We start from the raw sequence: 56,900 nt of genomic DNA on the forward strand, positions 1-56,900 counted from the left end.
GAATATATCCACTACTACAACCATGATCGGATCAAGCAAAAACTAAAGGGATTGAGCCCGGTGCAATACCGAACTCAATCCCTTCTGGTAACCTAATCAAACTGTCCAACTTTTGTGGGTCAGTTCATTTTACTTAGGGGCTTTTGTTTTTCTTGCTGAGCGCTTTAATCTAAATTCAGATCCGTTACAGCACCTTTGCTTGCAGTGCTTGCAAGGTGAGCATACTTAGCAAGTAAGCCACGGGTATAGCGTGGCTTAGGTTGTACCCAAGCAGCGCGACGCTTCGCAATCTCTTCATCACTCACATTGAGTTGAATGAGTAGCTTATGAGCATCGATGGTCACCGAGTCACCTTCATGAATAAGGGCAATTACACCGCCCACAAAAGCCTCAGGAGCAACGTGACCAACTACCATGCCCCAGGTGCCGCCAGAGAAGCGTCCGTCAGTGATGAGACCTACTGTCTCGCCTAAACCTTGACCAACTAGGGCAGAGGTAGGGGCAAGCATTTCACGCATACCAGGACCGCCTTTAGGGCCTTCATAACGAATGACCATGACGTCACCGTCTTTGATCTTTTGCGCCATGATAGCTGCCATTGCATCATCTTCAGAATCAAATACGCGTGCAGGGCCGGTAATGGATGGGTTCTTGAGGCCAGTAATCTTGGCAACGCAACCCTCAGGAGAGATATTGCCCTTCAGAATAGCCAAGTGACCTTGCTTGTACAGTGGGTTGTCTAAAGTGCGAATGACTTTTTGATCAGCGCGCGGTACTGATGGAACATCTTTCAATGTTTCAGCAATAGTCTTACCAGTAATCGTCATGCAATCGCCATGCAAGAGTCCGCCATCTAGCAAGATCTTCATGACTTGCGGAATGCCGCCAGCTTGGTGAAGGTCAGTTGCCAAATATTGTCCGGAAGGCTTCATATCGACGATGACAGGAACACGCTTACGAATGCGCTCAAAGTCATCAATAGTCCAGTCGATCTCAGCGGCACTAGTGATCGCTAAGTAATGGAGAACGGCATTGGTAGATCCACCAACAGCCATGATCACGCTTACTGCATTCTCAATAGATTTTTTAGTGATGATGTCACGTGGACGCAAATTCTTTTTGATTGCCTCAACTAGTACTAATGCTGATTCATGTGCGCTAGCAACTTTCTCGGCATCTTCATTAGCCATAGTGGAGGAGTAGGGCAGGCTCATACCCAAAGCTTCAAAGGAGGAGCTCATGGTGTTAGCGGTATACATACCACCGCAAGAACCGCTGCCCGGACAAGCATGTTGCTCTACGCCCTTGAGGTCTGATTCGCTCATGCGGCCTGAGGTAAATTCACCAACGGCTTCAAATGCAGAAACAATGTTCAGATCTTTGCCTTTGAAGTGACCTGGCTTAATCGTGCCGCCGTAAACATAAATACTTGGTACGTTAGTGCGCGCCATTGCCATCATGCCGCCTGGCATGTTTTTATCGCAGCCACCGATAACAAGAACGCCGTCTTGCCACAAACCATTGACACAAGTTTCAATGCTGTCAGCAATCACTTCGCGAGAGATGAGCGAGTACTTCATGCCTTCAGTGCCCATGCCGATACCATCAGAGACGGTAGGGGTGCCAAACATTTGCGCTTTAGCACCGGCCTCTTCAAGCGCGCTTACCGCTGCGTCTGCCAGTTTTTGCAAACCACTATTGCACGGGGTGATTGTGGAGTGGCCGTTTGCTACGCCAACCATCGGCTTAACAAAATCCTTCTCTTCGTAGCCCATCGCGTAATACATTGAGCGATTGGGTGCGCGAGCAACCCCTTCGGTGACATTGCGCGAGCGTTCATTGAGGCGTTTCATGCTGATATTGACTCCAGAAAAGAATTTGTCGAAAAGCTCTATTGTGCCGTGAGATAGGGTGGAATGCAGGGGTTTATATAGCCTTCCTATGCTCCTGTCATGCACTGCAACAAGCAGATTTGTCTATTGTATTTGCTGATTCAGCCTCATTATTAGCTTGAGAGCTAATATCCTTGGTAAAAAAGCTGCGGTACATTGCCTTATCTATTACTTTTCCTTTTAAATTCAATGACTAAAGTTGGCCACATCTATCTAATTGACGACGACGAGTCGATGCGCACCTCTTTAAGCAGAATGCTCAAGGATGTGGGTTATATCGTGGAGGATTTCTCTTCTGCGCTGACATTTTTAGAGCATTCAGTACCTGTAGCGCCGGCCGTCATCTTGCTTGACATGCAAATGCCAGATATGACCGGCTTAGATTTACAGGAAAAATTAGTCCAACTGGGTCGTAAAACCCCGATTGTGTTTGTTAGCGGCCAGAGTCACCCCCATCAAATCGTCAAAAGCCTCAAGCGCGGCGCCCTTGATTTCCTCTTTAAACCCTTCAATTTGGAGGATTTATTGAAGGCCGTTGCCGATGCCCTCGAGTTCGATAGGCGCCAGCTCAAACGCGTTTCCAAGGAAGTAGAGAGCAAGAAGGACTATGCGACTCTCACGCCTAGAGAAAAGGAAGTCTGCTTTTGGCTGGTTAAAGGATTGCTGAATAAGGATATTGCCGTCAAACTGGGGACGACAGATGCCACGATTAAGGTTCATAAGGCTAGAGTCATGGATAAGATGCATGTGGAATCAGTCCAAACATTAGTAGCAAAGTATCTTGAGTCTGATTTAGAAAACATCCAGAATAGCTAGCCCTAAGGCTAATTTCCTTGGTCTTTTGTAGGCACTATGATGGGGCATCATTTTGATAGATAAAGAACTTAAAACATTTTTGTGACTACAAACGCCAAGCTCCCAGAGATTCGTAAAGAGGCATTTGCTAAAGCTAGGGAAAAGCTCGCCCTGAGCGCGAAAGATCTCGGTGGGATGGCCTGTCTTTCGCACCATCAAATCTCTCAAATTGAAAATGGCGAGTCCAGTTTTTTCTACGGAGCGCAGAACAAATTTACTGCTGCTAAAAAAGTAGCCAAATTACTCAACTTAAGTGATGAGGAAGCATTCGACTATGGCTCTCAAGCCCCAGTAAAAATTGTTGAAGCGCCAAAAGTAGAGGAGCCTATTAAAGCCCCAGAAAAAAAAGCGCAGTCAAAAAAAGAAGCTCTAGAAATCAAAGAGTTGGTGGAGGAGACCCAAGTTGCCGCATTGGTAGCCGAAGAACAAAAAAAAGAGTCAGTCAAAAAATCAGAATCTACAAAAGCAGAGCCTGTAAAAGTTAATCCGAAAGAAGTTCTTTTTTCCGCGACTGCAGCAAACTCAAAGCCTGCCTCATCAAAGAAGTTGTTTCTTGGGCTCAGCATATTGGCGGCACTGGTGTTCTCAGTAATTAACTTGCGCCCACTCTTTTTTGCTGACAAGCCAGAAGAAATCGTTGTTGTAAAAGAAGAAATTATTGAACCAGCTCCTGCGGCAACTCCAGCAGAGCCTGCGCCAGTTGCTCCAGTTGCTCCGGCAGCCGTTGCGCCAGCAGTTGCAGTTCCTGCGGTTAGTGCTGAGGCCTCAACAGCTTGCCCTGCTGAGGAGGGCATTATTAGTTATAAGCCAGATGCGCCCCGTAAGGCTGCAGACATGGTTTATGTGCAAGTTAAAGCTAAGCAAGTCATTTGTGTGAGTGATGCATCTGGAAAGATACAGAACAAGATGGTTGAGCCTGGTGTAGGCGCATCCTTTTATGGCAAGCCACCCTTTAAAGTGCTGACTGGCGGCCTTGCTCAGGCAGATGTATTTTTTCAGGGCACAAAAGTTCGCCTGGCAAATTCGAATTACAAAACCTTGGTGTTGGAGGCTGCTGAAGTGGTGGCCCCACCCGTAGACCGGACGGATTCTCAGCAGCGCTAACCCTTTGGGGGATCAGCGCATTGAATGCTGATGCTTAAACTGCTGAGTCGTTCGTTTCGCCAGTGCGAATGCGGATAGCCTGTTCGATTGGGCTAACAAAAATCTTACCGTCGCCAATCTTGCCAGTGCGCGCAGCTTTAGTAATTGCCTCGATTGCTGAATCTACACGGTCATCAGCAACAACGACTTCAACTTTTACTTTGGGCAAAAAGTCGACTACATACTCGGCGCCACGATAGAGTTCGGTATGACCTTTTTGGCGACCAAAGCCTTTAACTTCAGTAACAGTTAGTCCGGTAACGCCTACTTCAGCTAAGGCTTCACGAACTTCGTCAAGTTTGAACGGCTTAATAATGGATGTGATTAGCTTCATATATTCCCCTTAATACAGTAATCATACCTAGAACTGAAAACGAATGCCCAGTTACGCCCTAAATTGAGATGTAATGGGGTAGCGCCAGTCCCGCCCAAAGGCTCGGGTAGTCACGCGAACGCCTGGAGGTGCTTGGCGGCGTTTGTACTCATTGAGCTTAATCAGGCGAGTAACTTTTTCCACACTTTCGGGATCAAAGCCGGCGGCAATAATTTGGGCGATGGATTGGTTTTGTTCCATATAGCGCTCTACGATGCCATCCAACACTTCATAAGATGGCAAGCTATCCTGATCGGTTTGATCGGGACGTAATTCTGCGGAAGGGGCGCGCGTCAGAATCCGCTCCGGAATGATTGGGGCAATACTATTGCGATAGGCGCATAAGCGATAGACCAGGGTCTTGGCAATATCTTTGATGACAGCAAAGCCTCCAGCCATATCTCCGTAGAGAGTGCAGTAGCCGACAGCCATTTCACTCTTATTGCCAGTTGTTAAAACTAGGCGACCGGTTTTATTGGAGAGCGCCATTAGGAGAGTGCCTCGCACCCGCGCCTGAATGTTCTCTTCGGTAGCGTCGAGCTTTAAGCCTTTGAATTGCTCAGCTAAGGCATGCTCTAAAGCATCCACCGGTTCGCTAATGGGGATCTCATCGTATTGAACACCTAGATTTTGAGCCATCTCTCTAGCATCAATCCAAGAGATATCAGCGGTGTAGCGTGAAGCCATCATGACGGTGCGTACTTTGTCTGCGCCTAAGGCATCTACTGCAATTGCCAACACCAATGCCGAATCCACGCCACCCGAGAGGCCAATAATCACCCCTGGAAAACGATTCTTCTGAACATAGTCACGCACACCTAAAACAAGTGCTTGGTAAGCCTGGGCTTCTACGCTAGATGGAGTCACTAGAGCTCCTGGCGCTAAATCAGCTGCTGCATTGACATCGACATAGCCAAGAGCGGTTTCAAACTGCGGCATAGTCATAACTACTCTGCCTGCACTATTTAAGGCAAATGATCCACCATCAAATACCAATTCATCTTGACCGCCTACAGCGTTGACATAGACCAAAGGCATCTTACTTACGGCAATCTGTTTGCGTAGTACCTCAATACGTAAAGATTCTTTTTGGAGGTGATAAGGCGATGCATTGAGAACTAGCAGTACTTGGGCGCCGGCAGCATGAGCTTGCTTAGCGGGATCTGCATGCCAAGCATCTTCACAGAGAATGAGTCCGTAACGAATGCCGGCACTTTCAAAGACACAAGCTTGATTGCCCGGAGTGAAATAACGTACCTCATCAAACACTTCATGATTGGGTAATTCTTGTTTAGCATAGCCGGCAATGACTTTGCCATCACGAATGACGGAGGCATAGTTTTGCAAACCAGTGGCAGTCTTTTTGGGGTGACCAATAATCGCAGTCAACCCTGGAAATTTTTGGAGCTCTAGCATTAAACAACTGAGCTCACGATCAGCGGCCTCAATAAAAGCAGGGCGCAATAACAAATCTTCTGGAGGGTAGCCAGTGAGCGAGAGCTCTGGCGTGAGAACTACTGAGGCGCCGTGTGCATATGCATCAGCAGCGGCTTGAGAGATGAGCTGCGCGTTGCCAGGCAAATCACCCAAAAGAGGGTTGATTTGCGCTAAGGCGATTTTTTGCGAGCTCACTCCCAATTTCAAATACAGTGAAATGATTAATTATTTTCTTTGTTGTAGCGCTCGATGCCTTCAAGAATTTCTTGATGCGCTTCAGCCACGCCGCCCCAACCTCTTACTTTTACCCATTTACCTTTTTCAAGGTCTTTGTAGTGCTCAAAGAAGTGTTGAATTTGGTTTAAGCGTAATGGGTTCATATCCTCTGGTTTTTGCCAGTGAGTATAGATAGGTAGAATCTTATCTTCAGGCACGGCTAATAACTTGGCATCTTGTCCTGCCTCATCTTCCATTTGCAAGATACCGATTGCACGGCAGCTCACTACAACCCCTGGAATTAAAGGAAATGGAGTAATCACGAGAACATCAACTGGATCGCCATCCCCTGCAATAGTCTTATTGATGTAGCCGTAGTTGCAAGGATAGTGCATCGCTGTACCCATAAAGCGATCAACAAAAATTGCACCACTCTCTTTATCTACTTCATATTTTATTGGATCCGCATTCATGGGGATTTCAATAATGACGTTAAAACTTTCAGGGATTTTCTTGCCTGGTTTGACCTTGTCGAGACTCATACAAACTCCAATTAATGATTAGTAAATACCCTGATCCTATATAGGATTCAGGATAGTGATTCTGTTACATACTTAATACGATTTATACGCTCTAGTTTATCGCTTTCGGAAAGCAGCTTGATATATGCGCAATACACAAAAGAATTTAAATCAAATTTAAGGGGTTCAAGCATGAGTAATGTCACTTTAGGCTTGTATTTTGCCTTGGCTTGCGGAGTTTTAGCCGTGTTTTATGGTTTTGTAATGCGTAGCTGGATTCTGCGGCAAAGCACCGGCAACGTCAGAATGCAAGAAATCGCTGAGGCGATTCAGCTGGGGGCATCAGCATATCTCTCCCGTCAATATAAAACGATTGCCGTCGTTGGAGTCGTACTAACAATTCTAATAGCCCTATTTTTGGATTTTGCTACCGCTATAGGTTTTGTTATTGGTTCAGTCCTTTCTGGTGCTTGTGGCTTTATTGGTATGAATGTTTCTGTGCGGGCTAATGTACGGACCGCTGAAGCAGCTACTAAGGGTATGAACGAAGCCCTCAACGTGGCATTTAAGGGTGGGGCAATCACGGGTATGTTGGTGGTGGGTCTTGGCCTCCTAGGGGTTGGTCTCTTCTTTATGTTTTTGGTCTCTACAGGGGCTGGGCAGGACCTTTCATCGGTCTTGCATCCTCTCATCGGCCTTGCATTTGGTTCTTCGCTCATTTCAATCTTCGCTCGTCTGGGCGGAGGCATATTTACCAAGGGCGCTGATGTAGGTGCTGACTTGGTGGGTAAGGTGGAAGCGGGTATTCCAGAGGACGATCCGCGCAATCCCGCAGTTATCGCCGATAACGTAGGTGATAACGTAGGTGACTGCGCCGGTATGGCGGCAGACTTATTTGAAACCTATGCGGTGACATTAATTGCCACGATGGTTTTAGGGGCGCTGATGATCACTAGTGCACCAGTGTCCGCCATTGTTTACCCTCTAGTGTTAGGCGGGGTGTCAATTATCGCCTCCATTATTGGTTGCTCTTTTGTTAAGGCAACACCTGGTATGAAAAATGTTATGCCGGCTTTGTATAAAGGCTTAATTGTGGCCGGCGGGATTTCTTTAGTAGCATTTTATTTTGTGACTAATTCCATCATGCCAGATGATGCCTTGGGCATACCTGGAAGTCAGTGGCGTTTATTTGCATCCACAGTAGTTGGCTTGATTCTTACTGCTGGTTTAGTGTGGATTACGGAGTACTACACTGGAACACAATTTAAGCCAGTGCAGCACATTGCTGAAGCATCGACTAAAGGCCATGGCACCAATATTATTGCCGGCTTAGGTGTTTCTATGAGATCGACTGCATACCCAGTGTTGTTTGTTTGTGCTGCAATTTATGCGGCTTACTGGTTAGCTGGGATTTATGGCATCGCTATTGCGGCTACTGCGATGTTATCGATGGCAGGCATAGTGGTGGCTCTAGATGCTTATGGGCCTATCACGGATAACGCAGGCGGTATCGCTGAGATGGCAGGTTTGCCACAATCTGTTCGTGATATCACTGATCCACTTGATGCTGTAGGTAATACGACTAAGGCTGTTACCAAAGGTTACGCTATTGGTTCGGCGGGCCTTGCTGCTTTAGTGCTTTTTGCTGATTACACCCATGCACTAGAGTCTATTGGCCAACAAGTGTCTTTTGATTTATCAAATCATATGGTGATCATTGGCCTTTTTATTGGCGGCATGATTCCATATTTGTTTGGAGCTATGGCCATGGAGGCGGTTGGTCGTTGTGCTGGCGCAGTAGTTGAAGAAGTGCGTCGCCAGTTCCGCGATATTCCTGGGATTATGGAAGGTACAGCAAAGCCGGAGTACGGCAAGGCTGTAGATATGCTGACTTCTGCTGCGATTAAGGAGATGATCATTCCTTCGCTGCTACCTGTAGTTGCTCCAATCTTGGTGGGCCTCATCTTGGGGCCTGCTGCATTGGGTGGTTTACTTATGGGCACAATCGTGACAGGCCTATTCGTAGCGATCTCTATGTGCACTGGAGGCGGTGCGTGGGATAACGCCAAGAAATATATTGAAGAAGGTAACTTTGGTGGCAAGGGATCTGAAGCCCATAAGGCAGCGGTTACAGGCGACACAGTTGGCGACCCCTACAAAGATACTGCTGGTCCCGCAGTGAACCCACTTATCAAAATTATTAATATCGTGGCATTGTTGATAGTGCCACTGTTACCAGTAGTGAGTCGTTAGGCGGAAAAAATATTTCAATGCAACAAAAAAATGCCTAGCATTGCTAGGCATTTTTTTCATCCCCAAGTCTTGACAGGGGTAGTTCATTGAACTACTATAGGGGTAATGGATTTTGAATGGGATAAGGCAAAAAGTGATTTATGCCGTAACTCTCGAAATTTCGATTTTGCATATGTGGTATCAATTTTTATAGATCCATTGCTATTGATAGAGAAAGATCAGCGTTGGGATTATGGTGAAGAGCGCTATCAAGCTTTAGGAGCCGTGCAAGGAAAGATATTTGTAGTTATTTATACCAAGAGGTCTTCTGCGATCAGAATTATTTCGGCTAGAAGAGCAAATCGTAGAGAGGTGAGGTGTTATGAAGAAAATAACTCGGGTTAGGGTGGATCTGAATGATCCTAGTAGTTTCCCAAAAGGGTTTGTAGACAAAAAATTGGTTGATGCGACATCAGAGCGTTTGATTAAATTGCATCAACAGCAAGATGATGCAGATGCGATGTTAGATGCCGCTAAATATGCAAAAGGCGTACGCGAGAGAATTGGTTTATCCCAGCAAGAATTTTCTAAGCGTATCGAAGTTTCCCTGGAGACCATTCGAAACTGGGAGCAGGGTAAACGCAGTCCCACTGGTGCGGCTAAAGCTTTATTGAAGATTTTGGACAGAGCGCCTGAGATTGCATTGCTTGCTCTCAGTGTTTGATTGATTCCTTAGAAATAAAAATGCCTAGCATTGCTAGGCATTTTTATTTGACGCTTTAACCTGCTTTTATTAAGCCAAAGTCTCCAAATAGCGCTGCGCATCTAATGCAGCCATACAGCCTGTACCTGCGCTAGTGATCGCTTGACGATAAATATGGTCTTGCACATCGCCCGCTGCAAATACGCCAGGGATATTAGTGGCAGTGGCATTACCTTCCAAACCAGAGTGAGTCTTTAGGTAGCCGTTATTCATATCTAGCTGACCAACAAACAACTCGGTATTAGGTTTGTGACCAATTGCAATGAAGGCGCCAGTTACAGCAAGATCTTCTGTGCTGCCATCGGCTTTCTTGATGCGTACACCAGTAACACCTTTTTCATCGCCAAGCACTTCGTCGAGAGTCGAGTTCAATTTGAGTTCGACTTTGCCTTCAGCTACTTTCGCCATGAGGCGGTCATTAAGAATTGGTTCTGCGCGGAATTTATCGCGCCGGTGAATCACAGTTACCTTCTTGGCAATACCTGTGAGATAGAGTGCTTCTTCAACAGCAGTGTTACCACCACCGACTACGCAAACATCTTGATTGCGATAGAAGAAGCCGTCACAGGTTGCGCAACCAGAAACGCCTCGGCCCATAAATGCCTCTTCACTAGGAAGGCCAATATATTGAGCGGATGCGCCCGTAGAAATAATGAGGGCATCACAGGTGTAAGTGCCTGAGTCACCCACTAGGCGAATCGGTTTTTCAGTCAGCGCAGCGGTATGAATGTGATCAAAGATGATGTTGGTATTAAAGCGTTCTGCATGCTTTAAAAAACGATCCATAAGCTCTGGTCCTTGGACGCCATCCGGGTCTGCTGGCCAGTTTTCTACATCAGTAGTGGTCATCAATTGACCGCCCTGTGCCAGGCCAGTAATGAGGGTCGGGTTCAAATTAGCGCGGGCTGCATATACTGCAGCTGTGTAGCCGGCAGGGCCTGAACCTAGAATAAGGACTTTGGAGTGTTTTGGGGTATTTGTAGTCATCTCCAAATTATAGGATTGCTTGATTACAATCGGTAGAACATGGCAAGAACCGCATACCCGAAGTCCAAAACCCCTTTAAGCCCCCAGCCCCCCGAGAATCAAGGGCAGGGTAGGATGCCCCGCCTCCTTTTAGAGGCCCGCTGGTTCATCTCATGCGGCTTATGTTTGGCCTTATTTGCCATTTTGTTGACCTATTCCAAGGCTGATCCAGCCTGGTCGCATGCCAGTTTTGAGGTTCCTAAGAACCTGGGCGGCCGTTTTGGGGCCTATTTAGCGGATTTATTGCTCTATATCTTCGGTATCTCTGCTTTTTGGTGGGTCGTGCTATTTGGTCGTCGTGTTCTGAGTGGTTGGCGCGAGCTTTGGAGTATTCCTTTGCCGCCAGATCCAGATGCCAAGCCAGACTCCTTATTAATGCGTTGGCTGGGCTTTGGGCTCACTTTGCTTAGCAGCATGGGTCTTGAGTCCATTCGGATGCATTCGCTTGCCTGGGAGCTTCCAAGGCCTCCTGGAGGCATTTTGGGCGAACTTATTGGCGATCCCTTGCAGATGACCTTAGGTTTTACTGGCTCTACCCTGGTTTTGCTATTTACCTTGTGTGCTGGACTCTCTTTATTCCTCCATTTTTCTTGGTTGGATGTTGCTGAAAAAGTAGGACGCTCGCTTGAGCTTGCCTACAACCGCTTGCGTGAACGTCGCGATAGTGAAGAAGATCGCAAGTTGGGTGAAGCTGCTGCTGAAGAGCGTGAAGAGTTTGTTGAAGAGTTTCGTGGGCGCGTTGAAATTGCTACGCCGGTGCAGATTGTTCGTGCCCCAGTAGAAGTTGTGAAAAGCGCTCGAGTGGAGCGTGAGAAACAGCAGCCACTATTTGTGGATATTCCAGATTCAGAGTTGCCACCGCTGGCATTGCTTGATCCTGTGCCTGAAGCGAAAGAAACGATTTCAGCGGATGTATTGGAATTTACTTCACGCTTAATTGAGCGCAAGTTGGCTGAGTTCAATGTGGAAGTGAAAGTCATTGCCGCTTATCCAGGCCCAGTAGTAACCCGTTATGAAATCGATCCTGCTGTCGGTGTGAAGGGTAGTCAGATTGTGAACCTCTCACGTGACTTGGCGCGCTCGCTAGGCGTAGTGAGTATGCGTGTAGTGGAAACCATTCCAGGTAAAACTTGCATGGCTTTGGAGTTGCCAAACCCAACGCGTCAATCGGTTTACCTCTCCGAGATTTTGAGTTCACAGGTTTACAACGACAGTCATTCCAACTTAACCCTCTCTTTGGGTAAAGATATTGCTGGTAGCCCGATCGTTGCTGACTTGGCGAAGATGCCGCATTGCTTGGTTGCTGGTACAACTGGTGCTGGTAAGTCTGTTGGTATCAATGCGATGATTCTGTCCATCCTCTTCAAGGCGAAGCCTGATGAAGTGCGTCTGATCATGATTGATCCTAAGATGCTCGAGATGGCCATGTACGACAAGATTCCGCATCTCTTGTGCCCAGTCGTGACTGATATGAAGCAGGCGTATAACGCGCTCAATTGGGCTGTAAACGAGATGGAGCGCCGCTACAAACTGATGAGTAAGTTTGGTGTGCGTAACCTAGCTGGCTTTAACAAAAAGATTTTAGAGGCCGAAGAAAAGGGTGAGAAGCTCACCAATCCATTTAGCTTGACTCCAGATGATCCAGAGCCAATTTATAAGGCGCCAGTGATCGTCATCGTGATCGATGAGTTGGCTGACTTGATGATGGTCTCTGGCAAGAAGATTGAAGAGTTGATCGCACGTATTGCACAAAAAGCACGTGCTGCTGGTATCCATTTGGTATTAGCAACTCAACGTCCAAGCGTGGATGTGATTACTGGTCTGATTAAAGCCAACGTGCCAACCCGTATTTCATTCCAAGTAAGTTCAAAAATTGATAGCCGCACCATCCTAGATCAACAGGGTGCTGAAGCGCTGCTCGGTATGGGTGACATGCTTTACATGGCCCCGGGTACTGGTTTGCCGGTACGTGTTCATGGCGCCTTTGTTTCTGATGATGAAGTTCATCGTGTAGTGGAGTGGCTCAAAGAGAAGGGCGAGGCCAATTACATTGACGGTGTTCTGGAAGGTGCCGACGAATCCAATATTGATGCGCTGACTGGTGAAGGTGGTGGCGAAGCTGATCCTTTGTATGACCAAGCAGTTGCCATCGTTCTAGATAACAAGCGTCCATCCATTTCTTTGGTCCAGCGTCATTTACGCATTGGTTATAACCGTGCAGCCCGCTTACTCGAGGATATGGAAAAAGCCGGTTTAGTTTCGAAGATGGGTAATGGCGGCAATCGTGAAATCCTTCACCGTCCTTCAGAATAAGGCGATCCCCTTGCGCAGATTTTTTTCAGCAGCAGCTTTTGGGCTCACAGTTCTTTTATCTTCAGGTTTGACATTAGCCGAAGGTGAAAGTGGTGCCGAGCAGTTGCGTCAATTTGTACGTAATTCTAAAACCGCTGAGGGTGACTTTGTGCAACAGCAGTTACGTGCACCCAAAGCAAGTGAGCCGCAAGACAAAGGTTTAAAAGTGGTTCGTCAAACCCAGGGGCGTTTTGTGTTTCAGCGTCCAGGCCGATTTATCTGGGATACGCAAAAACCGTACGAGCAAAAACTGATTGCCGATGGCAAGCAACTTATTTTGTGGGATAAGGATTTAAATCAAGCAACTTTCAGACCTGCGGGTCAGGCTTTAGCAGCTACCCCTGCTGCAATCCTATTTGGTGAGACCTCTCTAGATCAGCATTTTGATTTAGTTGAAGGCGAGGATCGCCTGGGTATGAAATGGGTTGCTCTCGTGCCCAAGAAAAATCCTAATGCCAAAAATGGCAACGACTTGCCGTACACCAAGATCTCCGTGGGAATGGTCAATGGCCTCCCTAAAGCGCTAGAACTCATTGATGGCTTAGGTAGCGTGGTGTTGGTCACCTTGGATAAGATCCAGCTTAATGTGAACCTACCTGCCAATCGCTTTACTTTTGTCCCGCCCGCTGGAGCAGAAGTCTTACGCTTAAACTAGAGCTAAATTAGTAATAAAAAATTCGCACCCACCATACCCTAACCAGTAGAGCATTACATGATTGATCCGCAATTACTCCGCAAAGATATCGCAGCTGTTGCTGCCCGTTTAGCTACTCGCAAATTTCAATTGGATGTTGAGAAATTTAACACCTTAGAGTCCGAGCGTAAATCTTTGCAAACGCGTACTGAAGAGCTGCAGGCTAAACGCAATCAATTAGCTAAAGCTATTGGTATGAAAAAGGGTAAGGGCGAAGATGCTGCTGCTGAAATGGCAGAAGCAACCCAGATTAACGTCGATATGGAATCCGGTGCTGCGCGCTTAGCAATTTTGCAGGCAGAGATTGCGGATTTCTTAATGGGCATTCCTAACCTGCCTGATGAAGCGGTTCCAGTAGGTAAAGACGAAACTGAGAACAAAGAAGTAAAACGTTGGGGTCAAGAGCCCATTTTTGATTTTGAGATTAAAGATCACGTTGACCTTGGCGGACCGCTGGGTCTCGACTTTGAAGTGGCAGCCAAGATTAGTGGCTCACGCTTTGTAGTTCTCAAGGGGCCTATCGCTCGATTGCATCGCGCCTTAGCGCAGTTCATGCTGGATACCCATACAACTCAACATAATTACCAAGAGGTCTATGCGCCTTACATGGTTAATGCCGCTTCAATGCGTGGCACTGGCCAATTGCCGAAGTTTGAAGAGGATCTATTTAAGGTTCCTCGTCAGATGGGTGGCGAAGATGGATCAGGCGAAGCAAAAATCGAAAACTTTTATTTGATTCCGACAGCAGAAGTGCCAGTAACCAATTTAGTGCGTGATGAGATTGTTAATGCAGATAATCTGCCTATGAAATACGTTGCACACACTCCATGCTTCCGCTCTGAGGCAGGAAGTTATGGGCGCGATGTACGTGGCATGATTCGTCAACATCAGTTCGATAAGGTCGAGTTGGTGCAAATCACGAAGCCAGAAGATTCAATGCAGGCTTTAGAAGATTTAACTGGCCATGCAGAAAAGATTTTGGAGTTGCTGGAGTTGCCTTACAGAAAGGTATTACTCTGCACTGGCGACATGGGCTTTGGTAGCACCAAGACTTATGACTTAGAGGTATGGGTGCCATCACAAAAAGCCTATCGTGAGATCAGCTCTTGCTCGAGCATGGGTGACTTCCAAGCAAGACGCATGCAGGCAAGATTTAAAGCGGGACAAGGAAAGCCGGAATTGGTACACACCTTGAACGGATCTGGTCTTGCAGTGGGAAGGGCATTGGTTGCCTTGCTGGAAAACAAACAGCAAGTAGATGGCAGTATTGCTATTCCTAAAGCGCTGCAGCCTTACCTGGGCGGCTTAGAAGTGCTCAAACCAATTTAATCTTAGAGCAAGTGAAAATTGGTCTCAGTCAAATGAATAGGCGCTCAGTATTTTTCTTCTTGATTGGCACAGCATTGATGTCTCAAGGTGTTTTCGCTGCTGAAAAATTCTATCGCTGCGAGGTATTAAGTGATGCCTACATTAAAACTAATGGGGAGTTAGTGGTAGTTAAAGACAGTCCTAGAGTTGGTCTGGAATTTGTGGTTATCAAGAAAACTGGGGAAGTTGTTGGAGATGTAATGGATACTCTAAAAAATCCTAAGGTGCTGGCTTCCGGAAGTGCAAGCAATTCTTATAAAGTCATTTGGACCCAAAAAGCTGAAGGTAAGAACGGCTTTTTTGTGGAATATCTCAGCATCGAAGAGTTTGTAAAAGGTAGTAAGAAGCCCTTTGGGTTCTTTTCTGGTGGACTTCTGATGACAGGCGTCTGCGAGCAGTAGATTGCAGGGCTTCAAGTAGGGATAGCATTTAAGTTCTATCCTGTAGTTAACGGAGAGGTGGCAGAGTGGTCGAATGTACCTGACTCGAAATCAGGCGTACTGTCAAAGGTACCGAGGGTTCGAATCCCTCCCTCTCCGCCAATTAGCTAAACATGACTAAATCTTTAAATTCCCCAAAACTATTTGAAGTACTTGTAGGATGAGCAGTAGCGCGAGTGGGGATAAATCTAGGGCTCCAAAGTTGGGTATTGCCTTCCGAATTGGAGCGAGTAGGGGGTCAACTAATAGCGACACTAAGAACTGTATTTGAGTCCCTGCGCCAATCCAAGAAAGAATGATGCTCGCAAAGACCAGGCCAACTAGACCCGACAAGGTAAGGTCAAGTAGATCAATCAATGCAAGTGCTAACCAAGAGATATCAATTGAGGTTGCGCCAGAGATCAATAGCAGAATCGAAATCTTGCACAAAATTAAAAGATAAGCTGCAACGCAACTCGCTAGATCAAAGCGGCCAATGCTAGGTATGAAGCGTCTTAGCGGAAGAACAATCCAATTGCTTAAAGGGAGAATATAAGCGCCAATGGACTTACTTTGTCCTGCACCTAAATTGAAGGCAAGCCACTGTAAATAGCAGCGTAAAAGGCAAGCCCCCGCAATAATGCTAACGAGTACCTGAAGAATGAGATTGGCTATTTGTATCAACATCAGGATATTGTAGGCGGTTTAAACCGCGGGTGGTGAGTGGTACTTAGTCGCTAAATGTCACCACGTGATCAGCTACTAAGTGGATGCCAATCTTTTCGCCAATCGCGTGATCATGGTGGCTGGGTACAAAAGCAAAAATCTCAGTACCCGATGCTAGCTTGAGCGTATATAGAAAGTCAGCGCCTCTAAAGGTTTTGCGCACAACCTCTGCTTGCATAGTGCTGTTGTCATCATGCTGAATATCATCCGCTCGCAAGAGGACGTCGATTTCTTTACCAACTTGCTTACTGCGATCTTCCTCTAAGTCGAGTTCGCCCAACTCAATTTTGACTTTGTTATTAGATTGCACGGTGCCTTTAACAAATACTCCTCGACCAATAAAGTCAGCAATATAGCGATTGACTGGTTTGTGATACAGCTCGTACGGGCTATCCCACTGTAGGACTTTTCCGTCTGTCATCACGCCGACTTTATCTGCAATTGCAAAAGCCTCAAATTGATCATGAGTTACCAGTAGGGCAGTAATGTTGTTTGCCTTGAGGATCTCCCGCATCTCACCCGCAAGACGTTCTCTGAGTTCAATGTCTAAACTAGAGAAGGGCTCATCAAGCAAAATTAAATCTGGTTCTGGTGCCATTGCTCTGGCCAGTGCAACACGCTGTTGCTGGCCACCACTGAGCTCATGAGGATAAGCATCGGCTTTATCTGCGAGGGAGACTCGCTTGAGCCAATCCAGCGCCACGGAAGATCTTTGCTTGCTTGGTAAGTGTTGCAAACCAAAGGCAATATTCTCTAAAACGTTGAGATGGGGGAAGAGGGCAAAGTCCTGAAAGACCATACCTACTTTTCTTTGGTTTGGTGGGAGGTGGATGGTGGCGGAGCTCACGACCTGATCGCGGAGGAGGATTTCCCCTGCTTTAACAGGCTCAAACCCACAAATCGCCCTCAAGACGGTAGATTTGCCGCAACCAGAAGAGCCTAGTAGGCATCCAATTTCTCCTTGGGCAAGATTAAGTTTGAGGTCTTTAACTGCAGTGACGCGACCCTGACCATCTCGACTTGGGTAGTCGATTTCGAGTCCTTTGATCGAAAGCAGTGTGTGAGCGGAGTTCATCCCTATAATTTTCTCATTAATACTAGTATTCAATGCTGGTGGTTTAATGCATAGCTAGAGTCTAAACGGATTGCCGATTTCATGAATCGTATTGTCGTGCCACTTGCCCTGCTGTTATTTTTGCCCCTATTTGGCTTGGCGGCACCTTTCCTATTCTCCGGAAGCGATCAATTAGCCACCGGTACGCTCAGCCATCTCTGGAACTTTGTGCTCGGCGGATACATTGCCTCAACCCTGGTGCTTATTCTTGGTGTTGGAGTAGGGGTATTTATTCTCGGGGTGGGTAATGCTTGGATCATCGCCAGCTACGATTTCCCCGGCAAGAAAATATTTGAGTGGGCCCTTATTCTGCCTTTAGCTGTTCCGACTTATGTCATGGCCTACCTGTTTGTAGATCTCTTGCAATTTTCAGGGCCCATACAGAGCACCCTTCGTGCCTTACTGGGAATGGATTCACTCTGGTTCTTTCCGGATCCGAGATCTCTGAGTGGGGCTATCTGGTCTTTCTCTTTTTGCCTCTTTCCTTATGTCTATCTGATTACGCGCACTGCATTCTTAGAGCGCAGTGGTCGATTGATTGAGGTTTCAGAAACCCTGGGATACAGCCCGCTTCAAGGATTTATGAAGTTGGTATTGCCGATGGCTAGGCCAGCAATTTTTGCAGGCATGGCTTTAGCCCTCATGGAAGTCTTAGCGGATTTTGGGGCTGTGTCTTATTTTGGTGTGCAGACTTTTGCGACGGGCATCTTTAAGGCCTGGCTTTCTTTTGGCGATCGCGTGGCTGCAGTGCAACTTGCTCTTGGTCTTTTGAGTTTTGTTTTACTCATCTTTTTTATTGAGCAAAGCAGTCGCTCAAAATTGCGTTATGCCTCTTCAGCACGGGGGAGGCCATTAGCTAAGACTCTACTGGGAAAGAATGCCTTTTTTGCTTTTGCATTTTGTGGCGCCACGCTGCTTTGTGGATTTTTGCTGCCAGCATTTGCGCTCCTGCAATTGCTTTTCAAACAAGGTCTCACGATCGACATTCGTTATCTTGATTGGTTGAGTAATTCTTTATCTGTTTCGATTCTGACGGCATTAATATCAGTTGCGCTCGCCATATTCTTTGCTTACTCAGTGCGAATGAATGCGCGCTTAGCTTGGGTTAATCGATTATTAGGCTTTGGATATGCCCTGCCTGGTGCGGTATTGGCCATCGGTATTCTCTCTTTCCTAGAGATCTTTCAGCTTGCCTGGTGGATGTCTGCCAGCATGTTGGTGCTGATCTACGCTTACTTGGTACGTTTTCTTTCCTCTAGTTTGCAAAGTGTTGAGGCCGGACTTGCGCGCATCACGCCCTCTATGGATGCATCAGCAGCGTTGCTTGGCCTATCTAAGGCACAGATTCTGAAGCGAGTGCACGTCCCCTTGCTTAAGCGAAGTCTGCTGACTGCAGGCCTCTTTGTCTTTGTGGATGTGATGAAGGAGTTACCAGCAACACTTCTATTGCGCCCATTTAACTTCGATACTTTGGCTGTTGCTACTTATCAGCTGGCTGCGGATGAGCGCCTAGCCGAGCTTGCCCTACCATCCCTAACCATTGTTTTAGTTGGACTTTTCCCAGTTCTGCTGCTTTCTAGGGTGATCTCTAAATCTTAATTGATAATCATTCGTATTTGTGATAAATTAGTTTCACTCTAATTCTGATCGTCAATACAGCAATGGCAACTCAAGTAATACACAAGCTTCTAGTCGCAACTTCATTGATGCTGTGCGGCTTTATGGCATTGCCCTTACATGCTCAAGAAGCCAAAGAGTTGAATCTCTATTCTGCTCGTCACTACCAAACAGATGAGGCACTCTATAGCGATTTCACTAAGAAGACGGGCATCAAGATTAATCGTATTGAAGCCGATGACAACGCGCTGGCCGAGAGGCTGAAAAGTGAAGGTGCCAATAGTCCGGCAGATGTGATTTTAATGGTTGATGCAGCACGATTGTGGCGCGCGCAAATTGATGGTTTTTTTAAGCCCATTCACTCAAAGTATTTAGAGAGTCGCATTCCAGCGAACCTACGCTCTAAGTCTGATCCAGAGGGATCAACTTGGTTTGGTTTTTCAACTAGAGCTCGTCTCGTGGTCTACAACAAGGCAAAAGTAAATCCACAAGACGTCGACACTTATGAGAAATTAGCTGAGCCCATGAACAAGGGTAAGGTATGTACACGCTCAGGCGCTCATCCATACATGCTGTCCTTGATTGGTGCCATGATTGAGCGTCGCGGTGAAGCCGCTACTGAAGAGTGGGCGAAAGGTATGGTGGCAAATATGGCTCGCCCTCCAAGAGGCGGTGATACCGATCAGATCAAGGCGGTTGCTTCAGGCGAATGCGGAGTGGCATTAACAAACTCTTACTACCTACTGAGACTCTTACGCTCTACTAAGCCGGAAGATCAGGCTATCGTTTCCAAGATTGGGTTTGTTTGGCCTAATCAGCAAACAACTGGCACGCACATCAACATTGCAGGTGGTGGTGTGGCCAAGAATGCACCGCATTCACAAGCTGCTATTCACTTTCTTGAGTACCTCGCTAGCGATTCGGCACAAGAATATTTTGCCAATGGTAATAACGAGTGGCCTGTAGTGAAGTCAGTCAAGATTGAAAATGAAGGACTCAAAATGTTGGGCCCATTCAAGGCTGAAAACATTTCAATTGCGGCGATTGGTAAGAATCAAATTGCTGCACAACGCTTGCTCGATCGAGTAGGGTACAAGTAAGATCCGTTTGCTAGACTTCAAAGATCGCTAGAATGATCCTATTCTTCAAAAAGACCTGGATTGCTATATGAAAATCATCTCGAGTGTTTTGGTGTTTGCCATTTCAATGACCTTGTTGGCTTGTTCAACCCCGACAAGTGAGTTTGGGGTCTATCGACAGTCTGATGGAACGGTGGGGGTGCATGCCCCAAAATCTGCTAAAGATACTGAAGCTCAGGCGGCTGCAGCGGAGGAATGTAAAAAACTAGGAAAGCGAAGCGCCACTATTGTTGAAACTCGTAAAACAGTGAACGACCGCTTTCCTATGACCTACATTTTTGTGTGCAATACCTATTAAGTTACAAACGCTTAGCTAAGAAGCCATTTCTTAATAGATTTATTTACACACATTGCATCTAAAGCCAGTCCAAAGAACTCTGAGCCATTGGTAACCATACTCTCAATAGCCTCAACCTTGCCGGACTTCACGCCACGCAAATAAGTTGCAGCGCGATAGCGAAGGAAGTGTTCATTCTCACCTTCTTCATTATCTGTAGAGCAGATTTCTAAGCTGCCATAGCGAGTTTCTGGGTTGATATTCAGAATAGAGAGACCTAATGCGCCAATGAGTTTTTCTGGTACGGGAATTGGAACGTAAGAATAGAGGGATACCAACTGCTCTTGCTCATCGACTTCAATAATGTGGTCTACATCGAACACATCTTTTTCCGTCAACTCAGTTTCACCAGAATCGCCACCACCAAAGGTAGACTCAAATTGCAACATTGCTGTATTGCTATCTTTAGAGATCTCAATCATGTCAGGGTAGCCAAGCAAGCCTTTCCACCAGTACATCAATGAGAAGGTGCAAGGTTTAACTTCAACTAAACCCTTATTGGTAGATTTGGCAAAGTACAAGCCGTAGAACTCATCATCTTCCTCGAGTCCGTACTGATCGACTTTCAGTTTCTTTGGTGCAGCTGCCTTAGGTGATTTCTTAGCAGCTTTCTTTGGAGCAGGTTTTTTGGCTGCCGGCTTTTTTGCCGCTACCTTTTTAACTGCCTTCTTCGCTACTGGTTTTTTCGCAGTCGCCTTTTTAGCGACAGGCTTTTTAGTTGCTAGTTTTTTCACTACCTTCTTTACGGCCTTTTTGGCTACCACTTTCTTGGCGGCAACTTTTTTAACGGCTTTCTTTGCAGGGGCTTTTTTTACCACCTTGGTAGCTACTTTCTTTTTTGCTGGAGACTTCTTTGTAGCCATGGTCTATTACCCTTCCTATTGGTAGTTAATGTGCTTAGCGCACAAGTTGATATTACTTCAGTTCTATCTACTTTTGCTGATACCTATATGGGGATTTACCTTGCAATATCAAGGGTCAAGATCCAATTGTTTTTTGGCTATATTGGAGAAAGGCGGGGAGCTTGAATTTGAGCGCTAACTTGCTACACTGGAGCGGTGCAGTTATGAATAACCTTAACCTAAAGAGAATCTATGTTCCCTGAATATCGTGAGTTAATTACTAAGCTGAAAACATCAGATCGTCACTTTTCACATTTGTTTGATAAGCACAACAATCTAGACCAAAAGATTCAGCGAATGGAGGCCCATGCTGAGCCCGGCACTCCTGAGGAGATTGAGGTTTTGAAAAAAGAAAAACTCTTATTGAAAGACCAGCTGTACGCAGTCTTGAAAAAAGCCAGCGCTACTTAATAGTGGCAGACCATCGGAGCCCATATATGGGTCTGATGGTCGTTAATTGAAGGTTAGGCTTTCTTCAAAAAGCAGGCTTTGAGCAACATATTGCCGGCTTCGGTTTTGCAGTCCACCTCATGATCGCCAGAAACCAGGCGAATTCCCTTAATCTTTGTTCCAACCTTGAGTGTTGTGGATGACCCTTTAACCTTCAGGTCCTTAATGAGGGTGACCGTATCGCCATCAGCCAGCAAGTTACCGTTGGCATCCTTCACAATTAGAGCACCTTCATCTTCTTCTGCGCTGGCTGCCATTGGCCACTCATGGCCACATTGAGCGCAAACAAAATTTTCACCGTCAGGGTAGGTCATATCCTCTTGGCAGGCTGGGCATTTTGGTAGATTGGCTGAAGTATTCATGAGGCTTAACTGATAGAAGTAATTTAAGCCTCGATTTTAGTGCACGGCAGCAGGCATAAAGTTAGAATCGACTGACGATGAATAAAAAAATTAAGATTGTTCTAATTTCTGTTGTAAGCCTATTGTTGCTAGCAGTAGCGGGGGTTTGGTATGCCTCCACGGCGATAGACCCTGCTCAACTGGTCAAATTGCTAGCGACTTCTGTGAAAAGTGCCACAGGAAGGGATCTCAAAATTTCAGGGCCGGTAACACTAAGTTTCTTTCCATCGATTACTGTTTCCGCTGAGCAGGTGAGTCTGAGCAATGCTTCCTGGGCAACGGAACCTGACATATTGACTCTTCAACGCATTGAGTTTGATATTAAAACTTTGCCTCTTCTTAAAAAACAGATTCAGGTTGATAGCATTAGCTTGAGCGGCTTAGGTCTCCACTTAAGAACAAATTTTAGCGGCAAGAAAAATTGGGATATAGCCACCCCTTCAGATTCCTCATCCTCAGCGATTGCCACGTCTGCACAAGATGATGCTAGTAGCGATAGCTTAATTAGCCTTGAGAATGTGGCTATACAAAACGCCAATATTCACTACGAAGATGCTAGAGGGGTGAAATCAATCTACCAAGTGCAGCGCCTCTCTTTGCTGAATGGCGGCGATAAAACTTCCATCATGTTGAATATGAAATACAACTCGGTAGATGTCAGCTTGACCGGGAAAATAGGCTCGCTGTCTAAAGCGTATAAAGATTGGGGCGATTCAGCAAGTAAGATCCCGGTCGATCTAGTTTTAGGTTTAAATGGAAAGTTGCTTCAAATTAATGGCGATGTTTCTAAAAACGCTCGATCGATGACTGTAATGAACTTGGCTTTAAGTGCAAAGACATTCGAGTGGCCCAACTTCGTTGCTACTGCATCTGGCTCTTCAGGCTTGGGGCAAGACGTCTCACGTCGCCCAAGTTCAAACTCAAGATACTTATTTACTGATGAAAACTTACCTTTTGATTCCTTGCCGCTAGCAGAGGGAGCGATCTCCGTCAATATCGGAGAGCTGTCCTTGCCTGGGCGTAAACCTTTACAGAACATAGCTGCAAACATTCAATTAAAGGGTGAAGTAATTGAGTTATCTCGGGCTTCATTTCAATTGGGTAGTGGGCAAGCGAATCTTCAAGGGAGAGTTTCCCAATTTGCCGGCGCAGCCCCCAGCCTTGCTCTAAAGGGCGTAACTCAGAATTTCACACTCGAACAGTTGATGGCTAGTCTCGATCCCAGCTCGAAGGTGAGTGGTGGAAAAATGAAGTTGGCCTTCGATCTCCAGTCGGTTGGAAAAACTCTTCATCAGTTAGCTGGAAATTCCAGTGGAAAAATTCAGCTGAGTATCGACCAGGCAACCATGGGGTCTAATTTCTTGAACGACGCTGGTGATTTTGTTGTGACAGTTCTTGATTCCATGAACCCCCTGCGTAAGCAATCGAACAATACGGTATTAGAGTGCTCTGTCGCCTATCTGCCTATTAATAATGGGCAGATCAATATTGCTAATACGGTTGGTGTGGAAACCGATCGCTTAAATGTGGTGATGGCTGGCTCAATTAATCTGAAGACTGAGGCTGTCAATCTCACCATTGATCCCCAAGAAAAATCAGGACTCACTACCGGCTTAGATTTAGCTGGCTTAGTCAAAGTGGGTGGAACCCTGAGTAACCCACAAGCAGCCCTAAATCAGGCCGGGGTTGTGAGTAGTGCGGTATCTATTGGACTGGGGATACTAACAGGGGGTGCGACTATTTTGGCTGAAAATGCCAGATCTTTGGCTTCAAAAAGAAGCCCCTGCAAGGATGCTCTCCGCCCATGGGCAGAGATTTACCCGGGAGCAAATTAATTCTTAGAACAGAATACCGCTGATAAAGAGGCTGAATAGAGAAATAAAGATGCTGGCAAAGAAAGCGGTCCAGAAGCTCGAGATCGTAAAGCCACTCACAACTGCCGAGACTAGCATTAGCACCAAGGCATTCACTACCAACAGAAATAATCCCATCGTAAGAACGGTTAGTGGCAGCGTAAAGAGAATCAATAAAGGCTTCACTACAGCATTGGCAAAACCAAGCAGTAGGGCGGCAATTAATAGGGAGCCACCATCCGCAAAGCGTAAACCGCTAAAAAGATAGCTGGCGACCCAGAGGGATAAGGAAGTTAAACCCCATTGAACTAAAAACGGTACTAAGTTACCCATGACAAATGTCCTTTTTTAAAAAGCTGCAATATTTACGCTAAATGTTATCAGGGCTTTAATAGTGGGGAGGAATTTCATCTTTTGGACTACTATTGCCTGCGCCATCACTACTGCTGGCTTGCTCCTTAATGGATTTAAGCTCGCGATATAGAAATTCAATCTGCTGCTGTTGCTTGTAGATAGTTTGATTCAGTTGATCAATCAGATCTTCAGTAAAACTGAGCTTGATTTCAAGGTTGGTGATGCGATCTTCCGTCATTTCAGTTCCTCTGTCTTTATCTTAGGCATCAACCAATTCAAATCGACCGTCTTCCATTTCTGCTTTTGGTCTGATCCAAAAGTCATGTGACTGAAGTGATTCATATACGTAGGCAGGCTCTAGGTTGGCCTCAACATTGGCGAGCAGCACAACCTTATAAAAGCCACCCGTCTTAATGTGCCTTAGCTTGCTTCCCGGCTTAAATAGGCCGTCATCGGCATCTGCCATTTTTGGTTTGCTCATGTCAAAAAAGTGCTTTCTCAGTATGATCTACATATGACAAATTCTGTCCCGTACTCCATTCTAGATATATCTCCAATCCCACAGGGATTTACCGCTGGGGATGCCTTGCGTAACTCATTGGATGTTGCTCAGCATGCGGAGGCTTTAGGCTATACCCGCTATTGGGTGGCAGAACATCACAATATGACGGGTAACGCCAGCTCTGCTACCGCAGTCTTAGTGGGCTATATAGCTGGAGGCACCAAAACCATTCGGGTTGGGTCTGGCGGTGTGATGTTGCCAAACCATGCCCCACTAGTCATCGCAGAGCAATTTGGTACTTTGGCATCTATTTACCCTGGCAGGATTGAGTTGGGCTTAGGGCGTGCGCCAGGAACGGATCAAATGACTGCTAGAGCCTTGCGGCGAGATTTATTGGGAAGTGATGACCGCTTTCCGCAGGATGTGCGAGAGCTGCAGCATTACTTTGGCCCCATCCAGGAGGGGCAAACAGTAAAGGCTATTCCAGGGGCTGATACAGAAGTGCCGATTTGGATCTTGGGGTCGAGTTTGTATGGCGCTCAATTAGCAGCTCACTTTGGCTTGCCTTATGCGTTTGCCTCACACTTTGCACCAGAACAGTTGCTCGATGCAATGTCTACTTATCGTGAATTATTCAAGCCATCCGATAAGTTAAGTAAGCCTTATTCTGCATTTCTGATGAATGTAGTAGCCGCCGATACTGATGAAGAGGCCGCTCATCTTTTCACGACTTTGCAACAGAATGTCATTCGTATGCGTCGGAATACTCGCGGGCAATTACCACCACCAATTGCAAATTTGGATGACTTCTGTGAGCCACACGAAAAGACTACCGCCGCTCATGCTCTCCGATGCTCAGCTGTTGGGTCTATGGAAACAGTGAGAAAAGAGATGCAGTATTGGCTCGATCAAACTGGCGCCAACGAAATTATTATCACAGGCCAAATTTATGATCATCAAGCACGCTTGAGGTCATTTGAGATCGCTGCTGAAGCGGCTAAGGGATTGCGCTTTAGCTCTAAAGCCTAAAGGCGTTGTAGTCGTTGGTAATTAGAATCTCTTCTTGAGCGGCTCGACTGGCGATGTGGAGCAGGGCATTATCTTTGCTGATGAGTATCGCTGGCCTGAATTGATAGGCTAGATCTAAGAAGATTTGATCATCGGGGTCTTGGCATTTCCAAGGCGCGGTCGCTAGGTTTGAGTCGTCATGGTGCTGTGCTAGGGATTGCCATTGATCCAAAATTGCGGCTTGGGTTGTTTCATCGAGCTTAAAGAGCGGGCGGGAGATGACATCAGCAAACTCGACTAAAGTCTTTTGACTAGCAAGTGCCTGAATGGTTCCATCCACAATTGCTTGTTTCAGATTGATAGCTCGCTCGTCATTAAAGACAAAAATATCTAGCAAGATATTGGTGTCTAAAACTACCGGCTTCATTGCTGTTGATTGCGCCAGATTTCTGGGGTGATGGTGACTTGACCCATATCCGAAGAAACATAGACCTCCCCATCTTGAACATTGACATGTAAAACCATGCTGCGCTCGACTAGCTTGTTGAGTTCTTTGGCCTGTTCTGCTGAAATGGAAATTACCTGAAGATTGCGAGCGCGAGTCAGCTTGTTTGCAATACCATCCCACCAGATTTTGCTAGTGTGCCCACCATAGCAATAGACGATGACTTGATCGGATCGTCCGCAGGCCTTCAAGATACGTCGTTCATCGGGCTGGCCGACTTCTATCCAAAGCTTGATGGCATCAGTAAGGTCTTTGATCCAAAGGTCAGGCTCATCGGTATCGCTCAAGCCTTTAGTAAAAGCTAAATCTTCCTGGGCTTGGAGGGCAAAGGCGATGATACGTATCATCATCCGCTCTTCAGTTTCAGAGGGGTGCTTAGCAATAGTGAGGGAGTGACTGCCGTAATAGTGGCGGTCAGAGTCTGCGACGTGTAGGTCGGCTTTGTGGATAGTTGCGCGTAGAGCCATGGCGCATTATCGCCTTTAAAAGGGGGTAAGCCAGATCTCCCAGTATTATTTAGAAAATTAGCCTGATTTACTGTGTATCGTAGAGTCCCATGATCCGTATTACCGAACTTCGTCTGCCTATTAGCCATGCCCCTGAGGCATTGGAAGAGGCAATCTTGAAGCGCTTGAATATTCAGGCTAAAGACCTGATTCGAGTTGACGTTTTTAAGCGCAGCTACGATGCTAGAAAAAATGTCGCTCTTGCATTTATCTATACCGTTGATTTATCGGTAAAAGACGAAGAAAAATTGCTTAAGCAGTTTGCGAATGACATTCACATAAGACCATCTCCAGATACGAGCTACCGCTTCGTCGCCAATGCTTCGCAGGTGAAAAACCCAAGCTTTGAGCGTCCCGTCATTATTGGATTTGGCCCCTGTGGAATTTTTGCTGCCTTGGTGCTGGCGCAAATGGGTTTTAAACCCATCGTATTGGAGCGTGGCAAGCCAGTGCGAGAGCGTACTCAAGATACTTGGGGTTTATGGCGTAAAAATATCCTTAACCCAGAATCCAATGTGCAGTTTGGTGAGGGGGGTGCAGGCACGTTTTCTGATGGCAAGCTCTGGAGTCAAATTAAAGATCCGAAGTTCTACGGTCGCAAAGTCATTACTGAATTCATAAAAGCGGGTGCCCCCGAAGAAATTCGTTACGTGGCCAAGCCACATATCGGAACCTTTCGACTCGTAGGCGTTGTTGAAAGAATGCGCCAAGAAATTATTGAGCTTGGTGGAGAGATTCGTTTCTCGCAAAAAGTAGTTGGCTTTGATATCCGAAATGATCGGATTACGGGCGTCAAAATTGAAGGCCATCCTGATTTGCCTGCTACTCATGTGGTGCTTGCTTTAGGTCATAGCGCTCGGGATACCTTTGAGACCCTTCACGCGGCCGGTGTTTATATGGAGGCAAAACCGTTTTCAGTAGGCTTCCGAATCGAACACCCTCAGTCTTTGATTGATAAGGCACGCTTAGGTCCACACGCTGGCAACGAGCTCATCGGTGCGGCGGACTACAAGTTAGTGCACCATGCCAAGAATGGCCGCGCAGTCTATAGCTTTTGTATGTGCCCAGGCGGAACGGTTGTTGCCGCTACCTCTGAGCCCAATCGTGTCGTGACGAACGGGATGAGTCAATATTCTCGTAACGAGCGTAATGCTAATGCCGGCATCGTTGTTGGCATTACTCCTGAAGACTATCCTGGTGGTCCGCTAGCAGGTATTGAGTTCCAAAGGGCTTTAGAGTCTAAAGCCTATGAGTTAGGCGGATCCACCTACGAAGCTCCAGGTCAATTAGTAGGGGACTTCTTAGCTGGCAAGGCTTCTACAGACTTTGGCTCTGTCATGCCATCCTATAAGCCCGGCGTTCATCTAACAGACCTCGCTGATGCTTTGCCTGCATATGCAATTGAGGCGATTCGAGAGGCGATCCCTGCTTTTGAGAAGCAGATCAAAGGCTTTTCAATGAAGGATGCAGTATTGACTGGTATTGAGACCCGCACGTCTTCTCCTTTGCGGATTACTCGAGGCGCTAACTTTCAGAGTCTGAATGTCAAAGGTCTTTATCCCGCAGGTGAGGGCGCTGGTTATGCCGGTGGAATCTTGTCGGCTGGGGTTGATGGGATTAAAGTAGCAGAAGCAGTCGCGCTCGACTATCTATCCCAATAATCCATAAGCTAATTTCTGATGAGCTCTGTAGTGCCTGTATCTACCCAAACTGAAAAAGAAGTCCTTTTTCATCCAGAGCTATTACAGAAGTTCGACATCAATGGGCCACGCTATACCTCCTACCCTAGCGCCGATCGCTTTCATAATGAGTTTTGTGAGTCCGATTATTTGGGGGCTTTACAGCGGGTAGCTAAAGTCAATGAACCGCTATCTCTGTATTTCCATTTACCTTTCTGCCCCAATATTTGTTACTACTGTGGTTGTAACAAAATCATCACTAAAGACCATGGTCGAAGCGCCAAGTACATCAAGTATTTAGCTAAAGAGATGGGGATGGTTTGTGCTGCTATGGGTGCTCAGAAAAAAATACCGGTGACCCAGCTGCATTGGGGTGGTGGCACACCTACATTTTTATCTCACGAAGAGATGATTGAGTTGATGCACCATACGCGTGAGCATTTTGATCTACTTCCTGACGGAGAGTATTCGATTGAGATTGATCCACGACGGGTGACTGAGGCTGATATTGTCTTGCTAGCGGAGTTGGACTTTAACCGTATCAGTCTTGGAGTACAAGACTTCAATCTTGAGGTGCAGCAAGCAGTGCATCGCGTGCAGACCATAGAAGAAACTCAAGCAGTAATGGATTGGTCTAGGAAGTATGGATTTAAATCCAGAAGCGTTGATTTAATCTATGGCTTACCAAAGCAAACGCCTAAGACTTTTAAAGAAACCGTCGATGCTGTTCTGAAAATGAACCCTGACCGCCTCTCGGTTTACAACTATGCCCATCTGCCGCACATCTTCAAACCACAGCGCAGAATTGCGGAAGCAGATTTGCCTGGCCCTGCCGATAAGCTAGATATTCTGTCGAATACGATAGCAAGACTTAGTGAAGCAGGTTATGTATTTATTGGCATGGATCACTTCGCAAAACCGGATGACGAATTAGCGATTGCGCAAAAAGAAGGCAAGCTTCATCGAAATTTCCAAGGTTATTCAACGCAAGCTGAGTGCGATCTCTTGGCTTTTGGAATTTCATCAATTGGTAAAGTTGACGATAGCTACTCGCAAAATGTACGAACTCTAGATGAGTACTACGCAGCTATTGATGATGGCCATTTGCCCACCCTCCGAGGTCTTCAGTTAGACAAGGATGACTTACTACGCCGTGAACTTATTGGCGAGTTGATGTGCCAATTTGCTCTGGATACTGAGCTTTTTGCCAAATCCCATCAAATTGAATTTCTAAGCTACTTCAAAACAGAGATTGAGGAGCTAAAGCATCTAGAGGAGGCCGGTCTTCTAGAGTGGCAAGGTGCCAAGATGATCGTACCCATCAAGGGTAGGCTCTTGGCTAGACGAGTGGCCATGACTTTTGATCGCCATCTGAGGGAGTCTCAGGCTAAGGGCGCTTACTCCAAGGTTCTTTGATCAAATAAGCATCAAAAATTGATCGATTTGATATAGATCAAAAATTCATCAAAACAGTGTTGCTTTAAAACCAATAAAAAATTTCAGCTGCCCCTGCATTTGATTTGTATCAAATAGCTACCCCATCTTCAATTTGAAAATAGATTCATCAAATTGATAACAGAAAAGGGGTACATCATGCGCATTAAAACTCTATTAGCCGCTATGGCAGCAGTAGCTTCATTGGCGCCAATCGCCGCTCAAGCACAATCTTCAAGCGAGAACCCATGGATGGTTCGTGTTCGTGCGGTAGATTTATTGTTCCAGAACGGTCAAACAGATGTGTTGTCGACAGCCAATGTAAAGGCTAAAAATCAAGTTATTCCAGAATTTGATATTTCTTATTTCTTCACCAAAAATATTGCTGCTGAATTGGTTTTAACTTATCCGCAAAACATTCAAATTGATGCCAATGGCGAGAAAATTGGAACAATTAAGGCTCTGCCACCATCACTATTGCTTCAGTACCACTTTACAGATCTTGGCGCTTTCAAGCCTTACATTGGTGCTGGTGTGAACTACACCATTTTCAGCAGTCGAAATAATATTGCCAATGGCACTTTAACAGTAGATAACTCTAGTTTTGGTGCGGTTGGTCAAATTGGTATGGACTATATGTTTGATAAAAACTGGGGTTTAAACGTTGACTTGAAGTACGCAACCATGAGTACCAATGTAAAAACTGTGGATGGCGGTACCAATATCGGCAAGTTGACATTAAACCCATGGATGCCAGCTGTTGGTGTGACATACAAGTTCTAAGTTCACTTCTTAGTTCAGGTACTTAGGCGCCTAAAGCAAAGGCTCTGCATGCAGGGCCTTTGCTATTAATTAATTGATTAAGTGATCAATTAATTTCTCAAACTTAGATTCATTAAATTTTTGGTTATCAAAACGCTGGATTGCGATATGTTCTGGTGGATCAACTCTGCGTTGGATGTATTGATCCCAGTGTTTGAGTTTGTACTCATCTCTAGGGTCTGCGCGCTTCTCCATGCGGCGCTTGGCTTCATTCTCATCTAGATCGATCCAGGCGATTTTGATGCTTGATACGCTAGGAACTCCTAGCTCTTCAGCATTAAACATTCGACCGCTTTGGATTTCACTGGAAAACGGACCCACTAGGATCACATTGACTCCCAGTTGTAGATTTTCTTTGGCGATGGCGATCAACCCTGCATATTCCCAATCTCTCAGGTTTTGGAGATAGAAGGGGCTATCGCGATCATTAGGATTATTAGTGGTGAGCTCCATGACGTGGGCGCTATAGGCCCCATAAACCGTATCTTTATCCAAAAAGAAAAAGTCTTCCCCAGTCTTTTCAACAATGAGGGGGAGCGCCTTTTTAGCCAAAGTAGTTTTGCCTGTGCCTGCATGGCCGGCAAAGAGGATGAGTCGAGGAGCGCTGGGACTAAGCTTACAGGTCATTTATCGCTTTATTAGGAGGTATTGCTTTAGTAAATTCTACTTCTCAATCCCATGTTTATTGGAAATATTCCCAGTTTGGGTGAAGTGACGATAATGTCGCCATGGCTTTAATCGTACTCACTGATGCAAAACTGGCTTTTGGCCACGTTGACCTCCTCGCAAATACTGCTTTCTCATTGGAATCTGGGGAGCGTGTTGGCTTAATTGGCCGCAATGGCACAGGCAAATCTTCTTTATTGAAGATTTTGGCCGGTATAGAAAAAATGGATGATGGCTTGCTGCAATATCAGCAAGGCCTCCGCATTGCCTATGTTCCGCAAGAGCCCATATTTGAGGCTGAGGAGACAGTATTTGATGCTGTATCCAAGGGCGTGGCTCATGCCAAGGCTCTACGAGAAGAATATGAAGCTCTTAGTATCGGGGAGTGGGATGATGCAGCTCACCATCGCTTAGACGAAGTCCAATCTCAGTTAGAGGCCTTAAGTGGCTGGAATTGGGAGCAGCGCGTTCATGAAACTTTAGATCGTCTGCATTTAGAAGCTGAAGTAAAGATTAATACTTTATCGGGCGGAACTAAGAAGCGTGTTGCATTAGCTCGCGCTCTAGTAGAAATGCCTGACGTATTGTTATTGGATGAGCCTACCAACCATTTGGATCTAGATTCGATTTCTTGGTTGGAAGATTTGCTTAAAGAGTACAAGGGCTCTGTAATTCTGATTACCCATGATCGCGCTTTCTTGGATAACGTCTGTACGCAGATTGTTGAACTTGATCGCGGTATCTTGCGCACCTATCCAGGTAACTTCTCTGCCTATGAGGTATTAAAAGATCAGGAAATGAATTCCGAGTCTTTAGCTAATGCTCGAGCGGATAAATTGCTTGCTCAAGAAGAGGTCTGGATTCGTAAAGGTGTTGAGGCAAGACGTACGCGCAGCGTTGCCCGAATAGCCCGTCTCGAAGCACTTCGCACAACACGTTCGCAAAGACGTGATGCTGTTGGGCAGGTCAAGCTTGCAGTTTCAGCTGGAGATCGAAGCGGCAAGATTGTCGCCGACCTTCAGAATGTCTCTAAGTCTTACGATCGCCCAATTGTGAAGGATTTCACAGCAACGATTTTGCGTGGCGATAAAGTTGGTCTACTTGGCCCTAACGGCGCAGGTAAGACTACATTACTTAAATTAATCCTGGGAACGATTGCGCCAGACTCCGGTACGGCAACAATGGGTACTCGTATTGAGGTGGCTTATTTTGATCAGATGCGCGAAGGCCTCGATCTCAACGCTTCGCTCGAAGATTACATCAGCCCAGGTAGCGAGTGGATTGAAATCAATGGCAATAAGAAACACGTTAAGAGTTATTTAAGTGATTTCCTATTTGCACCCGAGCGTACCAATTCACCGGTAAGCACTTTATCTGGTGGAGAGCGCAATCGCTTATTGTTGGCGCGCTTATTTGCACGTCCTGCAAACGTCTTAGTTTTAGATGAGCCAACTAACGACTTAGACATTGATACTCTAGATTTGCTCGAGCAGTTGCTGCAGGATTACAAGGGCACTGTATTCTTGGTTAGTCATGATCGTTACTTCTTGGATAACGTGGTTACCAGCATCATTGCTAATGAGGGTGATGGATTCTGGCGTGAGTATGAGGGTGGTTACGAAGACTGGAAGATCCAGAAGGCGCGCTCAGACAAGATTCGCGCAGCTAATGGTGGCGCTAAGGCTGAGCCAAAACTAGAGGCAAAGATTGAGCCCAAAATTGAATCTAAGCCTGTGGCTGCAAAGAGTGGAGTGCAAAAACTTAATGGCAAAGAGCGTCAGGAGTTAGAAGTCTTGCCTTTGCAAATCGAGACTCTTGAAACAGAACAAGCAGATATTGGGATTGCGATGAGCAATCCTGATCTCTATAAAAATGAGCCTGAATTAGCTGCCAGCATGCAAGCTCGCCTATCTGAAATCACCGCTGATCTCGATATCAAACTACAGCGCTGGGAACTACTCTTAAGTCGCTCAGAATCTTAATGTGACTTGAGGCGCTTGGATTTGAGCCGTGAAAATGCCTCAAGTCCAAAAGATGCGACAAGGGCAATGAGTAGGGCGATAGCGCTTGATGGTGCAGTTTTAATTGTATTTATTAGCAGCGCAGTAAATAAGCTTAGATTGATTGCAATTGCACACCACAGAATTTTTGGGTTCGCTCCAGTATGTTTGTGTACTCGAATGTGTCCGTATGTAATCACTGCGTAAACTAATAGAAAAGCTAGGCTAGCCATTTGACCCACTTCACTCAAGGGAAAAATTAATGCTAAAACAGTTACCCCAATTGATGAGATAGTCAGTGCGTGAAGATTATTTTTAAGCACGGTATTACCCAGGGCGCTAGAGATTTCTTTCTTTCTTGCTACATCAGCTGCGATATTGGATGCTGCAAAAATAGTAGCATTGACGGCTGCGGCACAGGCCAGCAAAGCCGAAATACTGATCACAATAAACCCAGGCTTTCCCGCTATCAATCTTGCTGCATCAGCTAGTACGTGGCCATTATCAATTTGCATCACGTTTAAGGGCATGAGCATTACAACAGCCATGCTTACTGCTAAGTAGGCAATCGTCACCAGTATCAGGGCTGAAAACATCGCAAGCGGCAACTCTTTTTGTGGACTCTTCATGGCTGATGAGGAGTTTGTCACTACACCAAACCCTTGGAAATTAATATAAAGAATCCCCGCTGCCACTGCAATGCCTTCAATCGATCTACTCCCCATCTGAAGGTTTTTAAAATCAGCTTGTTGAAAGCCCATTGCTGAAAATACTAATAAGCTAATTACAACCAGGCCAATTGCTAAAGCTTCGGCTCTACCGACAAGGCTTGGGCCCAATAAGTTGAGGAAGGTGCAAATCACAATAATGGCGGCGGTGATGCATTTCAGAGCGATCGGTGAGAGGTCTCCGCCAAATAAAGTATTGGTGTACTCAACAAAGCCTGCGGCATAGAGTGCGGCTGCGATTAAGTAAGCGATATATTGAAATAGATTAATGCTGCCTGAGATGATGCCTGGACCAAAACTCATGACGGTGAAGGTAGCGGCGCCACCACTACTTGGATAAGCGGCGCCAAGTTTTGCATAAGAATAGACCGAGAAAGAAGCTGCGATAGCGCCAATCAAAAAGGCCAGTGGCACGTGAGTACCAGCATGAAAACTCGCCAAGCCTAAAAGAGAGAAAAGGCCTGCGCCCATCATCCCGCCAATGCCTAGGGCGGTGGCGGAAAAGAGGCTAATATTTTTAGCTTGCTTATTGGTGTTTTTAAGTAAATCTGAGTTCAACAGGCTTAACCTAAATTCTCGCGGCGCAGTTGATTGCGTAAACGGGCGATTTCATCTAGAAGATCAATCGCTAAGGCAACCCCAGGGACATTGAGTTCTAAATCATGGGTTAGGTGAGCAGCAGTTTTTGCGCGCTTTAGTGAATCTCCACTAAAGCGCCAGTCTTCTGGAGATGAGCCGGTGGGACTCAGAACACCTTCTGTTACCCATGACATAATGAGATCCTCTGGTGCGCGTGTGGCTTGTGAAATCTCCACAATGCTCATATGCACCTCTTCTTCAACAAGACTACCTTCAATCCAGGTGATTTTTGTTTGTGTCATGTTCATCATCCCTTCAGGTGGGTTCTGGGGTTGAAATCAAAAGCTTTCTCTAGTGATTGATAAGCTTCTTTTTGCGCATCAGTATCGGCGCTAGGTAAAACAATGTTGGGCACTACATATAGGTCACCAGCTTCTTTGCTGGGGATTCCTTTTTCCTTGAGTCGCATCTTACGGCCCGTTGCTGTTCCAGCTGGAATCTTTAATTCCAAAGTCGAGCCTGCAGGGGTGGGGATATTAACGGTTGTCCCGAGAGCAGCTTCCCATGGGGCGAGTGGTAGGTCAAGATAAACGTCTTTGCCATCCACGCGATAAATTGGATTTGGGTGGAAATCAATCTCAAGATATAGGTCGCCTGCGGCACCAGAGCCCATGCCTGGCCCACCTTGGCCAGCTAAGCGTAAATTTTGCCCAGCCTTAATGCCTTTAGGGATGCTGACATCGAGTTTGCGCTCTTGAGTGCTGACATGTCCATTGGCATCTTGCGTTGGCATATGCAGGGCAATAGTTCGTTTTGCACCGTTGTAGGCATCTGCAAGATCAATCAATATTTTGGCGTGATGATCTTGACCCTTGAAGTCCATACCTTGGCGCGGGTTACCACCGCGACCGCCTTGGCGATGGCGACCTCTGCCAAAGAGTGATTCAAAGAATTCGCTTTGATCACCTTCATAGCCACCACCAAATCCGCCGTGACCGCCACCAAAGTTGCCATCAGAGTATTCAAACCCTTCATTCCAATTTGGTGGTGGAGTGAAGTCTTGGCCATTTTTCCAATTGGCACCCATGCGATCGTAAGCAGCACGCTTTTCAGTATCTTTGAGAACGGAGTAAGCTTCGCCGACCGCTTTAAATTGCTCTTCAGCACCAGCTTCTTTATTCACATCTGGGTGATATTTGCGAGCTAGCTTGCGGTATGCCGCTTTAATCTCTGCTTCGGTAGCGCCACGCGCCACACCGAGTGTTTCGTAGTAGTCCCTGAATTTCATAGTCCTAATGAATTCCTGATTAAATCAATAAGCTCAATTCTACAGTCCTTAGCGGCGATTTCTAGCTTCTTTCTGGCAAAGAAAAAGCGGGCATTTTGCCCGCTTTTGGCGATCTTCAAGCGAAGCTGGGTTTAACTCATCACCCCGATTTGCCAAGGCACAAACTCATAATCCCCCAAGCCCAATAATTCACTTTTAGAGGCCTCTCCCGAAGCGGTTCTGAGGAACAGTTCAAATATACGTTGCCCCATCTCTTGAACTGAAACAGTCCCATCTAAGATCTCACCACAATTGATATCCATGTCTTCAGTAAGTCGCTCGTACATCGGTGTATTGGTTGCAAGCTTGATACAAGGTGCTGGCTTTGATCCAAACATGGAGCCACGCCCCGTGGTAAATGCAATCAGGTTTGCACCACCAGCAATTTGACCGGTTGCGGAGACAGGATCAAAACCGGGCGTATCCATAAAGACAAAGCCCTTAGCTGTTACTGGCTCTGCATAGCGATAGACTTCCATCAAAGGTCCCGTGCCACCTTTCATAGAGGAGCCAAGTGACTTTTCAAAAATATTGGCTAGGCCGCCAATTTGATTCCCAGGACTCACTTGCCCATTGATTTGGACATCGCGGCCGACAGAGTACTCATCTTTCCACCAACGAATGCGTTGGATTAATTTCTCACCAATGCTCTTGCTCGCTGCTCGACGGGTGAGTGTATGTTCAACGCCATAGATCTCGGGCGTTTCAGAAAGGATCCCCGTGCCACCATGGCGAGACAAAATATCAATCGCGGCGCCTAAGGCTGGGTTCGCTGTGATTGAAGAGAACCCATCTGATCCACCGCATTGCAAGCCAACGCAAAGATGGCTTGCGGACACTGTCTGACGCTTTGCCTTGTTGGCTTCTGGAAGGAGTGCTTTGACCGCTTCAATTCCTGCTTCAATAGTTTTGCGTGTGCCACCAGTCTCTTGCATGATGAAGGTGTGCAAGGTAGAGTTTTCCTGCAGAGCCTCTTGCTCCATCAATCCTTTGAGTTGATTGCGCTCACAACCTAAGCCAATAATCAGGGCAGCAGCGAGGTTGGGGTGCTGTGCATAGCCTGCCATCGTTCTGCGAAGTAGTTGCATGGGTTCGCCGCTCATCTCCATGCCGCAACCAATGCCATGACTAAAAGCGACAACACCATCAATATTGGGAAAGTCTTTTAAGCGTTCAGGCGTAAACCATTCCGCTATTTTGTTGACGACCGTTGCAGAGCAATTGACTGTGGATAGGATACCAATGAAATTACGAGTGCCCACTTTTCCATTGGCACGGACGAAGCCTTGGAATGTTGCGCGCTCAGACTCTGGCAGAAGGGTGGTGGGCTTGTATTCGCTGGCATAGGTATAGTCGCGATCGAATTCTCGAAACTCGGTATTGTGACTATGAACCATCGTGCCAGCCTCAATATCAGTGTTGGCAAATCCTACAGTCACGTTGTATTTCAGGATGGGTTCGCCTTTGGCAATTTTTTTGGCTGCAATTTTGTAGCCTGCGGGAACCTGACTGCGACTAGTGAAATTTTCGCTTGGCACAGATTCACCAATTGCCACATCTACTCGGGCAACTACGATATTGTCATTAGGATGAAGCCGAATAATGGGCCCAATTAGGCGCTTTTCTGAAATCTCGATCATGGGGGTGTATTCAAATTGATGGGTTCGTCAGTCAGAAGATCATCGTAAGACGCAAACAGCAAATTTTTAATGACTCAGGTCAAAGATAATGACTTCAGCATCATTGCCGCCGCTGATGAGTAGGTCGCTCTCGTTTTCTATTAGCAGGGCATCGCCACCAGACAGAGGGATGCCATTGATCTGTAGCGACCCCTTCACGAGATGGGCATAGGCTTTACGCCCTGGATCGAGATCTAACTTCTGGGATTGAGATCCATTAAATAGACCTGCGTACACCTTGGCATCCGCATGAATTTTTACCGCATTACCTGATCCATCTGGCGAGGCAATCAAGCACAGCTTGCCTTGCTTGTCTGCAAGTGGAATAGATTTTTGCTCGTAACTCGGAGGTATTTCCATCACGTTTGGCTCAATCCAAATCTGGAGGAAATGGGTGGTTTGATCTTTAGCGTGATTGAACTCGCTATGGGTAACGCCAGTGCCAGCACTCATGCGCTGAACATCCCCAGGCGGAATGCCTTTGACATTTCCCATGCTGTCTTCGTGAGCTAATTCACCAGATAGAACATAGCTGATGATTTCCATATTGCGGTGACCATGTTTGCCAAATCCCATGCCTGCAGCTACCCGATCTTCATTGATTACCCTTAAATTGCCCCAGCCCATAAATTGAGGGTCGTGATAGCCGGCAAAAGAGAAGGAATGAAAGCTTTTAAGCCATCCATGGTCAGCGTAGCCGCGGTCTTGAGCTTTTCTGAGGGTTAGCATGATGAAGGTCTTTTCTGGAATAGGATAAGCACATTATCATTAGCTTTTCACATATTTGCTGATTGGCCTTCCATGGGAAGTATCAAACAAGACATAAAAGAAACTTATCTAGGACTGTTTGAGACCGTCCAAGAAAAGTGGAGTGATTTCACCCAGTTTTTAGCTGAAGCTTGGCCTTTATTGGCAATCCTCTTCCTGGGTTTAATCGGCGTGTGGTGGTATGCAGACCCTCCGCCCCCAAGACATGTAGTGATGGCCACGGGTTCGCCTGGTGGATCCTATGAAGTATTGGGTGAGAAGTACGCCGCCTTTTTTAAGAAAAAAGGAATCACCCTGGAACTACTTCCAACCAAAGGCGCCCAGGAAAATATCACCCGTTTAGCTGATCGCGCCGATCCAGTGCAGGCCTCATTCGTTCAGGCTGGTCTTGCGAATTCGCATAGTGTGAGCGGAGTCCAATCCTTAGGCGCAATTGAATACGACCCTATCTGGTTCTTTTATCGTGGGCCCGAAGTAAAAGGACATGATTTTCAAGCAATGAACGCACGTTTTCGGCATTTTTTAGATGCCAAAATTTCTGTCGGAACGAGGGGTAGCGGCACCTATGAGCAAGCTAGCCATATTCTGAAAGCAAATGGCGTCAAAGATGGCCCAAATTTTGTTTACTTGCCCGGTGCGCAGGCTGTAGAGGCTTTGAAAAAAGGGCAGATCGAAGGCGCATTTATTGTGGATGCTTATGAGGCTGCTAATGTCCAGGCCTTACTCGCGGATTCAAATGTGTATTTAGCGGCATTTCCTCGTGCAGAGGCTTATACCCGCCTATTTCCTTATCTTCAGATTCTGAATGTGCCTATCGGTGGATTTAGTTTGCAGCGGAACTTTCCTTCTGAAGATATAAAGCTCATGTCTACCACCACTGATTTGCTGATTGATGACAGAATGCATCCTGCTTTGCAGTTCTTATTTCTAGAGGCGGCTCGAGAGGTTAACGGCAAGGCTTCTTTTTTCTCAGAGCGTGGCGAGTTTCCTAGTTTTAAAAACACAGGCTTTCCAGAAAGTCCTGTGGCATTACATTATCAGAAAAATGGCTCACCCTTATTAATGGCTTACTTACCATTTTGGCTTGCGGAGCTCATCAATCGATTGGTGTTTGTGCTGCTGCCATTTTGCGCTGTTGCTTATCCAATTCTTTTAACGTTGCCTGGATACCGCAATAAGCGAATGCGTCGTAAGTTGTCAAAGTTATATGGCGTCTTGAAATCCTATGAGCAAGAGCTAATAGACAATTTTCAGCCTGAAACGAAAAGACAATATCTTCAAAAATTAGATTTACTGGAGTACGAGGTGCTGCAGCTCCAAGTGCCCAAGAGTATGGCTGGCGATTATTACGCCTTACGCACCAGCATTGATTATGTCCGCAACTGTTTGAATCGGGGAGTCCATCCATATCAATACCAAGAAGATGTTGCGGGCGTATAGTTCGTTAATATCAATGAATACGCGGCTCTTATGAAACCATACGATCATCCTGCTCGAAAACAGTTGCATGAAGAAGTGCATGCCCGACCCCCTATTGCGCTTTGGCCAAATGAGAGGGTACTGTCACAATCTTTTTTACTTGATGCAGATTCTCGTCAGGCTCAGATTGGGTGGATTCAAAAACTCAGTGCTGCATTGGGCATACCCAATGATGGTGAGCAAGATCACTCTTTCAAGATGCTTACTCTGGCGCCTGAGCCGGAGAGGGTGCTGATTAAATGGGAGTTACATGGTGAGTTTGCGACCATCGCAGCTATTGTTCATAACCCCGAAAAAATTACTGGACCACTACTTGATTCTCGTCTCGCGCTAGAGAAAAGTTTGGACAATCTGTTTCGCAGTCTTGGTTGTCCAACCATTGTTGAAGCTGGCGGTGAAAGAATTTCTGCGTTAGATATGGCATTTGAGCATCGCCCTTTGTTTGCAGAGGCTCAAGAGGTGTCCGCTATTTTTAGTGGAAATACTGTCTTGGGTAGCTATATTCTCTCAAGTAAGAAAGCGCAGTTATGGACGGATTTGCGCTTGGATGAGGATGGTTATATCTCTTACTTCATTCCGCACGACATTTTGGGTTCACGACAGGCTGGTCGCGTTGCGCGTGCAATCGCTGAAGCTGAAACTTATCGAATGGCGGCAATGATTGCCTTCCCGGTGGCCAAAAGTCTCTCTATGCCACTCAGAAGTGCGGAGTCGGAATTGGCGGATTTATCTAACAATATCTCTCAACTTCAAACTGAGCCAGGCGTCCATACTGAAAAAGATGGACAGTTTTTAGGTGAACTTTCTCAATTAGCCTCAAGAGCGGAGCAATGGATATCAGGGTACGGCTTGCGCTTTACTGCTGCTGAAGCCTATAGCCAATTACTAAGTAAAAATTTGTACGAGCTAGCAGAGTCCCCGATTCCGGGCGTGCAATCTCTTTCTGAGTTTATGGATCGACGTTTTCAGCCTGCTATGGGTACCTGTATTTGGACTCAGCGTAGATTAAAAGAATTGTCTGATCGCATCTCAAGAACAACACAAACTCTGAGAACTCGTATTGAGTTTGTAAATGAAGAGCAGACGCAAAAATTGCTCGCTAGCATGGACCAGCGCGCACGTCTGCAGTTGCGCTTGCAGGAAACTGTGGAGAGTCTATCGGTTCTAGTATTGACTTACTATGCTGTGAGCTTATTAGCTTATGTCGCTAAGGGCGGTAAAGAGGCGGGCTTTGCTATCCATCCAGAAATTATTGCTGCAATTGCCGCTCCTGTAGTGGCGATCATCTTCTTGTTGATTAGCAAGCGACGACGCAAGAGAATTGTTGAGATGGGTAAATCTATGTAGGCATTAAAAAAGAGGCCGAGGCCTCTTTTTTAATTGATGCAAATACTGCTTAACCCAGGCTATCAGCCCAGATGTTGTGCGCCCAGCCCCAAGCATAAACACCTTCAAGGGTGGATGGTGCAGGTGATAAGCCACCAGAACCTGGAACGGTCTTAAAGGTTTTCTCGGCAGCGTTGTATTGATGAACGCTAGCAACGTGAACCACTTCGCGATCATTTACAAAGCTGTAGCAAGTATTGGTCAGCACTGGTGCTGGATTCACTTCCCAGCCACTCAATTCCGCCACGATAGCTGCAGCCGCTACTTTGGCATGTTGGTTAGCCATATGTCCAGACTTCGGCATTAATGGCGCAATCTGAATAGAGTCACCCAATACGTGAATATCTTTGCGTGCAGTCGACTCAAAGTTCAGGAAGTTGACATTCACCCAGCGGCCATTGGAATTAGCCAAGCCAGTTTTGATGGCAATCTCACCAGCGGACATTTGCGGGAGAACGTTCAGTACATCAGCCTTAACATCATCCTCAACTTCGAGCTTAAGTGTTTTGGTTTTCGCATCAACACCAACTACATTGCTCTTTGGTCGGTACTCAATGATTCCAGCATACTGTTCAGCCCATACCTTCTTGAATAAGGCGCCCTTGGATGTCACATCTTGATTGGCATCCAAAATGACGACCTTACCTTTAGGGTTGTGAGTCTTGAGGTAGTTGGCAACCTGGCAGGCGCGCTCATAAGGTCCAGGAGGGCAGCGATATGGAGCTTCTGGGATCGTGATGGCAAAGGTGCCACCTTCACGCATGGCTGCAATCTGCTTATGCAAGGCAACTGTTTCTGGACCTGCTTTCCAAGCTTGGAGGGTCACACCATCTTTATTGGCTTGCGCTAAGCCCTCAATGCTTTTGAAGTTCAGTGAAACTCCGGGAGATACGATCGCTTTGTCGTAACGCAAAGTCTTGCCTGAGGCGAGCGTAACCGTTTTCTTATCTGGATCAATGCTGCTGACGCTGTCTTGAATAATCTTGATGCCATGACGCTTGCTGAGAGTGTCATACGGAGATGTGATTTCAGCTAAAGTGCGTGAGCCACCAATAACCAAATTGGACATTGGGCAGGAAATAAATGAGGTGTTAGGCTCAATCAAAGTTACTCGCGCAGTGTTATTGGAGAACAAGCGCAAATATTTAGCAGCAGTAGCGCCACCATATCCACCGCCGATAACTAGAATTTCTGCTTTTTGTAAAGTAGCTGCTTTTGTTTGGCTAGAGAGTCCTGCAAGTAGACCTACTGCTGCAGCGCTCTGACCTATAAAATGTCGACGATCCATGGCGCCTCCTTATTGTTTCTTGCCAAGTTGATTGGCAATAGTGGTGAGTTGTTCGTCTGTATAGCCTTTAGCAAGTTGCGGCATGATGGTGCCTTCGCGTGCGCCAGACTTAAATGCTTTTAATTGGGTCAGCATTTGTTCGCTAGTTAAGGTGTTGATCAGTGGCATACCGCCATCAACTACGCCTTTACCATCCGTGCCATGGCAATTGGCACAGGTTGCGGCGAGGCTACGTTTATATAGTTGGTCGGCGCTTTGTGCGAAGCTGAGTCCGCTCCACTGACTTAAGCCAATGAGAGCGCTAGTCACCAAAATGGGTTTTAAATACTTCACTTGCATAGGGATTATCTCCGTCTTACATACAGCTGTTCTTAGGATGATGCTGATTGACTCTATCTTAATCAGATGGGGATGGGATTGGTGGTTTTACTTAGATTGATTTTCAATAAGCTCAGAACCAAAAATGAGGGTGCCACTGATAGTTTTTAGTCTTCAGCTCTAAGACCTATAAACTAACGGTATGCGTGGCTCTTTTACTTACCGAAATTCAATATTTATCCTACTTCTAGGTGTATTTACCTACTTGTATGGTTTGGATAGTCGCTTTGCTCCAAAGAATGGGGATGAGTATCCCTATATGCATATCGTCCGTATGACTGCTGATGCTGGAGCGTGGCTACCCCTTCAATCTGAAATGGATGGCATTAAAAATACCAAGCCGCCTTTGGTGTTTTGGGAGGGCATTGCTAGTACTGGGTGGGGTAGTGACTGGACGCTACTGGCACTGCGTTGGCCTAGTGTTTTATATACCGGCCTAACAGCCTTGTTCTTATTTCTGGCGGTAGCTCGGTATAGCGGCAAAAAGCAAACTGGCGTATTGGCAGCTTTGGTATGGCTTTCTTTTTTTGCGACCTATCGCTATGGCCGACCATTTTTGACGGATCCCCCCGAAGTGTTTTGGCTGAGCTTGCCATTCTTTGCATTGTTGTATTGGGGTAAAGCTGCTTTTGAATCCAAACTGCTATTTCCAGTATTGGCGGGAGCCTGCTTTGGTATGGCTTTACTGTCAAAGTCGTTTGCTTATATTGTTCCAGGCTCATTTGCCTTGGGTCTGTTTTACTGGCGCTGGCGTGAGTGGAGCATTCCGAAAGTCTTATTGCAAGACTTATACAAAGTGATATTAATTACTGTTCTGGCATTAGGTGTATTTGCACTCTGGTTTTTGCTAGACCCCTTCCCAGAGGCAGTCTGGAAAGAATTTGTTTTGGGGGAGAATGCCGGCAAGTTTGATGCGCGGAGCTCTAACTACCTTTTAGATCTAGTGCGTGGCGGTGACAGTATTTGGATGTTGGCTTTAACCACCTTGGCGAATGCTGGGCTTTTTACCTTCGTATTGATTTCTGCTTTGATGCAATGTTGGAAGCAGCGGCGCTTTATATCGCTTGAAGAAGGCTTGTTGCTACTTTTGGTATTGGCATTCTTCATCGTATTTAGTTTGCCAAGCCAGCGCTCTGGCCGCTATCTATTGCCTGTGATGCCAGTCTTTGCTGCTTTGATTGCAATGTACTGGGATCGATTGCCTTTATGGGGATTCCGAATCGCATTGCTATTGCAGTTGATATTACTTTCTGCTCTTGCTTGGGTCGGCGGAAATTTGCAGCTCTCGAATTTCTTAGGTCAGCCTGGTATCTGGAATTACTCCCCAGGGCACTGGGTCTTTATGGGGCTTGCAATCGCTCTGGTACTAGTGGGTATATTCAACCGTGAACGCTGCAAGACTATTGCTTTGGCAGCTTGCTTTTTTTGCTACTGTGCGCTCACTAGTAGCTTGGCTCCGCTGGAAGGTGCATTGGGCCGATACTCACAATCCACCATTCAGGGAGTTGTTGGGCAAGATGTTTGGGTGCCCTGCGACTATCGCGCCAAGGATGAGGAGTATCGACTCTTATTGCCAGGTGCAACATTGCATGGCTATTTGGCCAAAGATGCTAACCAAATCGATTTATTAAGCAGCACTTATCCATTGGTAGCACTTCAATCCCCGATCGGCGTAGAGCCTGAACTTTGTGACTCTTGCAAGATCGTGGGCAAGCGCATGGAGATGCGAGCCCGTCATTCTGATGCGGAGATTCGGGCGATACTTAAAGGTCATATTGGAGAGCACCTGTTTGTGAATGAATATTTAGTTTCTACACCTGCAACAATTACGTTGCCAGTAGTGGGTAAGGACGCCTGTAGATGAGCCGTGTAATTGCCTTTTGTTTCTTATTACTTGCCTCGGTACTGGGCTACATCCACATTGATAGTCGTCCTGCATGGGCACCTTTTGCTAGTATCTACCCAGTTGATATTGCAAATCCAGTCGAGGATTCTCCTGAGTCGCCTGAAAGTAATAAACCTGCAAAGAATTTAAAAAATGCTGCACCAGTAAAACAGGCGCAACCCAGCTTGAGGACGGATTGGTTGCCCGATACGGGAGCCCCCTCGGTGCATGCGGCCTCTTTAATTACGCTAAAGGATGGTGCGGTGAGGGCCTTCTGGTTTGCGGGAAGTCGAGAGGGTGCACTAGATGTGGCTATTTATACAGCCGTCTTTGATCCACAGGCATCCAGGTGGAGTGCTCCAACTGTTGTAATGGATAGAGTCAGCGCAGAAAAAGGTTTGTCCCGCTACATTGCTAAATTAGGCAACCCCGTTCCAGCCAGAATGGCTGATGGTCGTATGCAGTTATTTTTTGTCACTGTCTCTATTGGGGGTTGGGCAGGCAGTTCCATTTCATCAGTAATTTCAGATGATGAAGGTTTAACTTGGGGTCAGCCCCAGCGCTTAATTAGCTCTCCACTAATCAATCTCAGCACCTTGGTAAAGTCGCCAGCTATGTTATTTACGGATGGGCGACTAGGCTTGCCGGCATATCACGAGTGGATTGGCCGCTTTGGGGAGTTCCTCAGAATTGATGCGAATCGGGTGATTGATAAGCGACGCATGAGTTCAGGTAGGGGCGCGATTCAGCCTGTAGTCTTTGCTGATGGACCGCAAGATGCAAGTGCTTTTTTCCGTCAAACTCGGTCCAGCTCTCAACTAAAACAAATTCCCGTTAGCGAAACCAAGGATGCTGGGCAGTCTTGGGTAGCAACAAAAGATCTCGAGATTCCAAATCCCAATTCAGCTATTGCCGCGCTGACTTTGGTTAATGGCACGAGATTGATGGTCCTCAATAATATTGAGGCAGGTCGCTATCGTTTGGTAATGGTTATGCATGAATCCAATTCTGCCCAATGGCAGGTAATACAAGTGCTTGAAGATGATGAATCTTTAGCTAATGATCAGCGTCGAGAGTTTTCGTATCCATACTTAATTTCTGCCAATGGTGAAGACGCGCATCTTGCTTATACCTGGGATAGAAAAAAGATTAGGCATGTTTACTTTCCGGCTGCCTGGTTTAAGCAGGCCGTAAGTAGTCTTAAAGAAAAGGAAGCGCAATGATCGCCTCATATTTACAGCCCATTGCCTTGTTGGAGATGTCGCTTACTTGCGTGGTAGTACTCATTGCGCTTTTGCAAAAGCTGAGTTCAAAAGAGATTCCATTTGCAGTACGCATTGTCTTGGCCCTACTATTGACCAACTTGTTTTTCTGGCCGCTAGGAATGTCACTGGAATTGCCTTTATCTGCCTATGTACGGGGCGTCACTGGTGATCTCAGTATCGTAACCTTGCTCTTGTTGTGGAGCTCGATGCTTCCCTCTGCTAAAAAGACACCGCTTGGATTTAAGGTGCCGCTGGCACTGATTGCTATTGCGTTTTACCCGTTGGCGCTTGGCTTTGGCATGATGGATCCTTACGCATGGGGTTATGGCTCCATTGGTTTCTTGGTGGCTGTCGTCCTCTTCGCCATTGTTTGCGGTCTCGCTGGTTGGACTAAGGGTGTTTGGATTTTTTCTTTTGCGATCATTGCCTGGGCAGCGCATTGGCACGAATCAGCAAACCTTTGGGACTATCTCCTGGATCCTTTCTTGGCTATATGGGCTCTGTTTGCTATCCCCAATGCAATCTATCGCAAGCGTCGTGAGAAGATGCAGTCGGGCTACCTCTTCAGGGCGGGCTGATTATTTCCATCCAATTTACTCAGTGAATTTTAGGTAAGAAAAAAGCCAGCAGATCGCTGGCTTTTTTGTTTAATGCTATTCCGGAATTAATCTGGAATATTTGCTTTACGAATGACTGGACCCCAGACGTTGATTTCTTTCTCAAGGTGATCCTTGAGACCCTTGGAGGATACTTTCTCCATTGGCACGATATCGATGTTGGCATCGTTCAAACGTTTTTGAACGTCAGGAGAATTCAATGCTTTCTTCAGAGCAGCATTGATTTTGTCCTGGATTGGCTGTGGAACGCCTTTTGGAACATACACACCATGCCAAACTTTCACCTCAAAGCCTTTGAGGCCTTGTTCGTTCAAGGTTGGTACGTTTGGAATTGCTGGCAAACGTTTCATAGTTGTTGTACCGAACGCTTTTACACGGCCATCCTTGATGTAAGGAATAGTTTGTGTAGTTTGGTCGCACAAGAGGTCAACCTGTCCACCCAAGAGGTCGGTCAAAGCAGGGCCGGTACCTTTGTATGGAATGTTGGTCAGTTTGATGCCCATACGGCTTTGGAACAATAGACCGCACAACTGAGATACTGCGCCAGGACCGGCGTTAGCCATTGTTACTTTTGAGCCATTAGCCTTGATATAGGCTTCGAGCTCTTTAAAGTTATTTGCAGGCAAATCTTTTTTACCTAGCAAAACCATTGGCACATCAGCAACTTGGCCGATGTAATCAAAGCTAGTCATTGGGTCATAGGGGAGTTTGTCATACAGCGCATTTGCTGTAGCCATACCCATGTGGTGAATGTACATTGTGTATCCATCGGGAGCTGCGCGAGCTACCTTAGTGGAGGCAATCGTGCCACCAGCACCAGGAACGTTCTCAACCACCACTGTTTGACCTAAAGCTTGACCCATTGGCACTGCAATTAAGCGTGCGATAGAGTCAGTTGGGCCACCAGCAGCAAATGGAACAATTAATTGAATGGATTTTGTAGGCCAATCCTTTTGGGCGGATGCAATATTGCTACCCAATAAAGTGCTGGCGCTAACAACCGCAGCAATACCAGCGAAAAGGGTTTTCTTTAATTTCATTTATGTCTCCGTTAATGTGTAATGCATGCTAATTTTGCCACTTTTAAACACTATCGGCTTTAGGGTTTACCAGCAAGTGCAAGTGTTCTTTGGGCTAATAAAACTACTGGCCGATCAATCATGCGGCCATCTAATTTGACTGCGCCACCTTTGGATGCCTTGTCAGCTTCAATCACGCGATGCGCCCAAGAGATCTCTGCGGCTGTAGGCATAAAGGAATCCTTAACCAAGGAAACCTGTTTTGGATGAATACACAGCTTGCCTCCGAACCCCATTCGTTTAGCGCGCTCTGCATCTTCAGTAATGCGCTCAATATTGTCTGTAGAAGGAGTAACCCCATCAATTGGAGGGGCAATCTGAGCTAAGCGCGAGGCCAACACAATCTGAAAGCGGGCAGTTTGCAATTCAGTTTCTTGTGCATCACACACCATTCCTAAGTCAGCCTGCAAATCAATATTGCCCAATGCCAGACGCAACACCTGTTCAGAGTTTGCGATCTCATTAAGGCGATCAAGGCCGATGGCGGTTTCAATCATCGGAATGATTGCTGTATTTGGCAGGATTTGTGCTGCACCATTAATTTGGTCGAGAGATTCACTTTTCGGAATGAGTAAGCAGGCAGCATCTAATTCTTGGACCAAGATGAGGTCAGCAGCATAAAAGCGACTACCAGGAGAATTTGAGCGAATGATTAGGCGCTTTTTTTGTTCTGCAGTAAATGTAGGCCAAGCAGTACGTATAGCTGCGCGGGCAGATTCTTTGTCTTCCTCGGCTACGGCATCTTCTAAATCGATGATGACGCCATCGGCACCACTATCCAAAGCTTTTATAAAACGTTCTGGGCGCGTGCCCGGAACAAATAAGAAGGTGCTGCTAAAGCCGATGGGTGTATCAAGTGGATTCATATGTGTGGCTTTGTTAAGTGTGAAACAAAAAAGAAAATATGCAATTGAGAATTACGAGACCAATCTTCCAATCTTGGACTGCTTACGAATATTCCACAAGCGTTCAATGGCAACACTCATCTCGCTTGGCGTTGCACCACCGCTAAATGCGGCAAGGCGCATGGCTTTATCCGTAATTTCAGCGCGACTGAGGGTATTACCAGGGTCGCCCTTAGGCTCATCAATGCGACCTTCTAATACTTCGCCATTATTTAAATAGACTTTGACTTTGCCAATCCAGCGTTGAGGATAGGCACCATCCACTTCTGGATCTAAAGTCATGGTGACGCGATCTCGAAACGCGCAAATTGCTTGATCATGAAAATGTTGATCGAATTCTTGCAGACCGGCAAATTGATAATGGGCAATCAATGCGAGTACCGTCCCCATTGAGAATTTGGATTGATGCACCGTTGCGGGCTCTGTAACTGGGCCAAGTACATCGATTGCACCTTGGTGAACCAGCGTTTCTACTTTAGCGATATCACTGGGTTGGAGTTGGTGCGCTAGCATGACTTGTAATAAAGCATCTGCAGCGGGGTGGGTATGACGACATGAGGCGTGATATTTAAAGCTGGTCTCCGCAATAGTCCAGCGACTACCTAATCGATCAATCAACTTGCTAGGGTCTGCATCGCTCGACATGCCGGCAGCTAAACCTTGCTTTCCTTCTAGGATATGTTCCGCACCAGTAAAACCAGATTGCGCTAAGTATGCAGACATCAAGCCAGTAGAGGCGGCGTGCGCGGTATGTAATTGCTTGGAGTCAGCGGCATCACGTAGAAATTCCCAAAGACCAGCGGATTGCGTTCCCGCAGAACCAAAAGCGTGCAACATTTGGGTAGGATTCAATTTAAGTAAATGACCCACAGCTGCCGCCGCCGCCAAGGTACCCGCAGTACCCGTCGTGTGAAATATCTTGTAATGCGAGCGACCTAGAAATTCACCAACCCGAATACCGACTTCATAACCAGCAACAGCCGCAACCAACAGATCTTCACCTGAGGCGCCAATCGTTTGCGCTGTCGCTAATGCTGCAGGAAATACCACGGTGGCTGGATGAAATACAGAACCATTGTGGACATCATCTTGCTCAGCAACGTGTGATGCTGCTGCATTAGCAAGCGCGGCCAAGAAGGGGCTTGAGTTGGCTCGCTTAATCAGAATTTCTGCAGAGCCAGGATTGGCAGCATTAAAGCCGCCCATGTTTTGCGCAAACTGCGTAATCGTTTCTACTGGACGCGATCCTTTGCCAGCAATTGCTGAGCCAAACCAATCGACTAATAAATCTTCCGTGCGGGCAATCACCTCTTCAGGAATATCGCCAATCTTTAATTCTGAAGCAAATGTAGCTAAGGCCTTGGATGCGTGCGGGGTCGTCATGACTAAATAAGCCCTAAGCTAAAACTGCAGTGGCTTGCATGGTGAGCCAGCCTTCGTGATCTTCCGCCCAAATGGAAATGGTTTTTCCAGAAGGATCTTTCTCTAGATCAGGCTTGGCACTCACCTTAAATACGTTGATATCAAAAGTAGGGCGTATAGCGCGGAACTCAAAACTCTTTAGTCTGCAACCTGGAATACTTTGACGTACCAGGTCTACTAACAGGGTGGCGATTAAGGGGCCATGAACAATTAAGCCGGGGTAGCCTTCTACTTCAGTAACGTATTTGCGATCGTAATGAATACGATGACCGTTAAATGTCAGGGCCGAGTAGCGAAATAGCAAAACATCATCCGGGGTAATTGTTTTGGACCAAGTGGCTCCAGTAGGTGCCGGCGTTGGCGCAACCGGCTTATCGTCTAGACCGGGAGCATCGCGATACACGATGTCATGCTCTTCAATTAAAGCCAAACCATTTTGATTGGAGATCGTATGCTTAACTAGTACAAAAATGAGATCACCAGTGCGACCAGCTTTGTGTGTAACAGATTCAATTCTGGAGACGCGTTCGATCTCATCACCAACTGAGAGAGGCGCTAGCCATTGAACTCGACTACCTGCCCACATTCGACGTGGCAGTGGAACGGGCGGTAAAAATCCGCCACGCTTAGGGTGGCCATCAGGACCGATTTCAGATTGAAGGGCGCACGGCAAGAAGTAAAGCCAATGCCACAACTCTGGAAGAAAGGTTCCATCATTTGGAGCAGGGTCAGGCCGATCAAGTGTTGCTGATAAAGCCCTGACAGATGCTGCGGTGACGATGTCTTGAAGGGTTTCGGTTTTGCCGAGCCATTCTTGGAGATGGGTGATGGTTTGAGGTTCGATTCGCATAAGTTCCATTATGCCAATTCCAGCCTGAAATGCGACGGAGCTAGATCAATAAACTCGCTAGCAAATAACTAAGTAAGCCGGCCAGCGCTGAGCCAGTTAGTACGCTAATCACACCTTTTTGAAACCGAAAGAGCGCTAAACCTGCAAGCGCGGTGATAGCAATTGAGATCCAAGAGATTGAGCCACCAAGACCATGGGGAAAAAAGACGTGATAAGCAAAGAAGAGGCCCAGGTTAGCGATAACGCCAACTACTGCGGCAGAGATTGCGGTTAGGGGCGCAGTAAAGCTGATCTTGCCATGAGTGGATTCAATCAGTGGGCCACCAACGAGCACTAGGAAAAATGAAGGCAGAAAAGTAAACCAGGTTGCCACACAGGCCCCAATCACCCCAAACCAAAATGGATTGCTGTAGCCGATCAAATGCTGAATGTGGCCAGCCAGGTAGCCAACAAAAGCCACCACCATGATGAGCGGTCCCGGAGTGGTTTCACCAAGGGCCAAGCCATCCATCATTTGGCCGGCGCTAAGCCAATGGAATTGATCCACAGCACCCTGGTAGACGTAGGGCAGAACAGCATAAGCACCGCCAAAGGTCAGGAAGGCGGCTTTAGTAAAGAACCAGGCAATTTGTGGATAGAGTGTTTTCCAGCCAAACGCAAGTGTTAAGGCAAAAAACGGAATCAACCAGAGTGCTGTAACGGTTGAAATCTGCAATACCAATTTCCTCTTAGAGAATTTGGCATGCTCTGGAGTTGGGGTGTGATCATCGATCAGTGCAGCAGCATGAGTTCCACTCGCATTACTGTGAGAAGTAACTTGCTGGAAATATTCTGGGTAACGTTTGCCACCCCAAATACCTATTAAGGCGGCAACGATGACAATAATCGGGAAAGCAAGGTTAAAAATAAAGATCGCCAGAAAGGATCCGAGCGCAATCCAACGTAGTGCTTGATTGTGAATCGTGCGCTTACCAATACGGACTGCAGCGTGGAGGACGATGGCAGTAACTGCAGGTTTAATGCCAAAGAAAATCGCGGCAATCCAAGGCACTTGGCCAAAGGTGAGGTAGACCCAAGATAGGCCAATCAAAATAAAGAGAGATGGGAGAACAAAGAGGGTGCCTGCTAAGACGCCACCCCAGGTGCGGTGCATGAGCCAGCCAATATAAGTCACCAACTGTTGGGCTTCAGGACCGGGCAAAAGCATGCAATAGTTCAGTGCATGTAAAAAGCGCCGCTCGGAAATCCAGCGACGCTTCTCAACAAGCTCTTGGTGGAGGACTGCGATTTGTCCTGCAGGTCCACCAAAGCTAATAAAGCCTAGCTTGGCCCAAAACATCAGGGCCTCGCGCAGTGGAACGCTCAAACTTCTTCCATTCCACCAACAACTTGGCTAAAGCCGTTATCTACATAAATGATTTCAGCGGTGATACCGTTTGCCAAATCAGATAATAAGAATGCAGCTGTATTGCCAACATCATCAATAGTCACATTGCGACGCATTGGTGCAGTTTGCTCAACGGCCTCCAAAATCTTGCCAAAGCCTTTAATACCGGCAGCAGCCAAGGTTTTGATTGGGCCAGCAGAGATGCCGTTAGCACGAATACCTTTAGGTCCGACTGAGCCGGCGATATAACGTACCGAGGCTTCTAGTGAGGCTTTAGCAAGACCCATAGTGTTGTAGTTAGGGACATTCTTCATTGAACCCAAGTAAGTGAGGGTCAGCAATGAAGACTTATCGCGCAACATTGGGAGAGCTTCTTTTGCCATTGCTGGGAAGCTATATGCAGAAATGTCATGAGCGATTTTGAAGCCTTCACGAGAAAGGCCTTCTAAAAAGTCGCCAGCAATCGCTTCGCGCGGTGCAAAGCCAATTGCGTGAACAAAGCCATCAAACTGAGGCCAAGTTTTTGCCAAATCCTTAAACAGGGCAGAAATCTGCTCATCGCTGCCAACATCGCAGTCAAAAATCAAGTCGGTATTGAATTCTTTGGCGAAATCGACAATGCGGTCTTTGAAGCGCTCACCAACGTAGGTAAAGGCCAGTTCAGCCCCTTCGCGGTGACATGCCTTGGCTATGCCATAGGCAATCGAGCGGTTAGAAAGAAGGCCGGTAATCAGAATTTTTTTGCCAGCGAGAAAGCCCATATCGTGTCCTTTGCTTCAAATGTGGTTTGCTATCTACAATTGTTGCATATATGCCCATGCTCCCCGCCATCCGCCAAATCCCTGCTTTCCTGCTCTTAGCCTTTCTGGCTGGGCTGGCAGTCAATTCGGCCCAGGGTGCCCAGGGGGTTGCTCAGTACGGCAAACCCAAATACGCCGATGGATTTAGCCATTTTGACTATGTGAATCCCAATGCTCCTAGGGGTGGCACGCTCATATTGCCTAATCCTGATCGGCGGACAAGCTTTGATAAGTTCAATCCATTCACGCTACGCGGTGTGGCTGCCCCTGGCGTAGCCCAGTTGATGTTTGAATCTTTGGCGGTGGGTAGTGCGGATGAGGTCTCTAGCGCCTATGGTCTGATTGCGGAAGATATCCAAGTGGCATCCGACAAGATGTCGGTCGTGTTTCGGATTCGTCCTGAGGCGAAGTTTTCAGATGGCAGTGCGATCTTGGCTGGCGATGTAAAGCATAGCTTTGACACTTTAATGAGTTCACTCGCTAATCCGCAATTCAAAACGGTGTATGCCGACGTGAAGCAGGCGGTGGTCCTCTCTGATCGCGTAATCCGTTTTGATTTTAAGAATCGCAATCCTGAGTTGCCAGTCATGGTGGGTACTCTGCCGGTATTCTCTCGCAACTGGGGTAAGAAACCTGATGGCACGATCACGCCGTTTGATAAGTTGACCTTTGAGTTGCCAATAGCAAGTGGCCCTTATGTGATCGAGTCTTACAAAGCCGGCAAGACCATGATCTTTAAGCGCAACCCAAATTACTGGGCTGATCAAGGTGGTAAGACACTCAATGTCCGAGTCGGTTTTTATAACTTCGATCGCGTGAACTACAAGCTCTATAGTGATGATGCCGTTCGCCTAGAAGCCTTTAAGGCTGGGGAGTTTGATGCTCTAGTGGAATACCGCGCAAAGAATTGGGCAAAGAGCTATGTTGGACCAAGATTTAATGACGGTACTTTAGAAAAGAAAGCCTTTCTCAATCACAACGGCGCAGGCATGCAAGGTTTTGCAATGAATATGCGTAGGCCGATTTTTCAAGATCCACGTGTTCGTCAAGCTTTGGGCTATGCGCTCGACTTTGAGTGGTTGAACCGTCAACTCTTCTTTGAGCAATACAGTCGTATTAATAGTTACTTTACGAACAGCGATCTCAGCGCCAATTTTGATGGCCCTCGTAAACCCACCGAAGCGGAATTGAAATTACTCAAGCCTCTCAAAGCGCAATACCCTAAGTGGGTGCCTGATGCAGTCTTTGGTCCGATGCCTGCGGCTCCTTCAACTGCCTCACCCGATAGCTTGCGTCAGAATTTGCGCAAGGCGCGTGACTTATTGGCTCAGGCTGGATGGCAATATCGTGACGGTGCTTTGCGCAATATGCAGGGCGAGCCTTTCCGTTTTGAGATGGTCGAGGACGGCCCATTTTTCTTGAGGGTGATTTCATCCTATGTACGCAATTTAGAGAAGCTGGGTATTCAGGTAGATATTCGGACAAGTGACTTTGCGTTGCATCAGAAGCGCATGGATGAATACGACTTCGACATGACGACTATTCGTTTCCCTGATTCACAAAGTCCTGGCAATGAGTTGTGGGATCGGTTTGGTAGTCAAGCTGCTAAAGAAAAAGGATCTGACAATGTGATCGGGATTCAGTCTCCCGTGGTCGATGCCTTGGTGGATGCGGTTGTCAAAGCCCAGACACGTGAAGAGTTGCGTGCAGCCACTAGAGCTTTAGATCGTGTTCTTTGGAATAGTTATTACGTGATTCCGCAGTGGTACAACCCGACACACCGAATCGCGTATCGTAAAGAGATGCGCTATCCAGAACCTCCTTTGTATTACACCGCTGAATCTTGGATTCTGCTCAATTGGTGGAAAGAGGGGGCGCGCTAATGCAGGGGCAAATGTGGTCTTACATTTTCAAGCGTGTGCTCTTGATGATTCCTACTTTGCTGGGTGTACTAACGCTCACGTTTGCTGTGGTGCAATTTGTGCCTGGCGGTCCAGTCGAGCAGTTGATGCTCGAGCTCAAAGGTAAGGGCGATGCCGCAGTGAGTGGGGCAGAGTCTTCTGGCGGCGGCAGTAACTATCGTGGCCGTCAAGGTGTAGATGCTGAGCGTTTGGCTGAGGTCAAGGCTTTATATGGTTTTGATAAGCCGCCAGTAGAGCGTTATTTCATGATGCTGAAGCGTTTTGCGCAATTTGATTTGGGCGAGAGTTACTACCAACATCAAAGTGTTTGGCAATTGGTGGTTTCTAAATTACCAGTATCTATCAGCATTGGTTTATGGACCTTCTTCTTAACCTACTTAGTATCGATACCCTTGGGTATTGCTAAAGCGGTTAGAGACGGCTCTCGTTTTGATGCCATCACTAGCACGATGATTCTGGTGGGTTATGCCATTCCAGGATTTGTATTGGGTGTTCTGTTGCTGGTTATCTTTGGCGGTGGTAGTTTCTTGCAAATTTTTCCACTACGCGGACTAACTTCAGATAACTGGAGTGAGTTGAGCATGATGGGCAAGGTGATGGATTATTTATGGCATTTAGTTTTACCAATCACCGCTTCAGTCTTAGGAAGTTTTGCGGTCATCACCATGTTGACGAAGAATTCCTTTTTAGAAGAGATTCGCAAACAGTATGTATTAACTGCGAGAGCTAAAGGTCTAACCGAGAAACAAGTGCTCTGGAAGCATGTGTTCCGCAATGCGCTCCTGCCTTTGGTAACTGGTTTCCCGGCAGCGTTCATTGGGGCCTTCTTTACTGGTTCGCTGCTGATCGAAACCCTGTTTTCTTTAGATGGCTTGGGTTTGCTGTCTTATGAGTCCGTGATGCGACGTGACTACCCAGTAGTTTTTGGAACGCTCTATCTGTTCACACTGATTGGCTTGTTTACTAAATTGATCTCCGATCTTTGTTATGTCTATATTGATCCACGCATTCAGTTTGGTGCAGGAGGTGGATCATGAGTCGCTGGCATCGTTTTAAAAACAGCCGCTTGGGTTATGCCAGCCTCTGGATTTTTATGATTCTGTTTGGTCTATCGATGTGCGCCGAGCTCATTGCGAATGACAAGCCCTTGATCGTGCGCTATCAAGGTAAGTTTTATTTTCCGATTGTGAAATCTCAACCTGAAAAAGTATTTGGTGGTGATTTTGCAACTCCAACTGATTTCTTGGATCCAGATATTCGTCACAATATTACGAGCAATGGTAACTGGGCGATTTACCCGCCTATTCCTTATAGCTATGAGACGCTGAACTACTTTTCAAAAGTACCCAATCCTGCACCGCCATCATTTGATAACTGGTTAGGCACAGATGATCGTGGGCGCGATGTCCTGTCCCGTTTGATTTATGGATTTCGCCTGTCGATCTTGTTTGGCTTGGCGCTCACTATTGTGGGGGTTAGCGTAGGCATCATCACCGGCTCTTTAATGGGTTTCTTTGGCGGTAAGTTTGATCTGGTTTCTCAGCGCTTGATTGAGATTTGGTCGGCGATGCCGGAGTTATATCTACTCATCATTTTTGCCTCTATCTTTAACCCAAGCATTTGGCTCCTGATTATTTTGTTAGCTGCTTTTGGATGGATGGGTTTGTCCGACTATGTGCGTGCAGAGTTTTTCCGCAATCGCGCTTTAGAGTACGTTCGTGCTGCTAGGGCATTGGGCCTAACGAATTTGCAAATCATGCGCCGTCATATCTTGCCGAATAGCTTGACCCCAGTAATTACCTTCCTTCCTTTCAGAATGAGTGCAGCCATTTTGTCGCTCACGAGTTTGG

The 56,900-nt window shown here is 46.6% G+C and carries 56 protein-coding genes and 1 tRNA gene (1 of these 57 running past the window's edge); 29 read left to right on the forward strand and 28 right to left on the reverse strand.

Going from position 1 to position 56,900, the window contains the following annotated elements; translation table 11 throughout:
- Nucleotides 1–96 (forward strand): IS3 family transposase (locus tag ICN30_RS06390; protein WP_216217816.1); only part of this gene is annotated, 96 nt, incomplete at its 5' end.
- 68 nt (nt 97–164) lie between these two features.
- On the opposite strand, the gene ilvD is transcribed toward ICN30_RS06390, so the two are convergent.
- On the reverse strand, nt 165–1,853 hold the full coding sequence (ilvD, locus tag ICN30_RS06395; RefSeq protein ID WP_216274164.1) for a dihydroxy-acid dehydratase: 1,689 nt from the start codon (nt 1,851–1,853) through the stop codon (nt 165–167).
- 228 nt (nt 1,854–2,081) lie between these two features.
- Between ilvD and ICN30_RS06400 the strand changes: the two genes are divergently transcribed.
- Together ICN30_RS06400 and ICN30_RS06405 are read left to right on the forward strand one after the other, a co-directional pair.
- Nucleotides 2,082–2,708, forward strand: coding sequence for a response regulator transcription factor (locus ICN30_RS06400; RefSeq protein WP_216274165.1), 627 nt, complete (start codon nt 2,082–2,084; stop codon nt 2,706–2,708).
- Between the two features lie 81 nt (nt 2,709–2,789).
- The gene (locus ICN30_RS06405) at nt 2,790–3,851 is read left to right on the forward strand and encodes a helix-turn-helix transcriptional regulator (RefSeq protein ID WP_216274167.1); all 1,062 of its coding nucleotides are present in this window, start codon (nt 2,790–2,792) and stop codon (nt 3,849–3,851) included.
- A 34-nt stretch (nt 3,852–3,885) separates the two neighbouring features.
- On the opposite strand, the gene glnK is transcribed toward ICN30_RS06405, so the two are convergent.
- Genes glnK through ppa form a run of 3 tightly spaced genes read right to left on the reverse strand, consistent with a single transcriptional unit; the run spans nt 3,886 to nt 6,458 of the window.
- On the reverse strand, nt 3,886–4,224 hold the full coding sequence (gene glnK, locus ICN30_RS06410) for a P-II family nitrogen regulator (protein ID WP_015420723.1): 339 nt from the start codon (nt 4,222–4,224) through the stop codon (nt 3,886–3,888).
- Between the two features lie 51 nt (nt 4,225–4,275).
- Nucleotides 4,276–5,895 carry an NAD+ synthase gene (locus ICN30_RS06415; protein ID WP_216274169.1) on the reverse strand — a complete coding sequence of 540 codons (1,620 nt, stop codon included), beginning with the start codon at nt 5,893–5,895 and terminating at the stop codon, nt 4,276–4,278.
- A 26-nt stretch (nt 5,896–5,921) separates the two neighbouring features.
- Complete coding sequence (gene ppa, locus ICN30_RS06420; RefSeq protein WP_216274171.1) at nt 5,922–6,458, reverse strand: inorganic diphosphatase; 537 nt, start codon at nt 6,456–6,458, stop codon at nt 5,922–5,924.
- A gap of 171 nt (nt 6,459–6,629) precedes the next feature.
- Here ppa and ICN30_RS06425 point away from each other — a divergent pair, with 171 nt between their 5' ends.
- The 3 genes from ICN30_RS06425 (at nt 6,630) to ICN30_RS06435 (ending at nt 9,393) form a co-directional block, all read left to right on the forward strand.
- Nucleotides 6,630–8,690, forward strand: coding sequence for a sodium-translocating pyrophosphatase (locus ICN30_RS06425; RefSeq protein ID WP_216274174.1), 2,061 nt, complete (start codon nt 6,630–6,632; stop codon nt 8,688–8,690).
- 105 nt (nt 8,691–8,795) lie between these two features.
- Nucleotides 8,796–9,074: a BrnT family toxin gene (locus ICN30_RS06430; protein ID WP_216274176.1), complete on the forward strand. Its 279-nt coding sequence runs from the start codon at nt 8,796–8,798 to the stop codon at nt 9,072–9,074.
- On the forward strand, nt 9,052–9,393 hold the full coding sequence (locus ICN30_RS06435; RefSeq protein ID WP_216274178.1) for a DNA-binding transcriptional regulator: 342 nt from the start codon (nt 9,052–9,054) through the stop codon (nt 9,391–9,393). The genes ICN30_RS06430 and ICN30_RS06435 overlap by 23 nt, the downstream gene beginning before the upstream one ends.
- Nucleotides 9,394–9,462: 69 nt before the next feature.
- Here the strand turns inward: ICN30_RS06435 and trxB are convergent, their stop codons facing one another.
- Entirely contained in the window at nt 9,463–10,419 is a 957-nt protein-coding gene (gene trxB / locus ICN30_RS06440; RefSeq protein WP_216274180.1) for a thioredoxin-disulfide reductase, read from the reverse strand.
- 114 nt (nt 10,420–10,533) lie between these two features.
- On the opposite strand from trxB, the gene ICN30_RS06445 reads away from it, so the two are divergent.
- From ICN30_RS06445 to ICN30_RS06465, 5 genes are all read left to right on the forward strand, one after another.
- Nucleotides 10,534–12,771, forward strand: coding sequence for a DNA translocase FtsK (locus tag ICN30_RS06445; RefSeq protein WP_370626607.1), 2,238 nt, complete (start codon nt 10,534–10,536; stop codon nt 12,769–12,771).
- Nucleotides 12,772–12,781: 10 nt separating this feature from the next.
- Entirely contained in the window at nt 12,782–13,465 is a 684-nt protein-coding gene (locus ICN30_RS06450) for an outer membrane lipoprotein carrier protein LolA (RefSeq protein WP_255533144.1), read from the forward strand.
- Between the two features lie 57 nt (nt 13,466–13,522).
- A complete protein-coding gene (gene serS / locus ICN30_RS06455) occupies nt 13,523–14,833 on the forward strand; it encodes a serine--tRNA ligase (protein WP_216274188.1) in 1,311 nt (436 codons plus the stop codon).
- A gap of 32 nt (nt 14,834–14,865) precedes the next feature.
- A complete protein-coding gene (locus tag ICN30_RS06460) occupies nt 14,866–15,273 on the forward strand; it encodes a hypothetical protein (protein WP_216274190.1) in 408 nt (135 codons plus the stop codon).
- Nucleotides 15,274–15,324: 51 nt separating this feature from the next.
- Nucleotides 15,325–15,414, forward strand: a tRNA-Ser gene (locus ICN30_RS06465).
- Nucleotides 15,415–15,429: 15 nt separating this feature from the next.
- Here the strand turns inward: ICN30_RS06465 and ICN30_RS06470 are convergent.
- Together ICN30_RS06470 and ICN30_RS06475 are read right to left on the reverse strand one after the other, a co-directional pair.
- A complete protein-coding gene (locus tag ICN30_RS06470; RefSeq protein ID WP_216274193.1) occupies nt 15,430–15,978 on the reverse strand; it encodes a YggT family protein in 549 nt (182 codons plus the stop codon).
- A 43-nt stretch (nt 15,979–16,021) separates the two neighbouring features.
- Nucleotides 16,022–17,092: an ABC transporter ATP-binding protein gene (locus ICN30_RS06475; protein ID WP_216274195.1), complete on the reverse strand. Its 1,071-nt coding sequence runs from the start codon at nt 17,090–17,092 to the stop codon at nt 16,022–16,024.
- Nucleotides 17,093–17,173: 81 nt separating this feature from the next.
- Between ICN30_RS06475 and ICN30_RS06480 the strand changes: the two genes are divergently transcribed.
- From ICN30_RS06480 to ICN30_RS06490, 3 genes are all read left to right on the forward strand, one after another.
- Entirely contained in the window at nt 17,174–18,730 is a 1,557-nt protein-coding gene (locus ICN30_RS06480; RefSeq protein WP_216274197.1) for an iron ABC transporter permease, read from the forward strand.
- Nucleotides 18,731–18,792: 62 nt separating this feature from the next.
- Nucleotides 18,793–19,848, forward strand: a complete 1,056-nt coding sequence (locus tag ICN30_RS06485) for a Fe(3+) ABC transporter substrate-binding protein (RefSeq protein ID WP_216274199.1) — start codon at nt 18,793–18,795, stop codon at nt 19,846–19,848.
- Nucleotides 19,849–19,915: 67 nt separating this feature from the next.
- Entirely contained in the window at nt 19,916–20,185 is a 270-nt protein-coding gene (locus ICN30_RS06490) for a hypothetical protein (protein WP_216274202.1), read from the forward strand.
- Between the two features lie 11 nt (nt 20,186–20,196).
- Here the strand turns inward: ICN30_RS06490 and ICN30_RS06495 are convergent, their stop codons facing one another.
- Nucleotides 20,197–21,087: a hypothetical protein gene (locus ICN30_RS06495; protein ID WP_216274204.1), complete on the reverse strand. Its 891-nt coding sequence runs from the start codon at nt 21,085–21,087 to the stop codon at nt 20,197–20,199.
- 231 nt (nt 21,088–21,318) lie between these two features.
- Here ICN30_RS06495 and ICN30_RS06500 point away from each other — a divergent pair, with 231 nt between their 5' ends.
- On the forward strand, nt 21,319–21,537 hold the full coding sequence (locus ICN30_RS06500; protein WP_216274206.1) for a YdcH family protein: 219 nt from the start codon (nt 21,319–21,321) through the stop codon (nt 21,535–21,537).
- Nucleotides 21,538–21,590: 53 nt separating this feature from the next.
- Here the strand turns inward: ICN30_RS06500 and ICN30_RS06505 are convergent, their stop codons facing one another.
- Nucleotides 21,591–21,938 (reverse strand): zinc ribbon domain-containing protein YjdM, encoded by a 348-nt coding sequence (locus tag ICN30_RS06505; protein ID WP_216274207.1) that lies wholly within the window; start codon nt 21,936–21,938, stop codon nt 21,591–21,593.
- 77 nt (nt 21,939–22,015) lie between these two features.
- On the opposite strand from ICN30_RS06505, the gene ICN30_RS06510 reads away from it, so the two are divergent.
- Nucleotides 22,016–23,812, forward strand: a complete 1,797-nt coding sequence (locus ICN30_RS06510; protein WP_216274209.1) for an AsmA family protein — start codon at nt 22,016–22,018, stop codon at nt 23,810–23,812.
- A gap of 3 nt (nt 23,813–23,815) precedes the next feature.
- On the opposite strand, the gene ICN30_RS06515 is transcribed toward ICN30_RS06510, so the two are convergent.
- Genes ICN30_RS06515 through ICN30_RS06525 form a run of 3 tightly spaced genes read right to left on the reverse strand, consistent with a single transcriptional unit; the run spans nt 23,816 to nt 24,665 of the window.
- Nucleotides 23,816–24,163: a phage holin family protein gene (locus tag ICN30_RS06515; RefSeq protein ID WP_216274211.1), complete on the reverse strand. Its 348-nt coding sequence runs from the start codon at nt 24,161–24,163 to the stop codon at nt 23,816–23,818.
- A gap of 55 nt (nt 24,164–24,218) precedes the next feature.
- Nucleotides 24,219–24,422: a SlyX family protein gene (locus tag ICN30_RS06520; protein ID WP_216274213.1), complete on the reverse strand. Its 204-nt coding sequence runs from the start codon at nt 24,420–24,422 to the stop codon at nt 24,219–24,221.
- A gap of 21 nt (nt 24,423–24,443) precedes the next feature.
- Nucleotides 24,444–24,665 carry a hypothetical protein gene (locus tag ICN30_RS06525; protein WP_015420744.1) on the reverse strand — a complete coding sequence of 74 codons (222 nt, stop codon included), beginning with the start codon at nt 24,663–24,665 and terminating at the stop codon, nt 24,444–24,446.
- Between the two features lie 33 nt (nt 24,666–24,698).
- Here ICN30_RS06525 and ICN30_RS06530 point away from each other — a divergent pair, with 33 nt between their 5' ends.
- Entirely contained in the window at nt 24,699–25,715 is a 1,017-nt protein-coding gene (locus ICN30_RS06530; RefSeq protein WP_216274215.1) for an LLM class flavin-dependent oxidoreductase, read from the forward strand.
- Here the strand turns inward: ICN30_RS06530 and ICN30_RS06535 are convergent.
- Together ICN30_RS06535 and ICN30_RS06540 are read right to left on the reverse strand one after the other, a co-directional pair.
- Nucleotides 25,705–26,121, reverse strand: coding sequence for a putative toxin-antitoxin system toxin component, PIN family (locus ICN30_RS06535; RefSeq protein WP_216274217.1), 417 nt, complete (start codon nt 26,119–26,121; stop codon nt 25,705–25,707). The genes ICN30_RS06530 and ICN30_RS06535 overlap by 11 nt on opposite strands.
- Nucleotides 26,118–26,666, reverse strand: a complete 549-nt coding sequence (locus tag ICN30_RS06540) for a YaeQ family protein (protein WP_216274219.1) — start codon at nt 26,664–26,666, stop codon at nt 26,118–26,120. The genes ICN30_RS06535 and ICN30_RS06540 overlap by 4 nt, the downstream gene beginning before the upstream one ends.
- Nucleotides 26,667–26,755: 89 nt before the next feature.
- Here ICN30_RS06540 and ICN30_RS06545 point away from each other — a divergent pair, with 89 nt between their 5' ends.
- The 3 genes from ICN30_RS06545 to ICN30_RS06555 all read left to right on the forward strand — a co-directional run bounded on the left by ICN30_RS06545 (nt 26,756) and on the right by ICN30_RS06555 (nt 30,601).
- Nucleotides 26,756–28,366 carry an NAD(P)/FAD-dependent oxidoreductase gene (locus ICN30_RS06545; RefSeq protein WP_216274221.1) on the forward strand — a complete coding sequence of 537 codons (1,611 nt, stop codon included), beginning with the start codon at nt 26,756–26,758 and terminating at the stop codon, nt 28,364–28,366.
- Nucleotides 28,367–28,384: 18 nt separating this feature from the next.
- Nucleotides 28,385–29,800: an oxygen-independent coproporphyrinogen III oxidase gene (gene hemN / locus ICN30_RS06550; RefSeq protein ID WP_216274224.1), complete on the forward strand. Its 1,416-nt coding sequence runs from the start codon at nt 28,385–28,387 to the stop codon at nt 29,798–29,800.
- A gap of 177 nt (nt 29,801–29,977) precedes the next feature.
- A complete protein-coding gene (locus ICN30_RS06555; protein ID WP_216274226.1) occupies nt 29,978–30,601 on the forward strand; it encodes an OmpW family protein in 624 nt (207 codons plus the stop codon).
- 69 nt (nt 30,602–30,670) lie between these two features.
- Here ICN30_RS06555 and ICN30_RS06560 read toward each other — a convergent pair whose 3' ends face one another.
- Nucleotides 30,671–31,267, reverse strand: a complete 597-nt coding sequence (locus tag ICN30_RS06560; protein WP_216274227.1) for an ATP-binding protein — start codon at nt 31,265–31,267, stop codon at nt 30,671–30,673.
- 101 nt (nt 31,268–31,368) lie between these two features.
- Here ICN30_RS06560 and ICN30_RS06565 point away from each other — a divergent pair, with 101 nt between their 5' ends.
- Nucleotides 31,369–33,288: an ATP-binding cassette domain-containing protein gene (locus ICN30_RS06565; RefSeq protein WP_216274228.1), complete on the forward strand. Its 1,920-nt coding sequence runs from the start codon at nt 31,369–31,371 to the stop codon at nt 33,286–33,288.
- On the opposite strand, the gene ICN30_RS06570 is transcribed toward ICN30_RS06565, so the two are convergent.
- The 5 genes from ICN30_RS06570 to ICN30_RS06590 form a co-directional block, all read right to left on the reverse strand.
- A complete protein-coding gene (locus ICN30_RS06570) occupies nt 33,285–34,592 on the reverse strand; it encodes an APC family permease (RefSeq protein ID WP_216274229.1) in 1,308 nt (435 codons plus the stop codon). The genes ICN30_RS06565 and ICN30_RS06570 overlap by 4 nt on opposite strands.
- 5 nt (nt 34,593–34,597) lie before the next feature.
- Nucleotides 34,598–34,915, reverse strand: coding sequence for a chaperone modulator CbpM (locus ICN30_RS06575; RefSeq protein ID WP_216274231.1), 318 nt, complete (start codon nt 34,913–34,915; stop codon nt 34,598–34,600).
- A gap of 5 nt (nt 34,916–34,920) precedes the next feature.
- Nucleotides 34,921–35,901, reverse strand: a complete 981-nt coding sequence (locus tag ICN30_RS06580) for a DnaJ C-terminal domain-containing protein (protein WP_216274233.1) — start codon at nt 35,899–35,901, stop codon at nt 34,921–34,923.
- Between the two features lie 131 nt (nt 35,902–36,032).
- Nucleotides 36,033–37,580, reverse strand: coding sequence for a UxaA family hydrolase (locus ICN30_RS06585; RefSeq protein WP_216274235.1), 1,548 nt, complete (start codon nt 37,578–37,580; stop codon nt 36,033–36,035).
- 66 nt (nt 37,581–37,646) lie between these two features.
- A complete protein-coding gene (locus ICN30_RS06590; protein WP_216274237.1) occupies nt 37,647–38,348 on the reverse strand; it encodes a pirin family protein in 702 nt (233 codons plus the stop codon).
- A 72-nt stretch (nt 38,349–38,420) separates the two neighbouring features.
- Here ICN30_RS06590 and ICN30_RS06595 point away from each other — a divergent pair, with 72 nt between their 5' ends.
- Both ICN30_RS06595 and ICN30_RS06600 read left to right on the forward strand, forming a co-directional pair.
- Nucleotides 38,421–39,827 carry a TAXI family TRAP transporter solute-binding subunit gene (locus tag ICN30_RS06595; RefSeq protein ID WP_216274239.1) on the forward strand — a complete coding sequence of 469 codons (1,407 nt, stop codon included), beginning with the start codon at nt 38,421–38,423 and terminating at the stop codon, nt 39,825–39,827.
- A 30-nt stretch (nt 39,828–39,857) separates the two neighbouring features.
- Nucleotides 39,858–41,213, forward strand: a complete 1,356-nt coding sequence (locus ICN30_RS06600) for a DUF3422 domain-containing protein (protein ID WP_216274241.1) — start codon at nt 39,858–39,860, stop codon at nt 41,211–41,213.
- Nucleotides 41,214–41,262: 49 nt separating this feature from the next.
- Here ICN30_RS06600 and ICN30_RS06605 read toward each other — a convergent pair whose 3' ends face one another.
- Both ICN30_RS06605 and ICN30_RS06610 read right to left on the reverse strand, forming a co-directional pair.
- Complete coding sequence (locus ICN30_RS06605; RefSeq protein ID WP_216274243.1) at nt 41,263–42,540, reverse strand: NAD(P)/FAD-dependent oxidoreductase; 1,278 nt, start codon at nt 42,538–42,540, stop codon at nt 41,263–41,265.
- 9 nt (nt 42,541–42,549) lie between these two features.
- Nucleotides 42,550–42,879: a c-type cytochrome gene (locus tag ICN30_RS06610; RefSeq protein ID WP_216274246.1), complete on the reverse strand. Its 330-nt coding sequence runs from the start codon at nt 42,877–42,879 to the stop codon at nt 42,550–42,552.
- A gap of 181 nt (nt 42,880–43,060) precedes the next feature.
- Between ICN30_RS06610 and ICN30_RS06615 the strand changes: the two genes are divergently transcribed.
- Genes ICN30_RS06615 through ICN30_RS06625 form a run of 3 tightly spaced genes read left to right on the forward strand, consistent with a single transcriptional unit; the run spans nt 43,061 to nt 46,646 of the window.
- Nucleotides 43,061–44,782, forward strand: a complete 1,722-nt coding sequence (locus tag ICN30_RS06615) for a glycosyltransferase family 39 protein (protein ID WP_216274248.1) — start codon at nt 43,061–43,063, stop codon at nt 44,780–44,782.
- Nucleotides 44,779–46,026, forward strand: a complete 1,248-nt coding sequence (locus ICN30_RS06620; protein ID WP_216274250.1) for an exo-alpha-sialidase — start codon at nt 44,779–44,781, stop codon at nt 46,024–46,026. The genes ICN30_RS06615 and ICN30_RS06620 overlap by 4 nt, the downstream gene beginning before the upstream one ends.
- Entirely contained in the window at nt 46,023–46,646 is a 624-nt protein-coding gene (locus tag ICN30_RS06625) for a hypothetical protein (protein WP_216274252.1), read from the forward strand. The genes ICN30_RS06620 and ICN30_RS06625 overlap by 4 nt, the downstream gene beginning before the upstream one ends.
- An 86-nt stretch (nt 46,647–46,732) precedes the next feature.
- Here ICN30_RS06625 and ICN30_RS06630 read toward each other — a convergent pair whose 3' ends face one another.
- From ICN30_RS06630 to fabI, 6 genes are read right to left on the reverse strand one after another with little or no spacing between them, the layout of a single operon-like run.
- Nucleotides 46,733–47,725 (reverse strand): tripartite tricarboxylate transporter substrate binding protein, encoded by a 993-nt coding sequence (locus ICN30_RS06630; RefSeq protein WP_216274254.1) that lies wholly within the window; start codon nt 47,723–47,725, stop codon nt 46,733–46,735.
- A 59-nt stretch (nt 47,726–47,784) separates the two neighbouring features.
- A complete protein-coding gene (locus ICN30_RS06635) occupies nt 47,785–48,630 on the reverse strand; it encodes a CoA ester lyase (RefSeq protein ID WP_216274255.1) in 846 nt (281 codons plus the stop codon).
- A 51-nt stretch (nt 48,631–48,681) separates the two neighbouring features.
- A complete protein-coding gene (locus ICN30_RS06640) occupies nt 48,682–50,052 on the reverse strand; it encodes an MmgE/PrpD family protein (RefSeq protein WP_216274258.1) in 1,371 nt (456 codons plus the stop codon).
- A gap of 13 nt (nt 50,053–50,065) precedes the next feature.
- Entirely contained in the window at nt 50,066–50,950 is an 885-nt protein-coding gene (locus ICN30_RS06645; RefSeq protein ID WP_216274259.1) for a MaoC family dehydratase N-terminal domain-containing protein, read from the reverse strand.
- 31 nt (nt 50,951–50,981) lie between these two features.
- Complete coding sequence (chrA, locus tag ICN30_RS06650; protein ID WP_216274302.1) at nt 50,982–52,280, reverse strand: chromate efflux transporter; 1,299 nt, start codon at nt 52,278–52,280, stop codon at nt 50,982–50,984.
- A 23-nt stretch (nt 52,281–52,303) separates the two neighbouring features.
- Nucleotides 52,304–53,089 (reverse strand): enoyl-ACP reductase FabI, encoded by a 786-nt coding sequence (fabI, locus tag ICN30_RS06655; protein ID WP_216274261.1) that lies wholly within the window; start codon nt 53,087–53,089, stop codon nt 52,304–52,306.
- Nucleotides 53,090–53,139: 50 nt separating this feature from the next.
- Here fabI and ICN30_RS06660 point away from each other — a divergent pair, with 50 nt between their 5' ends.
- The 3 genes in view from ICN30_RS06660 to ICN30_RS06670 are tightly spaced (at most 11 nt apart) and all read left to right on the forward strand, a layout consistent with a single transcriptional unit that may run on beyond the window.
- Complete coding sequence (locus ICN30_RS06660) at nt 53,140–55,011, forward strand: extracellular solute-binding protein (RefSeq protein ID WP_216274264.1); 1,872 nt, start codon at nt 53,140–53,142, stop codon at nt 55,009–55,011.
- An 11-nt stretch (nt 55,012–55,022) separates the two neighbouring features.
- On the forward strand, nt 55,023–56,087 hold the full coding sequence (locus ICN30_RS06665) for a microcin C ABC transporter permease YejB (protein WP_216229239.1): 1,065 nt from the start codon (nt 55,023–55,025) through the stop codon (nt 56,085–56,087).
- On the forward strand, nt 56,084–56,900 hold the 5' portion of the coding sequence (locus ICN30_RS06670; RefSeq protein ID WP_216274265.1) for an ABC transporter permease. Its footprint extends 209 nt past the window's final position; 817 of the gene's 1,026 nt are visible here — the first part of the coding sequence; its start codon is at nt 56,084–56,086; the stop codon falls past the right edge of the window. Before ICN30_RS06665 ends, ICN30_RS06670 begins: the two co-directional genes overlap by 4 nt.

It is taken from the genome of Polynucleobacter sp. 31A-FELB (assembly GCF_018882405.1).
Classification (GTDB): Bacteria; Pseudomonadota; Gammaproteobacteria; order Burkholderiales; family Burkholderiaceae; genus Polynucleobacter.

Coding starts and splice junctions, on each gene's coding strand:
- ilvD (WP_216274164.1), bottom strand. CDS start 1,853: ATGAAACGCCTCAATGAACGCTCGCGCAATGTCACCGAAGGGGTTGCT.
- ICN30_RS06400 (WP_216274165.1), top strand. CDS start 2,082: ATGACTAAAGTTGGCCACATCTATCTAATTGACGACGACGAGTCGATG.
- glnK (WP_015420723.1), bottom strand. CDS start 4,224: ATGAAGCTAATCACATCCATTATTAAGCCGTTCAAACTTGACGAAGTT.
- ppa (WP_216274171.1), bottom strand. CDS start 6,458: ATGAGTCTCGACAAGGTCAAACCAGGCAAGAAAATCCCTGAAAGTTTT.
- ICN30_RS06425 (WP_216274174.1), top strand. CDS start 6,630: ATGAGTAATGTCACTTTAGGCTTGTATTTTGCCTTGGCTTGCGGAGTT.
- ICN30_RS06430 (WP_216274176.1), top strand. CDS start 8,796: ATGGATTTTGAATGGGATAAGGCAAAAAGTGATTTATGCCGTAACTCT.
- ICN30_RS06435 (WP_216274178.1), top strand. CDS start 9,052: ATGAAGAAAATAACTCGGGTTAGGGTGGATCTGAATGATCCTAGTAGT.
- trxB (WP_216274180.1), bottom strand. CDS start 10,419: ATGACTACAAATACCCCAAAACACTCCAAAGTCCTTATTCTAGGTTCA.
- ICN30_RS06445 (WP_370626607.1), top strand. CDS start 10,534: ATGCCCCGCCTCCTTTTAGAGGCCCGCTGGTTCATCTCATGCGGCTTA.
- serS (WP_216274188.1), top strand. CDS start 13,523: ATGATTGATCCGCAATTACTCCGCAAAGATATCGCAGCTGTTGCTGCC.
- ICN30_RS06460 (WP_216274190.1), top strand. CDS start 14,866: ATGAATAGGCGCTCAGTATTTTTCTTCTTGATTGGCACAGCATTGATG.
- ICN30_RS06470 (WP_216274193.1), bottom strand. CDS start 15,978: ATGTTGATACAAATAGCCAATCTCATTCTTCAGGTACTCGTTAGCATT.
- ICN30_RS06475 (WP_216274195.1), bottom strand. CDS start 17,092: ATGAACTCCGCTCACACACTGCTTTCGATCAAAGGACTCGAAATCGAC.
- ICN30_RS06480 (WP_216274197.1), top strand. CDS start 17,174: ATGAATCGTATTGTCGTGCCACTTGCCCTGCTGTTATTTTTGCCCCTA.
- ICN30_RS06485 (WP_216274199.1), top strand. CDS start 18,793: ATGGCAACTCAAGTAATACACAAGCTTCTAGTCGCAACTTCATTGATG.
- ICN30_RS06490 (WP_216274202.1), top strand. CDS start 19,916: ATGAAAATCATCTCGAGTGTTTTGGTGTTTGCCATTTCAATGACCTTG.
- ICN30_RS06495 (WP_216274204.1), bottom strand. CDS start 21,087: ATGGCTACAAAGAAGTCTCCAGCAAAAAAGAAAGTAGCTACCAAGGTG.
- ICN30_RS06500 (WP_216274206.1), top strand. CDS start 21,319: ATGTTCCCTGAATATCGTGAGTTAATTACTAAGCTGAAAACATCAGAT.
- ICN30_RS06505 (WP_216274207.1), bottom strand. CDS start 21,938: ATGAATACTTCAGCCAATCTACCAAAATGCCCAGCCTGCCAAGAGGAT.
- ICN30_RS06510 (WP_216274209.1), top strand. CDS start 22,016: ATGAATAAAAAAATTAAGATTGTTCTAATTTCTGTTGTAAGCCTATTG.
- ICN30_RS06515 (WP_216274211.1), bottom strand. CDS start 24,163: ATGGGTAACTTAGTACCGTTTTTAGTTCAATGGGGTTTAACTTCCTTA.
- ICN30_RS06520 (WP_216274213.1), bottom strand. CDS start 24,422: ATGACGGAAGATCGCATCACCAACCTTGAAATCAAGCTCAGTTTTACT.
- ICN30_RS06525 (WP_015420744.1), bottom strand. CDS start 24,665: ATGAGCAAACCAAAAATGGCAGATGCCGATGACGGCCTATTTAAGCCG.
- ICN30_RS06530 (WP_216274215.1), top strand. CDS start 24,699: ATGACAAATTCTGTCCCGTACTCCATTCTAGATATATCTCCAATCCCA.
- ICN30_RS06535 (WP_216274217.1), bottom strand. CDS start 26,121: ATGAAGCCGGTAGTTTTAGACACCAATATCTTGCTAGATATTTTTGTC.
- ICN30_RS06540 (WP_216274219.1), bottom strand. CDS start 26,666: ATGGCTCTACGCGCAACTATCCACAAAGCCGACCTACACGTCGCAGAC.
- ICN30_RS06545 (WP_216274221.1), top strand. CDS start 26,756: ATGATCCGTATTACCGAACTTCGTCTGCCTATTAGCCATGCCCCTGAG.
- hemN (WP_216274224.1), top strand. CDS start 28,385: ATGAGCTCTGTAGTGCCTGTATCTACCCAAACTGAAAAAGAAGTCCTT.
- ICN30_RS06555 (WP_216274226.1), top strand. CDS start 29,978: ATGCGCATTAAAACTCTATTAGCCGCTATGGCAGCAGTAGCTTCATTG.
- ICN30_RS06560 (WP_216274227.1), bottom strand. CDS start 31,267: ATGACCTGTAAGCTTAGTCCCAGCGCTCCTCGACTCATCCTCTTTGCC.
- ICN30_RS06565 (WP_216274228.1), top strand. CDS start 31,369: ATGGCTTTAATCGTACTCACTGATGCAAAACTGGCTTTTGGCCACGTT.
- ICN30_RS06575 (WP_216274231.1), bottom strand. CDS start 34,915: ATGACACAAACAAAAATCACCTGGATTGAAGGTAGTCTTGTTGAAGAA.
- ICN30_RS06580 (WP_216274233.1), bottom strand. CDS start 35,901: ATGAAATTCAGGGACTACTACGAAACACTCGGTGTGGCGCGTGGCGCT.
- ICN30_RS06585 (WP_216274235.1), bottom strand. CDS start 37,580: ATGATCGAGATTTCAGAAAAGCGCCTAATTGGGCCCATTATTCGGCTT.
- ICN30_RS06590 (WP_216274237.1), bottom strand. CDS start 38,348: ATGCTAACCCTCAGAAAAGCTCAAGACCGCGGCTACGCTGACCATGGA.
- ICN30_RS06595 (WP_216274239.1), top strand. CDS start 38,421: ATGGGAAGTATCAAACAAGACATAAAAGAAACTTATCTAGGACTGTTT.
- ICN30_RS06600 (WP_216274241.1), top strand. CDS start 39,858: ATGAAACCATACGATCATCCTGCTCGAAAACAGTTGCATGAAGAAGTG.
- ICN30_RS06605 (WP_216274243.1), bottom strand. CDS start 42,540: ATGGATCGTCGACATTTTATAGGTCAGAGCGCTGCAGCAGTAGGTCTA.
- ICN30_RS06610 (WP_216274246.1), bottom strand. CDS start 42,879: ATGCAAGTGAAGTATTTAAAACCCATTTTGGTGACTAGCGCTCTCATT.
- ICN30_RS06615 (WP_216274248.1), top strand. CDS start 43,061: ATGCGTGGCTCTTTTACTTACCGAAATTCAATATTTATCCTACTTCTA.
- ICN30_RS06620 (WP_216274250.1), top strand. CDS start 44,779: ATGAGCCGTGTAATTGCCTTTTGTTTCTTATTACTTGCCTCGGTACTG.
- ICN30_RS06625 (WP_216274252.1), top strand. CDS start 46,023: ATGATCGCCTCATATTTACAGCCCATTGCCTTGTTGGAGATGTCGCTT.
- ICN30_RS06630 (WP_216274254.1), bottom strand. CDS start 47,725: ATGAAATTAAAGAAAACCCTTTTCGCTGGTATTGCTGCGGTTGTTAGC.
- ICN30_RS06635 (WP_216274255.1), bottom strand. CDS start 48,630: ATGAATCCACTTGATACACCCATCGGCTTTAGCAGCACCTTCTTATTT.
- ICN30_RS06640 (WP_216274258.1), bottom strand. CDS start 50,052: ATGACGACCCCGCACGCATCCAAGGCCTTAGCTACATTTGCTTCAGAA.
- ICN30_RS06645 (WP_216274259.1), bottom strand. CDS start 50,950: ATGGAACTTATGCGAATCGAACCTCAAACCATCACCCATCTCCAAGAA.
- chrA (WP_216274302.1), bottom strand. CDS start 52,280: ATGTTTTGGGCCAAGCTAGGCTTTATTAGCTTTGGTGGACCTGCAGGA.
- fabI (WP_216274261.1), bottom strand. CDS start 53,089: ATGGGCTTTCTCGCTGGCAAAAAAATTCTGATTACCGGCCTTCTTTCT.
- ICN30_RS06660 (WP_216274264.1), top strand. CDS start 53,140: ATGCCCATGCTCCCCGCCATCCGCCAAATCCCTGCTTTCCTGCTCTTA.
- ICN30_RS06665 (WP_216229239.1), top strand. CDS start 55,023: ATGTGGTCTTACATTTTCAAGCGTGTGCTCTTGATGATTCCTACTTTG.